Here is a 55,184-nt window from a genome sequence, read left to right as displayed (position 1 = left end):
GGGATCCACCGGCTGCTGCCAGCGATAGACCGGCGCCGGGTAATCGGCGTGGGCGATCACATGCCGCGCTTTCTTGCATTCCACTTCAATAATCAACGGTAGCCGCCGACAGTGCGCCAGCAGCCGATCGACGTCGGCCCGCTGCCGCGCATCGCCCTTGACGTACCAGTCGCCACCGTTCATCTGCCAGAGCCGCATATCTCCGCTCTCCAGCGCCTCCAGCGCCATCTGCTCATGATTCCCCCGAACGGCCCTGAACCAGCGACAGCGCAACAGGCCAAGACAATCGGCGCTCTGCGGCCCGCGATCGATCAGATCGCCCACCGAGATCAGCAGATCGGCCCAGGGATCAAAACGCAGCTGACGCAGGCGATTCATCAGCAGCGCAAAGCAGCCATGCAGATCGCCCATCAGCCAGATATTACGCCAGTCGCTGCCGTTAATACGTTGATACATATAATTACCTCTCAGCGGTAATTATAGGTAATTCCAGCAAAGGTCCACGGAATTTAATTTACACCTCAATCAATTTTAAACAGACGGCAAATATAGTCCGCCAGAGGATTAAGCTTGTCAGTGGCTCGCTTTAAAATAGGGGGAAATCACAACGAGGTGTTTATCGTGACAGACAATAGCCTGCATTCATCCGGCGTGCTAGCGCCGCGCTCGCATCTTATTGCCGATCTGGTGATGGGCAGATTGACACCTGCCCCCATCTGGCGGCAAAAAAATTACCGCTTTAAGTTTTTGCTGCGCACGGCCTTATTTTATAACGCCACCAGAGCGATGCTGGAAGCGCTCAGCGCTCGGGATGATTTTAATCAGCTGCTGGCCGCGCAGGCTACGCTGCCGGGCAAAGTACACCGTCAATATCTGACCCGCGATCTCAACGCCTGGCAGCGGGCGGTGGCGGTAATCAACCATTATCGTTATATCGACACCCTACGCGGATCGCGGCTGGCGCACGCTATGACCGCGGTGTCTGAGGTCCCGCTGCTGACGTTAAACGGAAAAGAGGACCGCCGGTTTACTCTTTATGCCTCCTCGGCAGGCAAAGCCGAACGTGAGGGTGAAACCACTCTGTGGCTGCGCGACAGCGACCACACCCTGCTGGCCAGCGCCACCTTCAGCGTAACCCGTGATCACGATGCCTGGCAGCTGGTTATCGGCGGTCTGCAGGGGCCACGACGTCACGTTTCTCATGAGGTGATAAAGCAGGCGACTCGCGCCTGCTACGGCCTGTTTCCGAAGCGCCTGCTGCTGGAGTTTATCTGGCAGCTGGCCGCGCGCAGCCAAATCGCGGCTATTTACGGCGTCAGCGATAATGGTCACGTGTTCCGCGCCCTGCGCTATCGCCTGAGCAAAGGCCGCCATTTCCACGCCAGCTACGACGAGTTCTGGCAGTCTATCGACGGCCAGCCGGAAAGCCCCTGGCGCTGGCGGCTACCGCTATGTCTGGAAAGAAAATCGCTGGAGAGTATCGCCAGTAAAAAACGGGCTGAATATCGGCGGCGATTCCAGCTGCTGGATCAGCTGACGGAGCAGGTGGCAATATTGACGCAGCGGCATGCCGGTGATAAAATTGCGCTGTCGGTGAAGCCGAATTACAACATGGCGTTTGCTTATTATGTCAATATTTCGCTACTATCAGGGTCCCCGAAGGCCACCGGATAGTCGCTTGCATAATGAGTAAAACCGAAATTTTTCTGCTGATTATTCTGGCGGTCATTCTGCTCGGGAGCATATGGTTTATTTTCAGCGATGAAATTTGGCTATTGCTCTGCTATCTGGAAAGTCAGATATACCCTACATTCAGCGTTCCGCAATAATATTTTCCGCCCGCAAAAGTGCTCGTGCTTATTATTTATGCCACCTCGTCAGCCGGCGAGGTGTAATCGCATGAATTGCCAAATCGTTTAGATTTTGCTTATTTTATTTATCATACAAATATGTATACTAGCAGGCTTCCGATGTTGGCCCGCCAGTTAACCTGCACGCCGGGCCTGTTTAGGTGCAGGTTTTTTCTTTTCTCCGCCCTCGTTTACGGTTCCACCTTTGCCACCTCCCCCTTCCACAGGATGCGATTTATGTGTAAATGAATTGTGTATGCTAAAAACGGTGTGCTATAACGGGACATCCAGAGGCCAGCGGGTGTTTGACTGACAGGATGTCGCTGGCTATTGAGAAAGAAGACAGATAAAGATAAAAAGAGACCGAATACGATTCCTGTATTCGGTCCAGGGAAATGGCTCTTGGGAGAGAGCCGTGCGCTAAAAGTTGGCATTAATGCAGGCTAAGTCGCCTTGCACTATAAGAATAGTTTAACGCGTCAGCTTTTCCAGTCCGCGGCCAAAGTGGCTGCATAATTCCTGGAAAGGGGGCCCCTGCCAGCGAAAAAACCGCCACTGCCGTTGTCCGGCAAGGGCGGTTTTTTTAATGTTATTACAGCAGGATAGCGAGAAAGTTTAGCAGAGCTTCTGCGCTCGCTCGATAAAGGGCGCGAGGCTCATTTTTTGTCCCGGATGCTGCGGATCGTCGTTCTGGATCACTGAGATCGGCTGCGCGGTGGTTTTGCCGGCTTTGACCTGCTGCTCAGCCACCTCATTGAGCGGATACTGAACCAGCGTGCTCGGGTTGATGGCGTAAAGCGCGTTACCCGGTCGACAGGTCAACATAACCTCTTCCCGGTTGAACGCCCAGCTCTCCTTCCCCACCTCAAAACGGCTCACGGTGATAATTTGTGGCGCTGCCAGAGCAGCCCCGGAGCTTGCCAGTAACAACATGGTCAGAACAATTTTTTTCATGATTTTGCCAGTTAATTCAATAAGGTTCCCAGGTGGCAAACAGACTGACGGCCAGCAGCGCCAGCGCGCCCAGCCCTATTTCAGCCTGCGTGGTTCGCAGGATCAGGCTTTCCGCCCGCGAACCGCTTGCCGACATGCGCGGTACCAGAACATACCTGTTCACTAACGCAATTACCACCATCCCGGCGACCAGCGCACATTTGATCAACAACATGCGTCCCCACGGCGATGCGCCAATCAATCCTCCCTGGATCAACAGCGCATTGAGCGCTCCGCTGGCAATCGTGCCGGCGACGGCCAGATGCCCGTAACGTGAAAAGCGCGCCATGGTATAGACCGCGGCCGGCCGCCAGCGCCCCTGCGCCAGGCGCAGGCAATAGATAAAGGGCAACAGACCGCCAAACCAGCTGGCGACGCAGAAGAGATGCACAGCGTGGTTTGTCCGCTGCAGCACGCCGGTGAGACCATCGTGCATAGCGGCGTGCCCTACCCCGGCGGAAAGCAGCAGCTGTGCCGCCAGCAGGGCCACCAGCTGGCGGGCGCCGTGACGGGGACGGATCCACACTACCGCAAGCGCGATCCACGCCAGTAGGATCTGCCAGATCCACACTCCACCAAAGTGGGTCCCGGCCACCGCCTGCCAGACGGCGGGTCGCCAGACATCCGTCCAGCCTTCGCCCATCATTCCTCCCTGCAGGAGATACAGCGCCAGCGTAGAGATCGCGCCGATCAGCAGCAGCGGGCGCAGTAGTGGATAAAAGCGCAGCATCAGCACGCGTCTCAGCGGTACCGGCGCCCACCAGGCGCCATACAGCACGCAGCCAAAAGCCAGCATCAGGGAGATAAAGTGCCCAAAGCGCAGGGTAATATAGAGCCCGGTCAGCATCGCTTACTTCACGCTAAAGGTATATTGCCCTTTGGTTTTATGACCATCCACCGAGACCACATGCCATGCCACGGTGTACTCTCCCGGCGGCAAGGCTTCCGCCAAAGGTAACGTGACCTCGGCCGGATTATCGGCGCTGCGGGTCAGTTTTCCGGTAGCCACCGCATGCTGCTGCGGACCGGTGACGGTCACGCCGCTGAATGCGGGTTCAATACCTTCGGAAAAACTGAGCGTCAGCGTCTGTGGGGAAGCTGAAAGCTGCGCCCCGGCGGTCGGGATCTGCTGCTGCAGGTGAGCGTGGGCGAAGGCGCCCGCCGCGGTTAACATCCCGGCAAGCGCAACGGAGAGGCGCAACGCGCGTCCAGCAAGAAGTCGCATATTCGTCATTCCCTTTTGTTATGTCTGTAGCACAGAGAATAACCCTGTATAATGCCAGAGTCGAGCCAGGCATCTGGCCCTGACCGGATTTATAAGCAGAGTGGAGTGGATGATGGAAAGAAATCTGGCCAAAATTTCGCAAGATGAGATGGATAAAGTCAATGTCGATCTCGCCGCCGCCGGCGTTGCTTTTAAGGAGCGGTACAATATGCCGGTGGTCGCTGATTTAGTCGAGCGTGAACAGCCTGCACATCTGCGCGACTGGTTCCGTGAACGACTGATCGCCCATCGGCTGGCCTCCGTCTCCCTTTCGCGACTACCGTGGGAGCCGAAACAGAAATAATGCGCGCTCGCCTCCTCCCCGTCGGTTGGCAAGCCCGGCCAATTCCATTACGCTTATTGTTTTGCTCTGGAGCGAGCCATGCTGCGCGTCATTGATACCGAAACCTGCGGCCTGCAGGGGGGCATCGTTGAAATCGCCTCGGTCGATATAGTCGACGGGCAAATTACCAATCCCATGAGCCATCTGGTGCGTCCCGATCGGCCCATCAGCCCGCAGGCGATGGCTATCCACCGGATCACGGAAGAGATGGTCGCTGATAAGCCGTGGATTGAGGAGATTATTCCGCACTATCATGGCAGCCCGTGGTACGTCGCGCATAACGCCAGCTTCGATCGCCGGGTGTTGCCGGAGATGCACGGCGAGTGGATCTGTACGATGAAGCTGGCCCGACGCCTGTGGCCGGGAATCAAATACAGCAATATGGGGTTATATAAATCACGTAAGCTGAACGTGACTACGCCGCCGGGACTGCATCACCACCGGGCGCTGTATGACTGCTATATCACCGCCGCGCTGCTGCTGGATATCATCAATGTTTCCGGCTGGACCCCTGACGAAATGGCCGATATCACCGGTCGGCCGGCGCTGCTGACTACTTTTACCTTCGGCAAATACCGGGGTAAGGCCGTCGCCGAGATTGCTGAAAACGATCCAGGCTATCTGCGCTGGTTATTCAACAATCTCGACCGCATGAGCCCCGAACTGCGCCTGACGCTCAGGCATTACCTCGGGGAATAGCGCCTACACTGCCGCTTTTCCCGGCAGTGTCCCCTGCGCCAGGGCGATGAAAAAGGCGTACTCCAGCGCCACCCCTTCATAGCTTTTAAAGCGCCCGGATTTTCCGCCATGTCCGGAATCCATATCGGTGCAGAGCAGCAGCAGGTTATCGTCGGTTTTCAGTTCCCGCAGTTTCGCCACCCATTTAGCCGGCTCCCAGTATTGCACCTGGGAATCATGCAGACCGGTAGTCACCAGCATGTGGGGATAGGCCTGCGCCCTCACGCCGTCATAGGGACTGTAGCTTTTCATATAGTGATAATAGGTTTCATCCTGCGGATTTCCCCACTCTTCAAATTCGCCGGTGGTCAGCGGAATAGTTTCATCCAGCATGGTGGTCACCACATCGACGAACGGCACCTGGGCTATCACGCCATGGAACAGCTCTGGCCGTTCATTCACGGCCACGCCCATCAGCATTCCGCCGGCGCTGCCCCCCATGCCGTAGCAAAGCCGCGGATCGCCGTACCCCTGGGCAAGCAGCGCGTCACAGACGTCCAGATAGTCGTTGAAGGTATTTTTCTTACACAGGAATTTACCGTCTTCATACCATTGCTGACCCAGCTCGCCGCCGCCGCGGACGTGGGCGATGGCGTAGACAAAGCCGCGGTTGAGCAGGCTCAGCCGGCTGGCGCTGAAATCGGCATCGATACTCTCGCCATATGAGCCATAGCCATAGACCAGCAGCGGGTTGCTCCCTTTGCGAAAATGTTCGCGATGGTAGACCAGAGAGACCGGAACTTCGACGCCATCGCGGGCGGTCACCCACAGGTGTTCGCTCTGGTAGCAGCTCGTATCCAGCCCCTTTACCTCCTGCTGTTTGATCACTCTTCGTTCGCCGGTATCCATATCCAGTTCAAACAGCGTATCCGGCGTAGTCATGGAGGAATAGCCGTAGCGCAGTCGCGACGTTTCGGGCTCCGGATTATAGGCAAGCCAGGTGACATAGGCCGGATCGTCAAAAGCGATCCCCACCACCTCCCGGGTCTTGCGGTTAATTTGCCGCAGACTGGTCAGGCCACGCTGACGCTCTTCCACAACCAGCCAGTCGGTAAACAGGGTAAATCCTTCGAGCATCACGTCGTGACGCGGGGGGATCAGCGTGGTCCACTGTTCTTCATCACGCAGCACGGTACGGTAGAGGCCGAAATTCTTCCCCTCCCGGTTGGAACGAAGATAGAAAGCGTGCTGATAGTGATCAAGACTGTATTCATGATCTTTACGCCGTGGCAGAAAGCAGACCGGCTCGGCGTCTGGCAGTTCGGCGTTGAGCAGCAGCACTTCGCTGGTGGTGGCGCTGGAGAGATAAATTACCACGAACTGCTGGGAGGTGGTTTTATGCACGCTGACGTAGAAGGTCTCATCTTTTTCCTCGTAGACCAGCGCGTCGCTCTGCGCCGGTGTCCCGACGGTGTGGCGCCAGACCTGATAAGGGAGCAGCGTGGTGGGATGTTTACGCACATACCAAACAAAGCGTGAATCGTTGCTCCAGGCAAAGCCGGAGGTGACATTTTCGAGGATTTCCGGGTACCACTCGCCGTTGCTGAGGTCGCAAAAGCGCAGGCCGTACTGGCGGCGGGAAAGGTAATCTTCCGCCACCGCCATTAGCTGGTTGTTGGGCGCAATGCCCAGTCCGCCCAGGGTGTAGAACTCGCTCTTCGCCGCACGCTGGTTGGCATCGAGCAGGATCTCCCACTCATCCCACTCTTCTTTCAGCACCGACTGCCGCTGGTAGATAGCGTATTCGCAGCCCGGCTCATACACCTGACGGTAGCGAAAGCCGTTTTTACTGTAGGGGGCAGAGACTTCCCGCTGCGGAATGCGGTCGATAATCTCCTTCAGCAGACGCTCCTGCAGGCTGAGCTGCGAATCCATCACTTGCTTGCCGTAAGCGTTCTCCGCGTGCAGATACTCCAGCACGTCAGGTCGCGCGCGCTCATCGTCGCGCAGCCAGTAATAATTATCGATGCGTGTATCGCCATGCAAGGTCATGGCGTGAGGGATCCGTTTAGCTTTAGGTGGCATGTTATTCTTCTGCTGCTTTATCGTGACACAAGAGCATTCAGGGCGCAGGGTGGCGCCTGAATGATGACGTGTCTATAAGGGTGGCAAAAGACGCGAGCGATGCAAGCGAAACGTGATGATTTAGACGCTTAGCGCTTGTTTTTGTGACTGGATATCCTGTTCTATATCGGCCCGGACATCTTTCGGCAGCGCCAGGGCGTCTCCCAGCGCATTAAGGTAGCTACGCTCCATAAAATGGTCGATATCAATCACCGCGCAGCTGACGTAGTAGATCTCCAGCGCCTCCTGCGGGTCGATGATGCCCTCGGCGAGACGCTGCGGATCCAGCGGCTGGGCCAGCGCCTGGTCAATTAGCACCCGGGCCTGAACGTCAATATTGGCCGCCCGCAGCTGAGTTTCAATATTCGCCCGCTCGTGGTCATCAATATGACCGTCGCTTTTCGCGGCAAATACCAGGGCCGTGATCAGCCGGACGCTACGCGGATCGACATCCGTCGGCGCCGCTGCCGTCTCAGGCGCCTGGGCGGACGTATTCTGCGCGCGCATTTTCTGCTGATACTTGTTCCATAACACCGTGCCCGCCACCGCCCCGCCGCCTGCCAGCAGCGCGCTAGTGCCATATTTCGCCAACAATTTGCGTGACGATTTGCTGGCCACCAGCAATCCGGCCAGCCCACCGATGGCGCCGGGCAGCAGGCCGCTCCCTTTTGACGACTCGCCGGACGGTGACGCACCCTGCTGCCCGAGCAGCGACTGCAGTTGATGTAGCCAGTTAGCCATGGTTTTCCTCTCAGGTGACAAACACTGTTATCAGCCTAAACGACGCGATGTCAGGAAATGTTAGATATGGCTAAAGATGCGCAAAGGTACGTGCGACGGCAGCATCGGAGCCGACCGACCAGTGACTGACCGCCAGCGTTCAGGCTGCCTTGGCTTTGCGCGCTTTGGCCGCCGGCACGGCGTCATCACCCGCCGGAGAAGTCTCGGCGGTAGCCGACGGCGCGGAGGCGTCCTGTGCGGGCGTCTCTTGCTCCGGCAGTCGGCCAACTCGCAGGATATGCTGCAGCGCTTCTTTACGCTCCGCCAGCCACATCGCCATGGTATCGCGCTGGACGTCATCCATCTCCAGCGGCGATGCCACCAGCCAGTCATTCAGCACCTCTGCCAGATCGAGCATTTTGTCGTAAGCGTCGGCCTCTTTTTTGCTGGCAAAAGACATTTTTTCCTCACCTTCGCGGATCACCACATATTTAATTTCAACCGCCATACTGCAGCCTCTCAACACTGTATTTTTATACAGTATAGCAAATTTCCCTCCCGGACTCAACTCACGCGCGTTACGCGCGTAAAGACATACGCAAACGTTTTCGTTTATAATCGCTGCCATCTATTTTTACTGCGGATGAGAGTTATGACTGTATTAGGCACCGCGCTGCGCCCGGCAGCCACCAAAGTTATGTTGTTAGGTTCCGGCGAGTTGGGTAAAGAAGTCGCTATTGAATGTCAGCGTCTGGGCATTGAAACCATCGCCGTAGACCGCTACCCCGATGCCCCGGCGATGCAGGTCGCCCACCGCGCCCACGTCATCAATATGCTGCACGGCGAGAGCCTGCGCGCCCTGATTGAACAGGAAAAACCCGATTACATCGTGCCGGAGATCGAAGCTATCGCTACCGACACCCTGGTCGAACTGGAACAGGCCGGGCAGAAAGTGGTCCCCACGGCGCGGGCGGCAAAGCTCACCATGAACCGCGAAGGCATTCGCCGCCTGGCGGCGGAAGAGCTGCAGCTTCCCACTTCCTGCTATCGTTTTGCCGACAGCGAAGAAGGCTTCCGCGCGGCGGTTACCGAGATCGGTTTGCCATGCATCGTTAAACCGGTGATGAGCTCCTCCGGCAAAGGCCAGAGCTTTATCCGCTCGGCTGACCAGCTCAGCGAAGCCTGGCGCTATGCGCAGCAGGGCGGCCGCGCTGGCGCCGGACGGGTGATCGTCGAGGGGGTGGTGAACTTCGATTTCGAAATCACCCTGCTCACCGTCAGCGCTGTCGATGGCGTGCATTTCTGCGCTCCGGTTGGCCATCGTCAGGAAGACGGCGATTACCGCGAGTCCTGGCAGCCGCAGCAGATGAGCGACCTGGCCCTCGAGCGTGCCCAGGCCATCGCCCGCGAGGTGGTGCTGGCGCTGGGAGGTTATGGTCTGTTTGGCGTGGAGCTGTTCGTATGCGGCGACGAGGTGATCTTCAGCGAAGTCTCCCCGCGACCACACGACACCGGGATGGTGACGCTTATCTCCCAGGATCTCTCGGAATTCGCCCTGCACGTTCGCGCCTTCCTCGGGCTACCCGTCGGCGCTATCCGCCAGTATGGTCCGGCCGCCTCCGCGGTGATCCTTCCGCAGTTGTCCAGCCAGAACGTCAGCTTTGGCCAGCTGCAGTCGGCCGTCGGGGCTGGCCTGCAGCTGCGTCTGTTCGGCAAGCCGGAGATTGACGGTACCCGCCGCCTGGGGGTAACCCTCGCCGTCGCCGATTCGGTTGAGGAGGCCGTGGCGCGGGCTAAAGCCGCCGCCGCGGCGGTCATCGTCGAAGGGTAAAGACAAAAAAACCCGGTCGCGTTGCCGCAGACCGGGTTGTTGACCTGGAGGCGTGGTTTATTTCGCGCCTTCCACCGCTTCTCGCGCGAGGGTGGTGATGCGATCGTAGTCGCCGGCTTCGAGGGCGTCGGCTGGCACCAGCCAGGAACCGCCGATGCACAGTACGCTGTTCAGCGCCAGGTAGTCACGGTAGTTGGCCGGAGAGATACCGCCGGTCGGGCAGAAACGAATGTGGCCGAACGGACCCGCAATCGCCTGCAGGGCTTTCACGCCGCCGTTGGCTTCCGCCGGGAAGAATTTAAACTCTTTCAGGCCATACTGCATACCCAGCATCAGCTCAGATACCGTGCTGATCCCCGGGATCAGCGGGATGGTGCCGTCTTCGGTCGCCGCTTTCAGCAGGGATTCGGTAAGACCCGGGCTGATAGCGAACTGCGCGCCGGCTTCCGTTACCGCTTTCAACTGCTCAACGTTGGTAACCGTGCCCGCGCCGACAATCGCGTCCGGAACTTCTTTGGCAATCGCGCGGATCGCCTCCAGGGCGCACTCGGTGCGCAGGGTAACTTCCAGCACGCGAACGCCGCCCGCCACCAGCGCTTTCGCCATCGGTACCGCGTGTTCCAGCTTTTTCACTACGATAACCGGGACAACCGGACCGGAGGTGAGGATTGCTTCTGCTGTTGTTTTCCAGTTTTTCATCAGGATTTTCTCTCGCCAGATCTAGAAATTAAATCGTCTTAAAAAGTGATGCAGGTTGCGCCCTGCTCCGCGCCAGAGAGCTTCTCACGCAGCGCCCCAAACATCTCCCGACCGGTTCCCACGCGCGACGCGCTGAGGTCAGGGATATGCGGCTGACGCGCCGCCAGTTCGGCCTCATCCACCAGCAGCGTCAGTTCCCCCGTCTGTCCGTTCACGCGAATAAGATCGCCATCGCGCACTTTCGCCAGCAAGCCGCCATCATACGCTTCAGGCGTGACGTGAATGGCTGACGGAACTTTACCGGAGGCGCCAGAGAGTCGGCCATCGGTCACCAGCGCTATTTTGAAACGGCGGTCCAATAATACACCAAGTGGCGGCATAAGTTTATGTAATTCTGGCATCCCGTTCGCTTTTGGCCCCTGATGACGGACCACCACCACGCAGTCTTTGTCCAGCAGCCCCGCTTCAAAGGCCGGCAACACGTCGTGCTGGCTCTCAAATACCACCGCCGGCGCTTCAATCACCTGGTTCTCCACCGGGACCGCCGAAGTTTTCATCACCGCGCGTCCCAGGTTGCCGCTCAGCACCTTGGTGCCGCCGTGGCGGGAGAATGGTTTTTCAAAGGTCGCGATGACCTGGTCGTCCAATGGCGCTGTCGCCCCTTCGCGCCAGTCCAGCTCGCCGTTATTCAGCCATGGCTCCAGGGTGTAGCGCGACAGGCCAAAGCCGGCCACGGTGTGAACATCCTCATGCAGCAGGCCGCCTTTCAGCAGCTCGCGCACCAGTACCGGAACGCCGCCTGCCGCCTGGAAGTGGTTGATATCCGCCGGGCCGTTGGGATAGAGGCGCGCCAGCAGCGGCACAACGTCTGACAGGTCGGAGAAATCGTCCCAGTTAATGATAATTCCCGCCGCGCGGGCCATCGCCACCAGGTGCATAGTGTGGTTGGTGGAGCCACCGGTCGCCAGCAGCGCCACGATGCCGTTGACCACCACTTTTTCGTCAAACATTTTGCCCAGCGGCATCCACTCATTGCCGTTGCCGGTCATGCGGGTGACCTGGCGCGCGGCGGCGGCGGTCAGTGCTTCCCGCAGCGGAGCATCCGGATGGACAAAGGACGAGCCCGGCAGCTGCATGCCCATAAATTCGACCACCATCTGGTTGGTGTTCGCCGTTCCGTAGAAAGTACAGGTCCCCGGCGCGTGATAAGAGGCGGCTTCGGACTCCAGGAGCGCCATACGGTCAACTTTCCCTTCTGCATACAGCTGGCGAATGCGAACCTTCTCTTTATTCGGCAGGCCGCTGGCCATCGGACCGGAGGGAATAAAGACCGACGGCAGATGGCCAAATGAGAGCGCCGCCATGGTCAGACCGGGAACAATTTTATCGCAGACCCCGAGATACAGGGCCCCGTCGAACATGTTATGCGACAGGCCGATGGCGGCGGACATAGCGATCACCTCGCGGCTCAGGAGTGAAAGCTCCATCCCGTCCTGCCCCTGCGTTACGCCGTCGCACATCGCCGGCACGCCGCCGGCGACCTGGCCGACCGCATTGGCGCTGTGCAGCGCTTTGCGGATGATCTCCGGGTAGTGTTCATAGGGCTGGTGAGCGGACAACATGTCGTTGTAGGAGGTGATGATGGCAATGTTGTTGCGCAACATGCTCTTCAGGGAGGCTTTGTCGTCAGCCTGGCAGGCCGCGAATCCGTGAGCCAGATTGCCGCAGGCCAGTTGCGCACGATGCACGGTGTCGGTTTTGGCCTGGTTAATCCTTGCGAGGTAAGCCGCGCGGGTGTCACGCGACCGTTCGATAATGCGATTTGTTACCCGTAACATTGTCGAATTCATAAAGGCTCCTCAAATTTTTATCTGTCCGGCCGCTGCGTGATGACGTGTTGACGTGGTAAAGGCCACAAACACCAGCGCTCAGGGGCAAAATGTCTGCAGGCAGTGTAATAAAAAAAGCCCCGTGGGTGAATCCTCACGGGGCTTAAAAGATTAAAAAGCGTGCGACTTTCTGCGTCAGATCATGTTACCGGTAAAATAACCCTGACGGATTAGCCTCCAGCCTTACTCGAACTCGTTCCATGAACGACCGTCGCGAGTGATCATGGCCACCGACGCAACCGGTCCCCAGGTCCCGGCCTGATACGGTTTCGGCGCATCGCGGTCGGCTGCCCAGGCTTCGGTAATGGAGTCAACCCATTTCCACGCCTCTTCTACTTCGTCGCGGCGAACGAACAGCGCCTGGATGCCACGCATGGTTTCCAGCAGCAGACGTTCATAGGCATCGGCCAGGTGCGTCTGATTAAAGGTCTCGGAATAGCTCAGATCCAGTTTAGTGATCTGCAGGTTATGTTTATGATCGAGGCCCGGCACTTTGTTCAGTACCTGGATATCTACCCCTTCGTCCGGCTGCAGGCGAATGGTCAGCTTGTTCTGCGGCAGCTCCTGCCAGGTCTCTTTAAACAGATTCAGTTCCGGGGTTTTGAAGTAAACCACTACCTCTGAGCATTTGGTCGGCAGACGTTTGCCGGTGCGCAGATAGAACGGTACGCCAGCCCAGCGCCAGTTATCGATATCGACGCGGATCGCCACGAAGGTTTCGGTGTTGCTGGTCTTGTTGGCCCCCTCCTCTTCGAGATAGCCAGGCACTTTTTTGCCCTGGGCAAAGCCGGCGGTATACTGGCCGCGAACGGTTTTCTCGCGCACGTTGGAGCGGTCAATACGGCGCAGGGATTTCAGCACCTTGACCTTTTCATCACGGATGCTGTCGGCGCTGAGATCGGACGGCGGCGACATGGCAATCATGCACAGGATCTGCAGCAGGTGGTTCTGGATCATGTCGCGCATCTGCCCGGCCTGGTCGAAGTAACCCCAGCGCCCTTCAATACCCACCTCTTCCGCGACGGTGATTTCGACGTGATCGATGGTGCGGCAGTCCCAGTTATTGACGAACAGGGAGTTGGCGAAGCGCAGCGCCAGCAGGTTGAGGACCGTCTCTTTACCGAGATAGTGGTCGATACGGTAGACCTGACACTCTTCAAAAAACTCGCCGACCTGGTCGTTGATTTCACAGGAGGTTTCCAGCGAGGTGCCGAGCGGTTTTTCCATGACCACGCGCGCAGGCTTGGCATTAAGCTTCGCTTCGCCCAGCCCTTTACAGATCGCGCCAAAGGTGCTCGGCGGCATAGCGAAATAGTTGATGGTGACACGGTTCTTTTGATCCAGCATCTCACCCAAGCGGGTGAAGCCGCTGGTGTCATTGACGTCAAGATTACAGAACTCCAGGCGTCCGCTCAGGGTATCCCACAAACCTTCATCAATTTTTTCTTTCATGAAGGTTTCCAGCGCTTCGCGCACGACTTTGGTATAAGCCGCTTTATCCCAGTCGGCACGGCCGACGCCAATGATTCTGGTGTCAGCGTGGATCTGGCCCGCCTTTTCAAGCTGATACAGGGAAGGCAACAATTTACGCCGCGCCAGGTCGCCCTTCGCGCCGAAAATGACCAGGTCGCATGCCTGGGCCGTTTGCGTTACCGCCATGTCATTCTCCTCAGTTGATAGTCTGGTGCTTTTGCCAGGCTATATTTGTAATTTTCTTACACTGCACTGTACTGTGTTTACGTATTTCCCGAAAGCCTTCCCCTTCGTTTGCGGCGGTAAAACCGCACAGGGTGAAAACATTCGGCGATGATTTGGGCATTCGGCCGTTATTGTTCGTTGTTTGTACCTGGTTCAGGTCAGTAAAATACGACCCTGATCATGTAATGAAAAAAAACAACATCATTTCACGTCATTCCTCACCGCTTGCGCTTGCGGAGGGGTATATTCTTGCTAAAACGCCCAATGATTTCACCCATTAATGAAATCGTTTCCATTGATGAGCGCCCTGTTACTAATGAACATGCTGGAAAAAATCCAGTCCCGACTGGAACACCTTAGCAAATCTGAACGCAAAGTGGCGGAAGTGATCCTCGCCACCCCCGAGCAGGCCATTCATTCGAGCATCGCCGCCCTCGCCCTTGAGGCCGGGGTTAGCGAACCGACCGTCAATCGCTTCTGCCGTAGTCTCGAAACCCGCGGATTCCCTGACTTCAAACTGCATCTGGCCCAGAGCCTTGCGCACGGCACGCTCTATGTTAACCGGAATGTCGATGAAGACGACAGCGTTGAGTCATACACGGGAAAAATATTCGAATCGGCCATGGCGAGTTTAGATCAGGTGCACCATTCTCTCGACATGTCGGCGGTAAATCGCGCGGTGGATCTGCTGACTCAGGCCAAAAAAATCGCCTTTTTCGGCCTCGGCTCCTCAGCGGCGGTCGCTCACGACGCGATGAACAAATTTTTCCGCTTTAACGTGCCGGTCATCTATTCCGACGACATTGTCCTGCAACGGATGAGCTGTATGAATTGCGATGACGATGATGTGGTGGTGATTATCTCGCATACCGGAAGAACCAAGAGCCTGGTGGAGCTGGCGCAGCTGGCTCGTGAAAACGATGCCATGGTGATCGCGCTCACCTCCGCCGGTACGCCGCTAGCCAGGGAAGCCACGCTCGCCATTACCCTTGATGTGCCGGAAGATACCGACATCTATATGCCGATGGTCTCCCGTTTGGCCCAGTTGACCGTCATTGACGTGTTGGCGACTGGCTTTACCTTGCGTCGGGGGGCAAAATTCAGAGATAACTTGAAGAGGGTCAAGGAAGCGCTGAAGGAATCGCGTTTTGATAAAGAACCATTCGTACCCAGTGATAATCAATAAAAGTTGATAACAAGCAGTACCCCATTACACCTTCGATAACGATCCGGCTGTGCGACGTTGCAGGCTGGCGCTACCGAATCCATGTTCACGCAACACCTAAGTTGTATCAGTCAACGGAGTATTACATGTCCAGAAGGCTTCGCAGAACCAAAATCGTTACTACCTTAGGCCCGGCAACTGACCGCGATAACAACCTGGAAAAGGTTATCGCCGCGGGCGCAAACGTAGTACGTATGAACTTCTCTCACGGCACCCCGGAAGATCATCAGCTCCGTGCCGACAAAGTGCGTGAGATTGCGGCAAAACTGGGCCGTCATGTGGCCATCCTCGGCGACCTCCAGGGACCAAAAATTCGCGTATCGACCTTCAAAGAAGGCAAAATTTTCCTCAACGTCGGCGATAAATTCCTGCTCGACGCAAACCTTGGCAAAGGCGAAGGCGACAAAGAGAAAGTCGGGATCGACTATAAAGGCCTGCCGGCGGACGTCGTGCCGGGCGATATCTTATTGCTCGACGATGGTCGCGTGCAGCTGAAAGTCCTCGAAGTTCAGGGGATGAAAGTGTTCACTGAAGTGACCGTCGGCGGCCCGTTGTCCAACAACAAAGGGATCAACAAGCTGGGCGGCGGCCTGTCTGCCGAAGCGCTGACCGACAAAGATAAAGCTGATATCGTCACCGCCGCTAAAATCGGCGTCGACTACCTGGCCGTCTCTTTCCCGCGCTGCGGCGAAGACCTGAACTACGCCCGTCGCTTGGCGCGCGATGCCGGCTGCGATGCGAAAATCGTCGCCAAAGTTGAGCGTGCCGAAGCGGTTTGCGATCAGGATGCGATGGACGACGTGATCCTCGCCTCCGATGTGGTAATGGTTGCCCGTGGCGACCTCGGCGTCGAGATCGGCGATCCTGAGCTGGTGGGCATCCAGAAAGCGCTGATCCGTCGTGCCCGTCAGCTGAACCGTTCCGTCATCACCGCCACCCAGATGATGGAGTCGATGATCACCAACCCGATGCCGACTCGCGCGGAAGTGATGGACGTGGCCAACGCCGTGCTGGATGGTACCGATGCGGTGATGCTCTCCGCGGAGACCGCTGCCGGTCAGTATCCTTCGGAAACCGTGGCCGCGATGGCGCGCGTGTGTCTGGGCGCGGAAAAAATCCCTAGCCTCAACGTCTCCAAACACCGTCTGGACGTCCAGTTCGACAACGTGGAAGAAGCGATTGCCATGTCGGCGATGTATGCCGCCAACCACCTGAAAGGCATTACCGCCATCATCACCATGACCGAATCGGGCCGTACCGCGCTGATGACTTCGCGCATTAGCTCCGGTCTGCCGATTTTCGCCCTCTCCCGCCACGAGCGCACCCTGAACCTGACCGCCCTCTACCGCGGGGTGACGCCGGTGTTCTTCGACAGCCAGAATGACGGGGTGGCCGCCGCGCACGACGCCGTCAATCTGCTGCGGGACAAAGGCTATCTGGTCTCCGGCGACCTCGTGGTCGTTACCCAGGGTGACGTGATGAGCACCATCGGCAGCACCAACACCACTCGTATCCTCACCGTCGAGTAAGCACGGTAGAGATAAAAAAGCCTCCTGACGGAGGTCTTTTTTTATTTCTTTTTCGGGAACAGCTCTTTGCGTTTATAGGGCTCAATTTCACCCGGCTTGCGCGTTTTCAGCAGCTTCAGGATCCAGGTATACTGCTCGGTGTGCGGTTTAACAAACACTTCCACTTCTTCGTTCATCCGCCGGGCGATGGTCGTATCGTCAGCGTCCAGCAGATCGTCCATCGGCGGGCGCACCAGCACCGTCAGGCGATGCGTCTTGCCATCGTAGACCGGGAACAGCGGTACGACGCGGGCGCGGCATACTTTCATTAAGCGGCCAATCGCCGGCAGCGTGGCCTTGTAGGTGGCAAAGAAATCCACAAACTCGCTGTGTTCGGCGCCGTGATCCTGATCGGGCAGATAGTAGCCCCAGTAGCCCTGGCGCACCGACTGAATAAACGGTTTGATCCCATCGTTGCGCGCGTGCATACGCCCGCCAAAACGACGACGCACGGTATTCCATACGTAATCGAACACCGGGTTACCCTGGTTATGGAACATCGCCGCCATCTTCTGCCCGCCGGAGGCCATCAGCATCGCCGGGATATCCACACCCCATGCATGCGGAACGAGAAAAATCACCTTCTCATTATTGCGCTGCATCTCGTCGATGATCGCTTTCCCCTGCCAGTCGACGCGGGCAAGTATTTTCTGCGGATCGCGCAGGCCCAGCTCGGCCATCATCACCATCGCCTGCGGCGCCGAGGCATACATGGCGTCGATAATCGCTTCCCGCTCGTACTCGCTTTTTTCCGGGAAGCAGTACAGCAAATTAATCTGCGCCCGGCGGCGCGAGCTTTTCGCCAGACGCCCTACCAGACGACCGAGTTTGCCGAGGAGCGGATCGCGAAAGGATGGCGGCGTCAGCGCAATACCGGCGAAGGCAAAGACCCCCAGCCAGGCGCCCCAGTAGCGCGGCAGTAAAAAGGATTTTTCAAACTTAGGGATAAACTCAATATTATTTTTTTCGTTTCCATGCCCAATCCGCAGATCGACTGCTTAATCAAGATAATGGGATAGTGTAGCGAGACGTCGGGTATCCTACAAAAGAAAAAGCCGGCGCCCAGGGGCACCGGCTTTCCACTGACCGGTGGTTAGTCAAACCGCAGCTGCGGAACGACCTCTTTGACCTGCGCCAGATAGTCGGTCCGGTCGGAACCGCTCAGCCCTTCGGTACGCGGCAGCTTAGCCGTCAGCGGGTTGACCGCCTGCTGGTTGATCCACACTTCGTAGTGCAGGTGTGGCCCGGTAGAGCGTCCGGTATTCCCCGACAGCGCAATGCGATCCCCGCGCTTCACTTTCTGCCCCGGCTTCACTAACAGCTTACGCAGGTGCATGTAGCGAGTGGTATAGGTGCGACCGTGGCGGATCGCGACGTAATACCCGGCAGCGCCGCTGCGTTTGGCCACGACTACTTCACCATCGCCCACGGCCAGCACTGGCGTTCCCTGCGGCATCGCGAAATCGACGCCACGGTGCGGCGCGACGCGGCCGGTGACCGGGTTCAGACGACGCGGATTAAAGTTAGAGGAGACGCGGAACTGACGCGCCGTTGGGAAGCGCATAAAGCCCTTCGCCAGACCCGTCCCGTTGCGGTCGTAGAATTTGCCGTCTTCGGCGCGGATGGCATAGTAATCCTTACCGTCAGAGCGAAGACGCACGCCGAGTAACTGGCTTTGCTCACGTTTGCCGTCGAGCATTTCGCGCGACATCAATACCGAGAATTCGTCGCCTTTCTTCAGCTTACGGAAATCCATCTGCCACTGCATGGCCTTGATCACCGCGTTGATTTCCGTGCTGGTCAGCCCGGCATCACGCGCGCTGGAGACAAAGCTGGCGCCGACGGTGCCCTTCAGCACGCTGTTGACCCAATCGCCTTTCTGCAGCTCGCTGCTCATTTTAAAACCGTTATCCACACGGGTATAGGTGCGGGTCTCGCGGCGGGACATCTCCCAGGTCAAGCTCTGCAGATCGCCGTCGGCGGTCAGGGTCCAGGAGAGCTGCTGGCCAATCTTCAGGTTGCGCAGCTCTTTATCGGCGGAGGAAAGCTGGGCGATATCGCCCATATCGATACCGTACTGGTTCAGAATACTGCTGAGCGTATCGCCGGTCGACACCACATATTCGTGCCCGCCGGCATCGCTATCGGCTTTTTCGTCGAGCTCATCCTGAGGAATGGCTTCTTCTTCCTGCGGGGCCTGATCGATCGGCTCGGAGGCTTCCGGCAGCAGGGAGCGGATCTCGCTTTTTTCCAGTTCAATGGTTCTGACGATGGGGGCGGATTCCGGGTGGTAAATGTAGGGTCGCCAGACGGCGACCGCTAAGGTAAGAACGCTAAGCGACCCCAGCATAACGCGATGAGGTCGTGGCAGATTGTTGAATGCCTGAGTGACAGCGCGGGCTATCTGTTGCACGTATTCACTTCCTCGTTAATCTCCTTTCAGGCAGCTCGAATACTGATTCGCCAGTTGGGTGAGGAATTGCGGGTAACTCGTTTTACCCAGCGTAATTCCTGTCCCCAGTGGATCCAGGGTCCCCATGCGCACAGACGTGCCCCGGGCAACAGCTTCGATAACCGCTGGCCTGAACTGTGGCTCAGCAAAAACGCAAGTGGCTTTCTGCTCAACCAGTTGTGTTCTGATTTCGTGTAAACGCTGCGCACCGGGCTGTATTTCAGGGTTGACGGTAAAGTGCCCCAGCGAGGTCAAACCGTAGTGTTTTTCAAAGTAACCGTAGGCGTCATGAAAAACGAAATAGCCCTTCCCTTTCAGCGGTGCCAGCTCATTGCTCACCTGCTTGTCGGTCGCCGCCAGCGCGGTCTCGAACTGCTGCAGGTTGCTGTCGAGTTTGGCTCGACTCTGCGGCATAAGTTCCAATAATTTATCGTGGATTGCAACCGCCGAAAGCCGCGCTATCTCTGGGGATAACCACAGATGCATATTGTGAATACCGTGATGGTGATCGCCGTCACCTTTTTCTGCTGCGCCATGGTCATGACCATGGTGATCGTCATCGTCGTCCGCCCCGGTCATGAGCAGCGGTTTGACCCCATCCAGCTCGGCAATCGTCACCTTTTTATTCGCCGCAATGCTTTGCGTCGACTTATCCATAAAGGCTTCCATTTCCGGACCAATCCACACCACTAAGTCTGCGTTCTGTAAGCGTTTTACATCAGAAGGACGGAGGGAATAATCATGCTCAGAGGCGCCATCGGGCAGCAGCACCTGGGTCTCGGTCACCCCATCGGCGATGGCCGCCGCAATAAAGCCCAGCGGTTTCATAGAAGTCACCACGGCGGCGCTTGCCAGCGGTACCTGTGCGAACAAAAAAACAGCGCCAAGTCCAGCGCAAAGAAGCGTATTTTTATGTAACATAATGCGTCTAGTCATCGAAATAAGTGAGTGTGATGTGATATTATAACATTCACTAGCTTGTGCAACCCCTAAATTACTATGACAAACCTTGTAACGCTGGAAAATGTCTCGGTGGCCTTTGGCCAACGCCGCGTGTTGTCTGACATCTCGCTGGCTCTCACGCCAGGCAAAATCTTAACCCTGCTGGGCCCCAACGGCGCCGGCAAATCGACCCTTGTGCGGGTGGTTCTCGGGCTGGTAGCACCGACAGAGGGTGTTATCAAGCGTGACGCACGCCTGCGCATCGGCTATGTGCCGCAGAAACTGCATCTGGACGCCACGCTGCCGCTGACCGTTAGCCGCTTCCTGCGTTTGCGCCCGGGCACCCGTAAAGACGACATCCTGCCGGCGCTGAAGCGCGTGCAGGCGGGGCATCTGATCGATGCGCCGATGCAAAAGCTCTCCGGCGGCGAAACGCAGCGCGTACTGCTGGCCCGCGCCCTGCTCAACCGTCCGCAGCTGCTGGTGCTGGATGAACCGACCCAGGGTGTTGACGTCAACGGCCAGGTGGCGCTCTACGATCTTATCAACCAGCTGCGCCATGAACTGGACTGCGCGGTGCTAATGGTATCCCACGATCTGCATCTGGTGATGGCCAAAACCGACGAAGTTTTGTGCCTGAACCAGCATATCTGCTGCTCTGGCGCACCGGAGGTGGTCTCCATGCACCCGGAGTTTATCTCCATGTTCGGCCCGCGCGGCGCGGAACAGCTGGGGATATACCGCCACCACCATAATCACCGCCACGACCTTCAGGGGCGAATTGTACTGCGTCGGGGAAACAGCCGCTAATGATTGAACTTCTGTTACCTGGCTGGCTTGCCGGGATGATGCTGGCCTGCGCCGCTGGTCCGCTGGGCTCCTTTGTGGTCTGGCGCCGCATGTCTTATTTCGGCGACACGCTGGCGCATGCGTCTCTGCTCGGCGTCGCTTTCGGTTTATTGCTTAACGTCAATCCGTTCTATGCGGTGATCGCCGTGACCCTGCTGCTGGCCGGCGGGCTGGTGTGGCTGGAAAAACGACCGCATCTGGCGATCGATACCCTGCTGGGCATCATGGCGCACAGCGCGCTGTCCCTGGGGCTGGTGGTGGTCAGTCTGATGTCTAACGTCCGCGTCGATCTGATGGCGTACCTGTTCGGCGATCTGCTGGCGGTTACGCCGCAGGACCTGATCGCCATTGCCACTGGCGTGGTGATTGTGATTGGCATTCTACTCTGGCAGTGGCGAAATCTGCTGGCGATGACCATCAGTCCGGACCTGGCGTTTGTCGACGGCGTGAAGCTGCAGCGGGTCAAGCTGCTGTTGATGCTGGTCACCGCCCTGACTATCGGCGTGGCGATGAAGTTCGTCGGGGCGCTGATCATTACTTCCCTGCTGATTATACCTGCCGCCACCGCCCGCCGTTTTGCCCGTACGCCAGAGCAGATGGCCGCCGTGGCGGTGGGCGTGGGCATGCTGGCCGTTACCGGCGGGTTAACCTTCTCGGCTTTCTATGATACCCCGGCCGGGCCGTCGGTGGTGCTCTGCGCCGCGGTGCTGTTTATTCTCAGCATGACGAAAAAAAGCCGCCAGCTGAAAATGAAAAAGCCCGGTCACGCTGCTGACCGGGCTTCACCATAAACTGCTCAACCGCAACGCGCTACGGCATTTCCGGCGGCGTAATCCCGAAATGATTCCAGGCGCGCACCGTCGCCATTCTTCCCCGCGGCGTACGCTGCAGAAAGCCCTGCTGAATTAAGTAGGGCTCCAGTACATCTTCAATGGTTTCCCGCTCTTCGCCAATCGCGGCGGCGAGGTTATCCAGCCCCACCGGACCGCCAAAGAACTTATCTATCACCGCCAGCAGCAGCTTACGGTCCATATAGTCGAACCCTTCCGCATCGACGTTAAGCATATCCAGCGCCTGGGCGGCAATATCGGCGGAGATGGTGCCGTCGTGGCGCACTTCCGCAAAGTCACGCACCCGGCGCAGCAGACGGTTGGCAATACGCGGCGTGCCGCGTGAACGGCGGGCTACTTCCAGCGCGCCCTCGTCGCTCATCTCCAGCCCCATATGGCGGGCGCTGCGGCTGACAATATGCTGCAGATCGGGGATCTGATAGAACTCCAGACGCTGCACGATGCCAAAGCGGTCGCGCAGCGGCGAGGTCAACGAACCGGCGCGGGTGGTGGCGCCGATCAGGGTAAACGGCGGCAGATCGATCTTGATGGAACGCGCCGCCGGACCTTCGCCAATCATAATATCCAGCTGGTAGTCTTCCATTGCCGGATAGAGCACCTCTTCCACCACCGGCGAGAGGCGATGGATCTCATCGATAAACAGAACATCGTGCGGTTCGAGGTTGGTGAGCATCGCGGCGAGATCGCCCGCCTTCTCCAGCACCGGGCCGGAGGTGGTACGCAGATTCACCCCCATTTCATTGGCGACGATATTGGCCAGGGTGGTTTTCCCCAACCCTGGCGGGCCAAAAATCAGCAGGTGATCGAGGGCGTCGCCGCGCAGCTTCGCCGCCTGGATAAAGATCTCCATCTGCGAACGCACCTGCGGCTGGCCGACATACTCTGCCAGCAATTTTGGGCGGATGGCGCGGTCAGCGGCCTCTTCAAAGCCGCTGCTGTCTGCCGATACCAGCCGGTCTGCTTCAATCATCCCTTACCTCACAACGCAGCGCGCAGCGCTTCGCGAATTAGCGTTTCACTGTTGGCGTCCGGACGCGCGATCTTGCTGACCATCCGGCTGGCCTCCTGCGGTTTATAGCCCAGCGCGACAAGCGCAGCAACCGCTTCCTGCTCGGCATCGTCCGCCGTTGGGCCTGCCGGCGAGGTCAGCACCAGATCGGCCGCCGGGGTGAACAGGTCGCCGTGCAGCCCTTTGAAGCGATCTTTCATCTCAACGATCAGACGTTCAGCGGTTTTTTTGCCAATCCCCGGCAGCTTCACCAGCGAGGCGACCTCTTCCCGTTCAACGGCGTTGACGAACTGCTGCGCCGACATGCCGGAGAGGATCGCCAGCGCCAGCTTGGGCCCCACGCCGTTGGTTTTAATCAACTCTTTAAACAGGGTACGTTCCTGTTTGTTGTTAAACCCATACAGCAGCTGGGCATCTTCACGCACCACAAAGTGGGTGAAGACGATCGCCTCCTGCCCGGCCTCCGGCAGCTCATAGAAGCAGGTCATTGGCATATGCACTTCATAGCCGACGCCCGCCGTTTCCAGCAACACCAGCGGGGGTTGTTTTTCGAGAATGATGCCTCTGAGTCTGCCTATCACGTGGGGCTCCTGCGTTATGGTCTAAGTATCTGGCGGTATCATAAAAAAAGGCTGGATAGATATCCAGCCTGATTTGCGATTATCGTAAGCGCCCCCGCGCCAGATTGAGCCGGGTCTCGCTGATCTGAGCGGCATTCTGGCTGACATGGCAATGGGTGATGGCGATCGCCAGCGCATCCGCCGCATCCGCCTGCGGATTGGCGGGCAGCTTGAGCAAGGTGCGCACCATATGCTGGACCTGGCTCTTTTCGGCGCTGCCAATCCCGACCACGGTCTGCTTGACCTGACGGGCGGCGTATTCAAACACCGGCAGCGCCTGATTGGTCGCTGCGACGATCGCCACCCCGCGCGCCTGCCCGAGCTTTAACGCCGAGTCGGCATTCTTGGCCATAAAGACCTGCTCAATGGCGAAATAGTCGGGCTGGAACTGGGTGATGATCTCCGTCACCCCGGCGTAGATCAGCTTCAGCCGCGACGGCAGATCGTCCACTTTGGTGCGGATGCATCCGCTGCCCAGATAGCTCAGCTGCCGCCCAACCTGGCGGATCACGCCATAACCGGTAACGCGCGACCCCGGGTCAATGCCGAGAATAATAGCCATCACGCGCCTCCGGTTAACCGTGGATGCGGCTGCATCACAGGGTGGCTGCGACCTCGTCGGAGATCTCGCCGTTATGGTACACTTCCTGCACGTCGTCGCAGTCTTCCAGCATATCGATCAGACGCAGCAGCTTCGGCGCCGTCTCGGCATCCATATCCGCTTTGGTGGACGGAATCATTGAGACTTCGGCAGCGTCGGCTTTCAGGCCGGCGGCTTCCAGCGCGTCGCGCACGGCGCCCATCTCTTCCCAGGCGGTGTAGACGTCGATGGCGCCGTCGTCATAGGTCACCACGTCTTCTGCGCCTGCTTCCAGCGCCGCTTCCATGATAGTGTCTTCATCGCCTTTCTCGAAGGAGATAACGCCTTTCTTGCTGAACAGGTAGGAAACGGAACCATCGGTGCCGAGGTTACCCCCGGTTTTGGTGAAGGCGTGACGCACTTCCGCAACGGTACGGTTACGGTTGTCGGACAGACATTCCACCATCACCGCGGTGCCGCCAGGGCCGTAGCCTTCATAAATGATGGTTTCCATGTTCGCGTCTTCATCGCCGCCGACGCCGCGCGCGATGGCGCGGTTCAGGGTGTCGCGAGTCATGTTGTTAGACAGCGCTTTATCAACGGCCGCACGCAGACGCGGGTTGGAAGCCGGATCGCCACCGCCCAGACGCGCGGCGGTGACCAGCTCGCGAATGATTTTCGTAAAGATTTTACCGCGTTTGGCATCCTGTGCCGCTTTGCGGTGTTTGGTGTTGGCCCATTTACTATGACCTGCCATAAAAAACTCTCCAAAAAGCGCGCCCTTTCAGGCGGCGTTAATTACAAATTCTTCAATCGCCTGCCGGTTGCTCCACGACTTGGTCAGCGCAGCGGCTTCCGTCGCGCTGACCCAGCGATAGGCCAGATGTTCGGTGAAAGTAATCTCCCGCTCATGAGGCAGCGCAAGACAGAACCAGAATTCCGTATTGCGCTCTACACCCGGCGCATAGCGATGACGCAAATGAGAAAATATCTCGAACTCCACCGTGCGCTGACAGTCGATTAAGGTCAGTTGCTCGCAGGCAACGTCAATGGCGACCTCTTCCTTTACTTCACGCGCGGCGGCCTGCAGCGCGGTCTCTCCAGCTTCCAGGCTGCCGGTGACCGACTGCCAGAACGCGGGATCGTCGCGCCGCTGCAACATCAGCACCCGTTTCGTATCTTCGGCGTAAATCACCACCAGCACCGAAACGGGCAGCTTAAATGACATATTACTTGTTCTCCAGAGACGCTTTTGCCTCTTTCTCCACAACCTGAATACCCAGTTCACCGAGCGCCGCCGGATTGGCGAAGCTTGGCGCTTCGGTCATCAGGCAGGCGGCCGCGGTGGTTTTCGGGAAAGCGATAACGTCGCGGATGTTATCGGTACCGGTCAGCAGCATGGTCAGACGGTCAAGACCGAAGGCCAGACCTGCATGCGGCGGCGTACCGTACTTCAGCGCATCCAGCAGGAAGCCGAATTTCTCACGCTGTTCCTGTTCGTTAATGCCCAGAATACCAAATACGGTCTGCTGCATCTCGCCGCGGTGGATTCGCACCGAACCGCCGCCGACTTCATAACCGTTAATAACCATATCGTAGGCGTTGGCCACAGCCTCTTCCGGGGCGGCTTTCAGCTCATCCGCGTTCATATCTTTCGGCGAGGTGAACGGATGGTGCATCGCCGTCAGGCCGCCTTCGCCGTCGTCTTCGAACATCGGGAAGTCGATCACCCACAGCGGCGCCCATTTGCTCTCGTCAGTCAGACTCAGGTCTTTACCCAGCTTCAGACGCAGCGCGCCCAGCGCGTCGGCCACTACTTTCTTGTTGTCGGCGCCGAAGAAGATCATGTCTCCATCCTGCGCGCCGGTGCGGTCAAGGATCGCTTCCACGATTTCAGCGGTCAGGAATTTGGCCACCGGGCTGTTGATCCCGTCCATGCCTTTGGCACGCTCGGTCACTTTAATATAGGCCAGCCCTTTCGCGCCGTAGATCTTCACAAAGTTGCCGTATTCGTCAATCAGCTTGCGGGTCAGAGAGGCCCCGCCCGGGACGCGCAGGGCCGCCACGCGCCCTTTCGGATCGTTGGCCGGGCCGGCAAAGACCGCGAATTCCACAGACTTCAGCAGGTCGGCGACGTCCACCAGCTCCATCGGGTTACGCAGATCCGGTTTATCGGAGCCATAGCGACGTTCGGCTTCGGCGAAGGTCATGATCGGGAACTCGCCCAGGTCGACGCCTTTCACTTCCAGCCACAGCTGACGCACCATCGCCTCCATGATCTCACGCACCTGCGGCGCGGTCATAAAGGAGGTTTCCACGTCGATCTGGGTGAATTCAGGCTGACGGTCGGCACGCAGGTCTTCATCGCGGAAGCATTTGACGATCTGATAGTAGCGATCGAAGCCGGACATCATCAGCAGCTGTTTGAACAGCTGCGGCGACTGCGGCAGCGCGTAGAATTTGCCTTTGTGCACGCGGGAAGGCACGAGGTAATCGCGGGCGCCTTCCGGGGTGGCTTTAGTCAGCATCGGGGTTTCGATGTCGAGGAAGCCATGGTCGTCCATAAAGCGGCGCACAAAGCTGGTAATTTTCGCGCGGGTTTTCAGGCGCTGCGCCATCTCCGGACGACGCAGGTCGAGGTAGCGGTATTTCAGACGCGCTTCTTCGGTGTTGACGTGATTGGAGTCCAGCGGCAGCGATTCTGAGCGGTTAATGATCGTCAGATCGGAAGCCAGCACTTCGATAGCGCCGGTGGCCATGTCCGCGTTGATGTTTTTCTCTTCACGCGCGCGAACGGTGCCAGTGACCTGAATGCAGAACTCATTACGCAGTTCAGAGGCTAACTTCAACGCATCCGCACGATCCGGATCGAAAAACACCTGAACGATGCCTTCGCGGTCGCGCATATCGATAAAAATGAGGCTACCGAGATCGCGACGGCGGTTGACCCAACCACACAGAGTCACCTGCTGCCCAACGTGGGACTGTCGAAGCTGTCCGCAATATTCTGTACGCATGAGATATCCCTTAACTTAGCCGTCGGCGGATTGTCGTCTGCCCTGCAGGCGACGAGGTCGCAGCTTTAGCTGATGTCACAACTGAATGAAAAAAGGCGGCTATTATACTGGAAATTCTGTCGTTCGATAAGTCCGACGCACGATGTACGCTGCTTTGCTGCGCGCTTAACGTCCACACTCACATAAATTAACAAAATTTGTTACTCTTTTGCTGAAGCCGCAAAGGTATTGTAGCCGCCTGACAACAGATGAAGATACGGGGATACCATGTTAGAACTCAATGCAAAAAACACGGCGCTGGTGGTAATCGATCTGCAGGAAGGCATTCTGCCTTTCGCCGGCGGCCCGCATCGGGCTGACGAGGTGGTGGCGCGCGCCGCTCGCCTGGCAGACAAGTGCCGGCAACAGGGTTCGCCGGTCATCATGGTCCGCGTGGGCTGGTCGGCCGATTTCGCCGAAGCGCTGAAACAGCCTGTCGACGCTCAGGCCGGGGCGCATACGCTGCCCGAAAACTGGTGGACCTACCCGGCCACGCTGGGTAAGCAGGAGAGCGATATCGAAGTGACCAAACGCCAGTGGGGCGCGTTCTATGGCACCGACCTTGAGCTTCAGCTGCGCCGCCGCGGGATCGACACCATTATTCTCTGCGGCATCTCCACCAACATCGGCGTCGAATCCACCGCCCGCAATGCCTGGGAGCTGGGTTTTAACCTGGTCATCGCCGAAGATGCCTGCAGCGCCGCCTCCGCCGAGCAGCATCAGGGCAGTATGACGCATATTTTCCCGCGCATCGGCCGGGTGCGCAGTACCGAGGAGATCCTCACGGCGCTATGATTTATATTGGGCTTCCCCAGTGGTCGCACCCGAAATGGGTGCGCCTTGGCATCACCAGCCTTGAAGAGTACGCCCGCCACTTTAACTGCGTGGAGGGCAACACCACCCTGTATGCGCTACCAAAGCCGGAGATTGTCGCCCGCTGGTACGAACAGACCCACGATGACTTCCGCTTCTGCTTCAAATTCCCGGCCACCATCTCGCACCAGGCCGCCCTGCGCCATTGCGACGAGTTAAGCAGCGAATTTTTTGCCCGCCTGGCGCCGCTGGCCTCGCGCATCGGCCAGTACTGGCTGCAGCTGCCGGCGACGTTCGGTCCACGCGATCTCCCCGCGCTATGGCATTTTCTCGACGGACTGCCGAAAGATTTCACCTACGGCGTCGAAGTTCGTCATCCCGAGTTTTTCACCAAAGGGGAAGCGGAACAGCAGCTCAACCGCGGGCTGCACGAGCGTAACGTCAACCGCGTGATCCTCGACAGCCGCCCGGTCCATAGCGCTGCGGCCACCAGTCCGGCGATGATCGATGCCCAACAAAAGAAACCGAAGGTGCCGGTACATGCGGTGATGACCGCCCGACAGCCAATGGTGCGGTTTATCGGCGGTGACGATATGGTCCATAACCGGGAACTGTTTCGCGTCTGGCTTCAGACCCTGGCGAAGTGGCATCAGTCGGGGACCCCGTGGTTGTTCCTGCATACCCCGGACATTGCTTTCGCCCCGGCGCTGGTGGATACCCTGTGGGGTGACCTGCGCGCTGCCCTGCCGGCGGCAGGAAATGCGCCGTCGATTCCGCAGCAATCTTCTCTTTTCTGATATCCTGCTATCATATCCGGAGCCATCTGCCAGAGTTAAAGGGAGTTTTCGTATGGTCAGCGCGCTGTATGCCGTTTTAGGTGCGTTATTGTTAGTGAAGTTCTCATTTGACGTGGTGCGTCTGCGCACCCAATACCATGTAGGCTACGGTGATGGCGGCTTTAGCGAGCTGCAGGTTGCCATCCGCGTTCACGGCAATGCCGTCGAATATGTGCCGATTGGCCTCATTTTGCTGTTATTTATGGAGATGAACGGCGCTCAGACCTGGATGGTGCACGTTTGCGGGATTTTATTGATTGTCGGGCGACTGATGCACTCCTGGGGTTTTCATCACCGCGTCTACTACTGGCGCCGCTCCGGCATGAGCGCCACCTGGTGCGCGTTGTTGCTAATGGTGCTGGCCAATCTTTGGTATATGCCCTGGGAGTTGGTTTTCTCCCTCCGTTAGCGCACAATACGCCGTTTTCGTTTTTTCGGGTTTAACGTTATGTCTCACCGCGATACGCTTTTTTCCGCGCCGATTGCCAGCCTCGGCGACTGGACCTTTGATGAACGGGTTGCTGAAGTCTTCCCCGATATGATCCAGCGTTCTGTGCCCGGCTACTCCAATATCATCTCGATGATCGGCATGCTGGCCGAGCGCTTCGTTCAGCCCAACACTCAGGTTTACGATCTTGGCTGTTCGCTGGGCGCCGCCACCCTCTCCGTGCGCCGCAATATTAGCCATCCGGACTGTCGCATTATCGCCATCGATAACTCGCCCGCGATGGTGGAGCGCTGCCGTCGCCATATTGACGCTTATAAAGCGCCGACGCCGGTCGAAGTGATTGAAGGGGATATCCGCGACGTGACCATTGAAAACGCCTCGCTGGTGATCCTGAACTTTACTATTCAGTTCCTTGAGCCGGGCGATCGCCAGGCGATCCTCAATAAAGTCTATCAGGGGCTGAATCCGGGCGGCGCGCTGGTCCTCTCGGAAAAATTCAGCTTCGAAGACGCCCACGTTGGCGAACTGTTGTTCAATATGCATCATGACTTTAAGCGCGCCAACGGCTACAGCGAACTGGAGATCAGCCAGAAACGCAGCATGCTGGAAAATGTGATGCTGACGGACTCCGTCGAAACCCATAAAGCCCGCCTGCGTCAGGCTGGGTTTGAACATGCCGAACTGTGGTTCCAGTGCTTTAACTTTGGCTCGCTAGTGGCCGTGAAAGCCGGGGAGCAGGCATGATCGACTTCAGTAACTTCTATCAGCTGATCGCCAAAAGCCCGCTGTCTCACTGGCTGGAGACGCTGCCTGCCCAGGTAGCCGCCTGGCAGCGCGATGCCCTGCACGGCAAGTTTCGTGAATGGGAGCGCGCCGTAGAATTTCTGCCGGAGCTAACGCCCTGGCGTCTGGATCTTCTGCACAGCGTCACCGCCGAGAGCGAAACGCCGCTCAGCGAAGGCCATCAGCGGCGGATCGAAAATCTGCTTAAAAACCTGATGCCGTGGCGCAAAGGCCCTTATTCGCTGTACGGCATCAATATCGATACCGAATGGCGATCCGACTGGAAATGGGAGCGCGTTCTGCCGCACCTGTCCGATCTCACTGGCCGGACTATCCTCGACGTGGGCTGCGGCAGCGGCTATCACATGTGGCGGATGATCGGCGCCGGCGCACATCTGGCGGTCGGTATCGATCCCACCCAGCTGTTCCTGTGCCAGTTTGAAGCGGTGCGTAAGCTGCTCGGTAACGACCAGCGGGCGCATTTGCTGCCGCTGGGCATCGAGCAGCTGCCGGCGCTGGAGGCCTTCGACACCGTGTTCTCGATGGGCGTGCTCTACCACCGCCGCTCGCCGCTGGACCATCTGTGGCAGCTGAAAGATCAGCTGGCGCCAGGGGGCGAGCTGGTGCTGGAGACGCTGGTGGTTGAAGGAGATGAAAATACGGTGCTGGTTCCGGGCGACCGCTATGCGCAAATGCGCAACGTCTATTTTATCCCCTCGGCGGCGGCCCTGAAAATGTGGCTGGAGAAGTGCGGGTTTATTGACGTGCGCATCGTCGACGCCTGCGTCACCTCGACAGAGGAGCAGCGACGCACCGAATGGATGACGACCGAATCGCTGGCCGATTTCCTCGACCCACAGGATCAGCGCAAAACGGTGGAAGGCTATCCGGCGCCATTACGGGCTGTGATCATTGCCACCAAACCGGAAACCCAGCAGTCGCTGGCGAAAAAAGCGAGATAAAAAAAGGCCCCTGTTTAATGGGCAGGGGCCTGGTACGGGCAATCATCATATTGGGCGACATGATGTGCAGCAAAAAACCGTTTAACTTCTCCAGGCGGAGATAATCCTTTTCATCTCCGCCACCGCTGCGCCATTCACGGCGTAGCGTCTGTATTCATCGGCATCGGGATCGGCTGACATCGAAACGCCCGGATGACGAAAGCGCATTTCCGACGGCAACCAGTGGCCAGCAGAGCTATGGACCTCTTTCACCCCCGCCTGCAGAAACAGCGGCAGGTTCGCGGCGCGGACTCCCGCACCGGCCATAATGATTGGAGTATCCCCTGCGGCAATAAGTTCCGTAATTAATGAAATACCTTTCTCCGCCGAGGATTGCTGACCGGAAGTCAGGATACGTTTGACCCCCAGCGTCCCCAGCGTTTTCCAGGCCTGACGCGGGTCAGCGCACAGATCGAACGCGCGATGAAAGGTCACCGCCAGCGGCCCGGCCGCGGCCATTATTTTTTTCATCCGCGGGATATCGACCTGGCCATCAGCATCCAGCACGCCGGTCACCAGCCCGGGAAAGCCCAGATCCCGCACCATGCGAATATCGTTAAGCATCGCGGCGAACTCTTCCTCGGTGTAGCAGAAATCGCCGCCGCGCGGGCGAACGATCGGATGCACCGGGAGGGTAATCGCCTCGCGGGCCGAGACCAGCACCCCATAAGAGGGGGTTAATCCCCCTTCCTGCGGCGCGGCGCAGAGCTCAATACGATCGGCGCCGCAGCGCTCAGCCTCCCGGGCGCACGCCATGCTGTAGCAACACACTTCCAGTACCGCCATTCCTCTCTCCCTGATCCAGACAACCTTTGCAGCATGTCACGATTTCACGCGGCAGACGCCGCGCGGCTTCACACTGTTACGTATCGGCTTGCTCGCTGGCGACGATTTGTTCAATAGACCACGGATGAAATTTGACCGTCACGCTGCCGTCGGTCACCGCCAGGGTGGGGTTCGGCAGGCGCTCATGCTCCCCTTTCGGCGAGCTGGTTTTGACCACGATCCCCGGCTGGCTGAGTCCGTCATCGGCCAGCAGCGCCAGAGCGCGGGCATTTAAGGTTGCCGGATCGCCGGGCAGGACGATTTCGATATGCTCCCAGCCTTCATGGGGATAACGCTTTTCACCCGGCCACGGCAGCTCAACGATATGGAAGCGCCAGTGCGCCACGCAGACCGGCTCCGCCAGTTTGAACAGGCAAATGGGCCGGCCGTTGATCATATTCTCCGACAGCAGGGTGCCGCACTGCTCCAGACCGCGGCGCCAGCGTTCCGCAGTGGTATTCTGATGACAGCGCAGGGAGATATGGTCGGCGTCGAGCCCGGCGATCTCCAGTCCCAGTCGCGCAGTGAAGCGCTGAAGCGCATCGGAAAATCGCGGGAGATCCGCCGTAATATCGGCCAGTTGTTCATTTTGCTGCCAGTTTGCCATGGGTTTGCTCGTCAATAATGCTCGTCAGTAATGAAAAGGTAATTTACCGTGTTTCGGCCTGCGGACCAACCGCCGCCCCGCTGATGGGCAACTGACCGGCGATGGATTGCGCACGCCGGCGCGCCGCGCGCAATGCTGACGGACGGGGACAAATGCAGTATACTCCCGCCCTAATTTGTCCACATTATGGCGCCGCCTCCCTCGGGGGCAGGCGCATTACACGTAAGGTATTCCGGTGAATATTCAGGCTCTTCTCTCAGAAAAAGTCAGCCAGGCCCTGATCGCGGCAGGCGCGCCTGCCGATTGCGAACCCCAGGTCCGCCAGTCAGCAAAAGTTCAGTTCGGCGACTATCAGGCCAACGGCGTGATGGCTGTCGCCAAAAAGCTGGGTATGGCGCCGCGACAACTTGCAGAGCAGGTACTGTCTCATCTTGACCTCAACGGCATTGCCAACAAGGTTGAAATCGCCGGGCCGGGCTTTATCAATATTTTCCTCGACCCCGCGTTTCTGGCGGACAACGTCAACCGCGCGCTGCAGTCTGAGCGCCTCGGCGTCACGAAACCGCAGGCGCAGACTATCGTCGTCGACTACTCGGCACCCAACGTAGCGAAAGAGATGCACGTCGGCCATCTGCGTTCGACCATCATTGGCGATGCTTCAGTCCGTACCCTGGAGTTCCTGGGTCATAAGGTGATCCGCGCCAACCACGTCGGCGACTGGGGCACCCAGTTCGGGATGCTGATCGCGTATCTGGAAAAACAGCAGCAGGAAAACGCCGGCGAAATGGCCCTGGCCGACCTCGAAGGTTTCTATCGCGAAGCGAAAAAGCACTATGACGAAGACGAAGCCTTCGCCGAGCGCGCGCGCAGCTACGTGGTTAAGCTGCAGGGCGGTGATGAGTACTTCCTGCAGATGTGGCGTAAGCTGGTCGACATCACCATGTCGCAGAACCAGATCACCTACGATCGCCTGAACGTCACCCTGACCCGCGATGACGTGATGGGTGAGAGCCTGTACAACCCGATGCTGCCGGGGATCGTCGCCGATCTGAAAGCCAAAGGGCTGGCGGTTGAGAGCGAAGGCGCCACCGTGGTCTTCCTTGATGAGTACAAAAACAAGGAAGGCGAACCGATGGGCGTCATCATCCAGAAAAAGGATGGCGGCTACCTCTATACCACCACCGATATCGCCTGTGCGAAGTATCGCTATGAAACGCTGCACGCCGACCGCGTGCTCTACTACATCGACTCTCGTCAGCACCAGCACCTGATGCAGGCGTGGACCATCGTGCGCAAGGCAGGCTACGTGCCGGACTCCGTGCCGTTGGAGCACCATATGTTCGGTATGATGCTGGGGAAAGACGGCAAGCCGTTTAAAACCCGAGCCGGCGGTACCGTGAAGCTGGCGGATCTGCTGGACGAAGCGCTGGAGCGCGCCCGTCGCCTGGTGGCCGAGAAGAACCCGGATATGTCGGCTGACGAGCTGGAAAATCTGGCGAAAGTGGTGGGTATCGGCGCGGTTAAATATGCCGACCTGTCGAAAAACCGCACCACCGACTACGTCTTCGACTGGGATAATATGCTGGCGTTCGAAGGCAACACCGCGCCGTATATGCAGTATGCCTATACCCGCGTGCTCTCCGTGTTCCGCAAAGCCGGCATCGACGAAAACGCGATGATCGACGCGCCGGTGGTCATCGCCGAAGATCGCGAAGCTCAGCTGGCCGCGCGTCTGCTGCAGTTTGAAGAGACCCTCTCCGTGGTCGCTCGCGAAGGGACGCCGCACGTGATGTGCGCCTACCTCTACGATCTGGCGGGCCTGTTCTCCGGCTTCTACGAGCACTGCCCGATCCTCAGCGCGGAAAGCGAAGAGACCCGCAACAGCCGTCTGAAGCTGGCGCTGCTCACGGCGAAAACCCTCAAGCTGGGTCTCGATACCCTCGGTATCGAAACCGTCGAGCGTATGTAACAAGCAACCCGGCGAAAGCCGGGTTAGTTTTATTCGGCGCCTCGCCAGCGGGGCGCCCTGCTCAGAAGTACTTGCGTAGATACTCCGTCAGACAAAGGATCGCCATCGCCTGACCGTAGGGCATCGAGGTAAGCGGGATCTGGCGATAAAAGTCGAGGTCTGACCCCATCCCGGTGCCAAATGAGGTCTGCAGCAGCTCCCCCTGCGGCGAAATATTCTGCACAATTCCGCGAATCGCTTTTTCAGCCACCCCGGCGTAGTGCTGCCCGACGTAACGCTTGCGCACCGCTTTGAGAATCCCGTAGGCAAAGCCGGCGGTCGCCGAGGCCTCAAGATAAGAGTGCGGGTCGTCCAGCAAGGTATGCCACAGGCCGCTGTCGTCCTGGCATTTTGCCAAGGCGGCAATCTGTGCGTCGAGGACTGTAATCAGATAGTGCCGTACCGCGTTCCCCTCGGGGAGATCCACCAGTTCCAGAAAATCCGGGATCACCATGGTGAGCCAGCTGTTGCCCCGCGCCCAACGCGCCCGGGCAAAGTTATGCCGCCCCTCATAGTTCCAGCCGTGAAACCACAGCCCGGTCTCCCGGTCCATCAGGTTCTGCACATGGAGCAGGAACTGGTAGGTTGCCTCCTCCACATACTGCGGGCGGTTAAGCAGCTTGCCAATTTTGGCTAACGGCAACACGGTCATCATCAGCGTGTCATCCCACATTTGCTGATGGTTCTCCTCCGCCAGAGTCATGTGCTGCATACCGCCCTGCTCGGTGCGCGGCATCTCGTGCATCGCCCACTCCGCCCAGCTCTCCAGCCACGGCAGATACGCCATACGGCCGGTCTCTTCAAAGCGGTAAGCCAGGGTCAGAAACGGGGCCATAGTATTGACGTTTTTGGTCGTTGCCCCCTCGGCGAAGCGGTCGGCAAACCAGCGATCGATGATATCACGCATCTCGATATCGCCGGTTTGCTGGTAATACTGATAGATGCCGTACAGCCCAACGCCGTGGGTCCACTCCCAGCCGGCCCAGCCTTTGGTATCGATCACGCGCCCGTCATCCAGGCGTAGTAAAAATTGCCCGCTCTCATCCTTAATATTCACCAGGTTTTGCGTCACGTTGCGGATCAGCGCCTGCAGTTCGCTGCGGGCGATAAAACGCTCAGGCTGACGCAGTAATGGGCTATGTTTGACCGGCCAAACTTTCATGTTGTTAACCTCGGGTATATGTCGAATTCAAAGCGCCGCCCTTAATGAGCGCCGGGGCAGCAGGTTTATGACGATTCAGATAGCCAATATTGTTATTGCCCCACAGACAGTCGTAAGGCATCCCCGCCAGCAGCTCGACCACCGCACGGTGTTCCGCACTGGTCTGTTCCGACTGCGCGTAGCCGAGCTCGCGCATTCTGAGGGTCTCGCTGCGCAGGACGCTGTGGGTGTGCAGGTTGAGCTTGAAGCGCAGCGAGACGAGGAAGCCGCAGGCTAACACCACCAGAGTGCCGACGCTGAGGATCAGCAGAATGGTATGGCTGACCCCTTCAGGCTGTATTTTTTGCCCGGAAACAAACCCCGACAACTGCATAATGATCCCCACCAGCATCACCGCCCCCGCCTGCGAGGCTTTGCGGGTCAGGGTCATGATGCCGGCAAAAATCCCCTCCCGGCGCTGGCCGGTGATCGCTTCGTCGACGTCGGCAATATAGGTGTAGGTATTCCACGGTACGTAATTTATCCCGCCGCGTCCCAGTCCGGCGACAGCAGAGATGAGCAGCAATAAGGAATAGACGTCGCTCAGTCCGGCGTAATAGAGCAGCGCGTAGGAGAGTGAGCTCAGGCCAAACAGGACCACCACCATGCGGTACGACGGCGCGGGGCCAAAACGAATGCACAGCGGGATCATGGCGATTACTGCAATAAACTGGAAGATGGCCATCGTCCCCAGCAGGTTCGAGGCGACGGCGGCTTCCTGCATCAGAACAAAGACCACGTAATAGGTAAACACGGCATTGAAGACGTCCTGGGCGATATAGCCCCCCAGATACATGCCGAGGTGCTGGCGGAAAATTTTTATCCGCAGCGTAGAACTCAGCTCAATCACCAGGCGATTGAGGCTCTGAGCAAGGGTTAAGTTTTGTTTTTCCGCTTCCGCCCGCAGGGCCGCTTCCGACCACGCCTCCCGCGGTCGTTCCCAGGTGAAACACCAGACCAGAGTCAGCATCACCGCGCACAGCACCGAGAACACCAGACTGGCATAGAAGAACGAGCTGGCATTATCTTTGCCGAGCCAGGAGAGAAGGATCCCCGGCAGGAAGGAGGCTAAAATCGCCGACATCTGCGCCATCGAAATGCGCGCGCCGGAGAATTTGGTTTTCTGTTTAAAGTCATCGGTCATCTCCGGCACCAGCGTCTCATAGGGCACCAGAATCATGGTATAGACCATATCAAACAGCAGATAGGTCGCCAGGTAGTACCAGAAGCCCATCTCGCCGACCCACATCGCTGAATAGCTGAATACGCAGGGGATGCCGAGCAGAATAAAGAATTTTCTGCGGCCGAAGCGCTTACCAAGCCAGGTGGTGCCAAAGTTATCGGTGAGAAAGCCCATCAGCGGGCTTACCACCGCGTCCAGCACGCGGGCGGCAGCAAAAATAAGCGTGGCCTCAATCGGGGTCAGTCCGCAAAAGGTCGTGTAAAAGTAGAGCAGCCATGCGGCGGTTAGCGCCGTCGTGCCGGCGCCGAGAAAATCGCCCGCGCCGTAGGCCAGATAGTTAGCCAGTCCAATTTTTCGTGTTTTCATCGCCGTGATCCTGTGTCTTTTTTTAAAAGAACGCCGACAATCGTTCCGGATTTGCCACCGGAAGGGAGTGGGTACCTGGCTACACTAAAAGCTGTGAAAGGAGGTTACCTTTGTACTTTTGCCACGGAACAGTCGCCGGTGGCAAAATGACAAAGAGATGACGTCGCCACTTCACTCATTTATAAAACAGCATTTCTTTTTAATAAAAAGACAGGTTCATTTATGTGATCTGGCTGGAAGGTCGCCGACTGACGAACAGGCTCGCAAATCCCGGGATCGGCCCTTGCGCAGTCGGGGAAACAGGAGTAAAGAATGGAAGAAAGGGTTATTCCGCGTATCTCAAGGAGGCCAGATGCCTTATACCCATCTGCTGGTTGCCGTCGCGCCAACGCCGGAGAGTCAGGTATTAATTAAAAAAGCGGTGTCGATTGCCCGCCCCGTTAACGCGAAGGTGAGCTTAATCACTCTCGCTACGGATCCGGAGCTGTATAACCAGTTCGCCGCACCGATGATGGAAAATCTGCGCGAAGTGATGCAGGAAGAGACGCGGGAGTTTCTCAATGAGCTGGCTCGCCACGCGGACTACCCAATAGAAAGAATGACCATCGCCTGCGGCGAGCTAGGCCATCATATTAAGGACTTCTGCCGCTCGCACCGTGTTGATCTGGTGATCTGCGGCAATCACAACCATTCCCTCTTCTCACGCGCCACCTGCTCGGCGAAAAGTATCGTCGGCAGCTGCGGCGTTGATGTGCTGTTGGTTTCCCTTGAAAAGGGCTAACGCCGGTTAGCCCTTTTCCTGAACTAGGCCAGTTTAGGGAAGGTGGCTATCTTCCCCCGCAGACGGCTCTCCTCGCTGCGCGGTGAAATATGCTGCAGATCCTCGACAAAGCGCGCCTGCCAGTTATGAATATCATTTTCTCTGATCACGTCCAGCATCGCTGAATGACGGGCGATACGTTCCGCCAGCGGCATGCTGAGCGCGCGATCCAGCGCGGCGGCAACCTCGTCGCGATCGTAAGGATTGACGATCAGGGCGCTGGTCAGCTCCTGCGCCGCCCCGGCAAACTGCGACAGGACCAGTACGCCAGGGTTATCCGGATCCTGCGCCGCGACGTACTCCTTCGCCACCAGATTCATACCATCGCGTAGCGGCGTCACCAGCCCGACGTCAGAGTAGCGGAAGACCTTCATCAGCAGCTTACGATCAAAATGCTGGTTCAGATAGTAGAGCGGTGTCCAGCCAAGCTGACCAAACTGTCCGTTGATGCGTCCGGCTGCGGTTTCCAGCTGGTGGCGGATATCCTGATAGGCCTGCACATCGCCGCGGGAGGTCGGCGCGATCTGGGTATAACGGATTTTGCCGTGGTGCTGAGGGTACTTCTCGAGCAGCGTCTCGTAGGCGAGGAATCGCTCCGGCAACCCTTTCGAATAGTCAAGACGCTCCACGGAGAAGATATTCTTCACATTTTTCAGCTCGTTCTTCAGCTGGGCCAGCTTCGGCGGCAGCGGACCTTTAGCGTTGCGCGTAATTTCGTCCGGATCGATCCCTATCGGATAAACCTCGGTACTGAACGCCTTACCCCATGCCTGATAGCGTTTATCGCCGAGGTCGGATAGGCGAGTCTGCATAGCAATGCTGTCGAGAAAAGCGGTTCTGTCGCTTTCGGTCTGGAAGCCCAGCAGATCGTAATCGCACAGTTGCTCCAGCAGCTCAGCGTGCGGCGGCAGAGCGTTAAAAATCTCCGGCGTCGGGAACGGAATATGTAAGAAAAACCCGATGCGATTGTTCACTCCGCGCTTGCGCAGCTCGCTGGCGAAGGGCAGAAGATGGTAATCATGGATCCACAGCGTATCGTCTGGCTCAATCAGCGGCAGCAGCTTGTCCGCCAGCATGGCGTTAACCCGCAGATATCCCTCCCAGGCTTCGCGCTGAAAGCTGACCAGATCAAGGCGATAGTGGAAAGCCGGCCACAGCACGGCGTTAGAGAACTGGTTGTAGTATTCATCATGGTCCCGTTCATTAAGGTTGAACGACGCCCAGGAAATATTCCCGCGGGAGACCTGCTTGAGCGGCTGCTGGTCATCGCCAATCTCGCCGCTCCAGCCAAACCACAGACCCCCCGCCGCTCTCAGTGCCCCCAGGATGCCGACGGCCAGACCGCCAGCGCTCGATTTTTTATCGTCCGGTAAGGCGATACGGTTAGAGACTACGACTAAACGACTCATGGTCATCCCTCCTTTCGGTTTGCGCGTCATACGCCAGATGTTGCAACCACGTCCTTACAGCGGCGGCATCCGCCAACCGCCAGTGCGCCTGAGTTTCCCCGGCGCCAACTTTTACCGACATTCCCTGCAGTTGATTAACGACGCTGAATCCCGCCTCGTCGGTCAAATCATCGCCGACAAAAACCGGTTCGCGGCCGGCGAATGGTGCCTCCTGCATGAACGCGGTAATCGCCTCCCCTTTGTTGACGCCGCGGGGTTTAATCTCCACCACGCACTTGCCAAGCTGTAACGCCAGCAGCGGATAGCGCTGAACAATCCGCTGCGCCAGCTCCAGCACGGCGCTCTGCTGCTGCGGGGCCTGGCGATAGTGGAGCGCGAAAGCCATCTCTTTACTCTCCAGCTCACATCCCGGGAGCGCTTCCAGCGCCGACGTCAGCTCAGCCGCGATCTCATCGCGCAGCGCTGTCGGCAGAGAGACGATGTAGGTTTTACCATTGATATCACGGCGCTCGGCCCCGTGAACGCCGGCCAGCGGTAGCCGCCAGGGATGGGTTAGCGCGTCAAGTTCAGCCATTGAGCGCCCTGAAATCAATGCCACCGCGCCCTCCTGCTGCTGGGCCAGCGCATTGAGCGCCTGCAGCGTGCTGTCGGGTATCACCACCTGATCGGGGTGCGGCTGGATATCGGCAAGAGTACCGTCGAGGTCAAGAAAAAAGCGTAGTTTCCGGTTAGCGCAGGCGGTACAGATATCTGGTTATCCACCCTGTTTCCTCCTTATCATGGCCAGCCGAAGCTGGTTGTTAATTATATGTGAGCCATGTAAGTATAGACAGTGTGACCAACCTCGCCATTTTTGATAGTTACCGCCAGCGAAACGGGCGCTGGCGGCAATTACTCTGTAAACTAAAAAGTTCGGTTTAAATTCAGGCCGCACGTTTGGCTTTTTGTTTGTAGCGGTCGAAGATCACCGCCGCCAGCAGGATCACCCCGCGCACGACGTATTGTGAGAATGGCGAGATATTCAGCAGGTTCATCGCATTTTCCACGGTTCCGAGGATCAGGATCCCGGCCACCACGTAGGAGATCTTGCCGATCCCGCCCTTCAGCGACACCCCGCCCAGCACGCAGGCCGAAATAACAATCAGCTCATAGCCAATCGAGGTCATCGGCTGGCCGCTGGTCATGCGCGACGCCAGAATGATCCCCGCTGCGGCCGATACCAGACCGGAGAGCACAAAGATAATAATCTTGGTGCGCACCACCGGGACGCCGGCCAGGCGCGCCGCCTCTTCATTGCCGCCAATAGCCAGCGTATTACGGCCAAAGGTGGTTTTGTTTAGTAATAATCCGAAAACCACCAGGCAGGCGACGGTCAGCCAGATCGGCGCCGGCAAACCAAACCAGTTGGCATAGCCGAGGGTGAAGAAACGTTCATCTTCGATCCCCACCGCTTTGCCGTCGGAGATAATATAGGCCAGGCCGCGGACAATCTGCATGGTGGCCAGCGTGGTGATCAGCGCGTTGATCTTAAGGCGCGCAATGACAAAGCCGTTAACCAGGCCACTAAGCGCCCCCAGCAACAGGCCTGCGGCGATCCCCAGCCACAGGCTTTCGCTGAGATTAATCACCACCGCGGTGGTGACCCCGGCGCAGGCGATAACCGACGCCACCGACAGGTCAAAATCGCCGGAGGCCAGGCAAAACAGCATGCCGCAGGCCACCATCCCGGACATCGAGATCGCCAGCCCCAGCCCTTTCATATTGACGAATGAAGCAAAGTTGGGCACAAAAATCACACAGCCGATAAACAGCACCGCAAACACCACCAGCATGCCAAACTGATCCCAGATGCGGGCAAAGCTAAAGGTTGAGCGGGTAGCCCCGGACGTAGTCACTGATGACATCATTTACTCCTTACTCAGGCGACAGCCTGGCTCACTGTTGGCATCGCAAGGCTTAACGCCTGCTGTTCATTGGCTTCTTCATGCAGCAGTTCGCCGGCGATTTGTCCTTCGCGCATCACCACGATGCGGTCAGCGACGCCCAGCACTTCCGGCAGGTCGCTGGAGGCAAACACCACGGCGACACCGGAGGCGGCGAGGCCATAGATCACATTGTAAATTTCATGTTTGGCGCCGACGTCGATGCCGCGGGTTGGCTCATCAAGCAGGATCACCTTCATCTCTTCCGACAGCCAGCGGCCAAGGATCGCTTTCTGCTGGTTGCCGCCCGACAGGTTCATAATCAGCTGTTCCGGGCCCGGCGTTTTAATATTCAGCGACTGGATATGTTGATCGGCGTTGTCCGCCTCCCAGGCGTTGTTGATCAGGCAGCCAGCGTGAATATGCTTGCGCCGGGCGCTGATATTGATGTTATCGCGCACGGAATGCACCGGAATAATCCCCTCCGCTTTACGATCCTCCGGGCACAGCATCATCCCGGCCTGGATGGCCTGGGCCGGTTTGCGAATGGAGACGGGCTGGCCATCGATATACACCTGACCGCCGGTTATCTGCGTGCCGCCAAACAGGCCTTTCATTAGTTCGCTGCGCCCGGCACCCACCAGTCCGAACAAACCGACAATTTCACCGCTGCGCACCGAGAGACTAACCGGCGTGCGCACGCCCGGCGCTTTGACCTCCTCCAGGCGCAGCCGCTCCTTGCCATAGGGGCGAGGCTTCCAGCCATAAATATCGCCCAGATTGCGGCCTACCATTGCCTGGACCAGGGCGTCGTGGCTGACGCTCGGCATATCGTCAAAGGTGCAAACGTAGCGGCCATCTTTAAAGACGGTGATGGCATCGCTGAGGGCAAAAATCTCTTCCATCCGGTGTGAAACATAGATGATGACCCTTCCCTCCTCCCGCAACTCGCGGATGACGCGAAACAGGTTGTCGATCTCTCTGGCGGAGAGCGAGCTGGTCGGCTCATCGAACGCGATAATCTTGGCGTTACGCGCCAGCGCTTTGGCAATCTCCACCATCTGCCATTGACCAATGGAGAGATATTTCAGCGGCGTCTCCGGGTCGATATCCAGACCCAGATGCTCCAGCTGCAGGCGGGCCTCATAGTTGAGCAGCGAGCGATTGACGATGCCGCCTCTGTGCGGCAGCTGACCGAGATAGATATTTTCGGCGACGGTCATCTCCGGGATCAGATGCAGCTCCTGGTAGATAATTGCCACGCCGGCGTTCAGCGCCTCCATGGTATTGGCGAATGCCATCTGCTGGCCGCCGATCTGCAGATGGCCCGCGGTCGGGATATAGTTGCCGCTGAGAATTTTCAACAGCGTCGATTTGCCTGCGCCATTTTCGCCCATCAGCGCGTGGATCTGTCCCGGGTAGCAGTCAAAACTGATATCGGACAAGGCCTTTACGCCAGGGAACGTCATGGTGATGCCGCGAAATGAGAGATAAGGGGTAGACTGTTGCATAACGACTCCGCTCTTCTGCACTCAGCCCCCGCGCCGCGGCGGGGGCCAGTTTAATCAGGCTGTTACAGCCCTTTTTTCGCCAGCTCTTCTTTGAAGTTATCGCGGGTAATCAGCACCACATCGGTCACCGCCGTGAACTTCGGCGGCTCGACGCCCTTGGTGACCCAGTTGTAGAGCATTTCGCTGGTTTTGTAGCCGTGGATATCCGGGCTTGGCAGCAGAGAGCCATAGAAGCCGGTCGGCTGCGCCTTCGACAGTTCGTTGACGGCATCCACGCCGTTGATGCCGATGCCAATCACATCGGGAGCTTTAAAGCCCTGACCTTCGGTCGCGCGCACGCCGCCGAGGACGGTGTTGTCGTTCATCCCGACGATCAGCCAGTGTTTAACCTGCGGATGCTGGACCAGCATCGAGTTACCGGCGTCGAACGCTCCCGGGATATCGTTGGATTTTGTCGGCACGCGGTAGATTTGCGCGTCCGGGAAGCCGGCCGCCTTCAGGGCATCGATGGAGCCGGTGGTGCGACGGCGCGCGGTATCCAGCTCATCGGCGGTGATCGCCATTACGGCGGTGTCTTTGACATCCCAGCCGCGCTTTTGCATCTCTTTATAGAGTTCCTGCCCCTGACGGGCGCCAATTTCGCTCGCCGCCATCATCACCAGCGGTACGCTCTCCATCGGTTTGCCCTTCGCATTGACGAACTGGTCATCGACGGTAATCACCTTCATGTCATAGCCACGCGCTTTGGCGACAATCGCCGACCCGAGCTTGGGATCGGGGGTACAGATGACAAAGCCCTTCGCGCCGCTGGCCGCCAGGCTGTCAATGGCATTCAGGGTTTTCTCCCCATCCGGGACCGCAATTTTAATAACGTCAAAGCCTAAATCTTTTCCTGCTTTATCAGCAAATTTCCACTCAGTCTGAAACCATGGCTCTTCCGGCTGTTTCACCAGAAAACCCAGTTTAAGATTTTCCGCCATAGCTGATTGTGACATAACCGCAGCGAGACCAATGGCCGCCAGCGCTTTAGTAAATTTGTGCATGGTAAACTCCAGCTTTAATTCGCTTTCATGTAGGGAAAAATCGGAATTAACAATTTAATCGGCATCAAAACAAGGCATTAGAAAAATCGCATTCCCCACTGCCGTTGTTAGAGTAGTAATACCCGGAAATTATTTCTCCATACGAGAGCATTATCACATCGCGGAATTACAGTAATTGCGTACATACATTTAGCAAAAAATGACATAAAAAATGACACAATTGTCATACAATTTTACCGGGGCATAGCAGGATCATCTATACCATCAGCAGGCTTATCCTTGTGTTGTCAGAGGATGTTTAACGGTGGGTTACAGCACTGTTATCATCAGCGATTGACGGCGTTGCTGCGGGCGATCGCCTGTGCGCCACTCAAATGGCAACCCACCTCGCACCGCTGAGCCACATGGCCCGCTTAATATCGCGAAAAAACGGATCTTTGGCGTAATTTATTCCGAATAGAAAAAATATATTCCTCTTGATAAAAGCGCCTGCAACAAAAAATAAAAATAATGATCATCAACCTGAAACATTACTAATGAAATAACTTATTCCGTTCTCTTCTACGACGAATCTCGTAGTCAAATACTTATATCTTATAACCAATCTGAAACCAGCGAGCCCCTGCCAACGGCGCACAATCTCAGCCCTGGTAGTTTGCACAAATAATGGTGTAACAAAACGTAAATTACCGCGCTTGAGAGTTTTCTTAATTTCGTTGAGCGAGTATTCTTAAATCGTCGGCAAATGGAAAAAATACCCGACTCATACGGAATGTGTAGAGTTTTATTATTCTGCAACAGTGCCGCGTGTCACTATTTTATCTTGTAGTTATCCGCAGGATCCGCTGACGCGCACCAGTAACCCCTTCCCGGTTAATAAGGATATTTTTTATGGCAGTTCCAGGAATGGCACAAAAGCTAAACACCCAAATGAATCTTGAGTTTCACGCCTCTAACGTTTACCTGAACTTAAGTGAGTGGTGCGCCCGACATCGCTTCGACGGCGCCGCGACGTTTCTGCGCACCCGCGCGCAAAGCAGCATCACCCTCACTATGCGCGTATTTGACTACCTGAAAAAAGCCGGCAGCTGGCCGATCGTCAATCCCGACCACGCCTGTAACCCTGAGTGCACCTCGCTGGAAGATCTGTTTACCCAAACCCTGAGCGATTACCAACAGCGCAGTCGTCTGCTGAGCGGTCTCGCTCAGGAAGCCAAAGCGCAAAGCGATGACAGCACCTGGCGGTTTCTCACGCTGTTGGCGGAAGAGCAGCAGCAGGATGGCCTGCTATTGCAAAGCGTGCTTGAGGAAATTCGTAATGCCGATAAAGCCGGTCTCGGGATGGAGCAGACCGATCGGCGTCTGATGGCTATCGTTGGAGAAGCGCAGAAAGCGCATTAATCAAGCCTTTATCGCTCTGCCAGGGGGAGCGCGTCTGCGCTGCCCCGCCCGGTTTATTAATCCATTACGTCTATTTTTTCTCCCCTATTATTCCTTTCAAGAATAAAAAAGTTTTAACTCGATCCCATTCCCTCATCACCGTTACCCCATAAGGGGGATTAGTGAGCGCGGTCACTTTTTGACGAACCATAAAGAAATATAAAAACAGTGTTTCAAAAATATAAAACACGAGGTTTATTTTTTATGGCTAGATACACGGCTTCAGCCTCTGAAGGGCTGCAGGGAAGACCGATCTTGTTACGCCATCAGTTAGCCTACGGCGGCGGAAATCTGTTAGGGAGCGGCGCACTGGCGATAAGCGGCGCATGGCTACTCTATTTTTATACGACCTTTTGCGGCCTGACGCTGATCGAGGCCTCATTTATCTTCTCCGTCGCCAGCATCATTGACGCTATCAGCAACCCGCTGATGGGCTATCTGACGGATAATTTTGGCAAAACGCGCCTGGGCAAGCGCTTCGGCCGCCGGCGTTTCTTTCTGCTAATCGGTATTCCGCTGATGATGTTCTACCCGCTGCTGTGGGTGGAAGGCCTGAGTTTCTGGTACTACCTTAGCACCTATGTGGTGTTTGAGATCATCTACACCTCTATCATGGTGCCTTATGAAACGCTGGCGACAGAGATGACCGATGATTTCTCACTGCGTTCAAAACTGACCGGCTATAAAGCTATCTTTGGTAAGCTGGCCAACTTCCTCGCGGCGTTTATTCCCGGCCAGTTCATTCTGCTGTATGGCAAAGATTCTGCCACCCCTTTCTTCCTCACCGGTCTGACCTATGGCGCGATCCTGATCGTCGCTATTTCCTGCCTGTGGTTGTGCAGCTGGGAGCGTGAGCGCGGGGAAGAGGTGGAAACCAGCGCGAAAAAAGGACTGCTGAGCACCCTGCTGTCGCTGGCGAAAGATATGCGTTCGACTTTTTATCTACGCGTATTCCGCAAACATCTTGGTATGTACCTGTGCGGCTTTGGCGCGGAATGGCTGTTTGCCTCCATCTTCACCTATTTCGTGATCTTCGTTCTACAACACGATCCAGCGATGGTGGCCGGGCTGAACAGCCTGAACTCGATTCTGCAGCTGATCTCTACGGCGCTGTTTATCGGCCTGTGCGTGAAAAAGGGCTTCAGCAAACCCTATATCCTGGCGCTGGGGATCGTGATTTTCGCGGTTCTGCTGTATACCTCGCTGTGGTTTTTCCATCTACCGTCCGGCCTGGCGACAGTGCTGATGTTCGGCATTACCGTGCTGTTCGGCCTGGGTACCGGCGGGGTTTACTATATACCCTGGACCGTTTACACCTTCCTGGCCGATGTCGATGAGATCTACACCGGACGCCGGCGGGAAGGGATCTATGCCGGCGCCATGACCTTCTCAGGAAAAATTCTGCGCTCGATTGTGGTGTTCTCGATGGGGGCGATCCTGAGCTTCTACGGTTTCCAGTCAAAAGCGCACAGCCAACCGGAAAGCGCGGTGACCGCTATCGCAGTGGTATTCTGCGTCGGGGTGATCGCATTAGCCCTGGCCGCCATCGTCTTCAGCAAGCAGATGAAGCTGGACCGGAAGGCCCATCTGGTGGTGCTGCAGGAAGTCGCGCGGATAAAAGCGGGCGGCAAAATTAGCGATATTGCGCCGGACGTGCGGGTTATCGTGGAGGATCTGGTCGGCCATCGCTACGAAGAGTGCTGGGGCAACAGCAAATTGTTCAAAGATGCTGCCCCTGCGCCTGCGCAGACCGTCGTTTCCCATTAAAGAAGAAGGCCCCGCCGGTATCCGGCGAGGCCTGGTATTAATGCGTTTCTTCCTGTGGAGTAAACTTCAGCTCAATCAACGCGATCGCTTTTTGCACCGCGCGAAGGGTCACCGGATCGGCAGAGGCCGGATGGCTGGCGAAGTCGATAGCTTTCAGCTGAGTGGTCATTTTTTCACGCACTTCCACCGGCGCAATGACGTCAATGACATCGAGGATCTGTTTGATAACCAGCTGGCAGGCAACCACATCGGAAACCAGCTCGTCGTGTTCGGTAAGATGTTGAGACATTAATTACTCCTTTTTTCAGGAGCGTAATAGTACCCTAAATCGTTAACGATAATAAAACCTGCCGTCGCAGGTTTTTTTATCTACCCTACTGGCTGGCGGGTCGTCTCCTGCCGCTTTGCACAGGATCACACTCTTGATGGCAGTGACAACATGAATACCGCGATCTCTTCCCGCGATGAACGTGCTTTTTCAGCGCCGGCGCTGCTGGTGGCAGGTGCCTTTTTTATGGAGTTTCTCGACGGGACGGTGATCGCCACCGCCCTGCCCGATATGGCGAGGGATTTTGGCGTCACCGCGGTCGAACTGAATATCGGCATCAGCGCCTATCTGATTACCCTTGCGGTCCTGATCCCGGCCAGCGGCTGGATCGCCGATCGCTTCGGCGCCCGGGCTATTTTTACTCTCGCCCTGGCGATCTTTACCCTTGCCTCGGTCTTCTGCGGCCTCTCCACCGAGGTGCATATCTTTGTCGCCATGCGTATCCTTCAGGGCGTCGGCGGCGCGCTGATGGTCCCCGTTGGTCGCCTTGCGGTGCTACGCACCACGCCGAAACACCAGCTGATCAAGGCCATCGCCACCCTGACCTGGCCGGCGCTGGTGGCCCCCATTATCGGCCCGCCTTTGGGCGGCTTTATAACCCGCTACGCCAGCTGGCACTGGATCTTCTTTATCAATGTCCCGCTGGGCCTTGCCGCCATCATCCTTTCGCTGCGCATTATCCCTGATATTCGCGAAACGGAACGGCGCTCCTTCGATCTCAGCGGATTTATCACTACCTCGGTCGCGATGGTCAGTCTGGTGACCGCGATGGAGCGGCTCGGCGATCGCCAGCCGCAGATCTGGCCGACGCTGGCTCTCGCCGCGCTTGGCTTCGGCTGTCTGTTATATTCCATTCGTCATTTCCGCCGGGCGGCGGCGCCTATGGTTCGTCTCGACGCCCTGCAGGTGCCGACGTTCCGGGTGACAATGTACGGCGGCTCGTTGTTCCGGGCCTCCATCAGCGCGGTGCCTTTTCTGCTCCCCCTGCTGTTCCAGGTGGGATTCGGTATGGATCCTTTTCATTCCGGCCTGCTGGTGCTGGCGGTGTTTGTCGGTAATTTAACCATTAAACCCGCCACCACACCGCTCATTCGCTGGCTGGGCTTTCGTCGGCTACTGCTGATCAATGGCGCGTTGAACGTCTGTTCGCTGCTGGCTTGCGCGCTGCTTACGCCGCAGACGCCGGTCTGGGCCATCATGCTGATCCTTTATCTCGGCGGGGTGTTTCGCTCAATCCAGTTTACCGGTGTAAGCACGCTGGCCTTCGCCGATGTCCCCGCCGCGCAGATGAGTGATGCTAATACGCTGTTCAGTACCGCGTCGCAGCTGGCGGTAGGGCTGGGGATCACGCTCGGGGCGATTGGCATTCGCCTGGGCGAGCAGGTCGGCGACTGGCTGCATCTTACTGAACTACCGGGGATCAGCTTCCGCCTGTCGTTTGTGTTTATCGCCTTGATCTGTCTGGTAGGGATGATCGACAGCCTGCATCTGGCCAAAACGGCCGGCAGCAGCGTGTCGGAGAAGAAGAAATAGAAGAAAAATAAACGACGGAAGGGCCAGCGGCGCTGGCCCTGATGACGGTTAAGCGACGATCTGGCGAACAAAGTCTTCGATTGCTTTATCCTGGCAGTTTTCGAAGAAGCACTGCTGGAAGCGTGGGCCGGAGACTGCGGTTTTCACCAGCTGCGGATCGATGGCGCGCAGGGTATCGAGGTAGTTCTCTTTTACTACTGCTGCTTTGACCTGGTTGAGGATCCCGGCATTGCGCACCTGCGGTTCTTTGCGCTCCGGCGGATAGCCTTCGCCGTTGCGGCCGGTAAAGGCTTTTTCAAAGATAAACCGCACATTCAGTTCGGCGCCCCAGCCGAAGCCTTTGGCAAACGGCAGCGACAGCGCATTACCGTTGTTGATCTGGGCAAACAGGAACGCATCCGCCGGATCGATACAGTAGCCGCAGACCACGCCCGGATGGATGTTCAGCGACATCAGCGCCCCCTGACCGGTACCGCAGCCGGTGACCACGAAGTCAACTGCTTTCGAATTCAGCAGAATACTGGCCATGATCCCAAGATGGATGTAGGTCAGATGATGATCGTTCTCATCGCTCATGCCGACGTTATAGACCGGGAATCCTTTTTCGTCGGCAACCGCGTTAAGCTCCTTGAGGATGATGGCGTTTTTGTTCGCCTGGCTGTTCTCCATCATCAGTGCAATCTTCATGGTTATTCTCCTGAATGCTGTGCGGGCCTGCCCGCAGAATGTCATTGACGTTGACTGCACTTTACTACCTTGAAAACAAACTTTCAAATTTTATGAAAAGTTGTTTTAAAATTTACGCAGTGCTTCACACTTTCGCAGGCTCCCCCTGTCTGTTGACCTCAGCCCTCTGCATGCTGGCGAATCCGCTTCGTCCTCCCTTACCACCCGCCGGCGACAAAGTCCTGACCGCCCAGGCAATAATGAATAATAAATTAAAAGCATTCTCATTTATTATTAAACTGCCAATGCGTGTTATTCCCATTAGCATTTTAAATAAAACATTTTTAAATTTACTTTTTGCAAATAATTAAATAACAAATTATAGTGGCAGCCAATAACATCTATTATTTAATTCCAGGAGTGCAACGATGCTGAAAACGGACATGATTGACAAACTGAATGAACAGATGAATCTTGAACTCTATTCTTCTCTTCTTTATCAGCAGATGAGCGCCTGGTGCAGTTACCACAGTTTTGAAGGCGCCGCGGCCTTCCTGCGTCGCCATGCTCAGGAAGAGATGACCCATATGCAGCGCCTGTTCGACTATCTAACCGACACCGGCAGCCTGCCGCGGATCAACGCTATCGCCTCCCCGTTTGCCGAATATGCCTCACTCGACGAGCTGTTCCGCCAGACCTACGAGCATGAGCAGCTGATCACGCAAAAAATAAATGAACTGGCGCACGCGGCCATGACCAGCCAGGATTACCCGACCTTTAATTTCCTGCAGTGGTATGTTGCTGAACAGCATGAAGAAGAGAAATTATTTAAATCGGTGATCGATAAACTGACCCTCGCTGGAAAAAGCGGCGAAGGTCTGTACTTTATCGATAAAGAGCTGGCTACCCTCGACGCGCAGAATTAATCCCCCGCGCCGCGACAGTCCGTGTCGCGGCCCTCTTAATGTCGGCAGATCTTATTTTCTGCGGTAGTAAAACCTTCCTCTCTGGCAATAAATTTGCCTTTTTTCTCTAAAAACGCCACCAACTGTGCGGCGCTTAGATTCTCTGCTGAACAGGTGTGAAACCGCGCCTCTTCGCCAAAGCGGCGGCGAATGGCGGCCTCCAGCGAGGCGACCGTCCAGGATTCACCCGAGGCGAGCATCATCTGTAAAACTTCATGACCATGAATAGAAGACATAACCCCTCCTGCAAAAACCGCCAGCTTAGGCCAGACTGTCAACCCGCGCCTTGCGCTAGCGCAGGCTTTCGCCCTCTTATTGTGTAAACATTTCATTACACAACTTGTAATCCCGATTTGACGAAAGCCGTAATATCCCCTACTCTGCGCGGCATAATTTATTGTTATTTGCTGTAGGGATAGCGAAAAGCGTGAAAAACCGCACTCTGGGCAGTATTTTAATCGTAGCTGGCACCACCATCGGTGCAGGAATGTTGGCAATGCCATTGGCCGCCGCAGGCGTCGGCTTTACCGTCACGTTGGGTTTACTTTTCACCTTGTGGGCATTGATGTGCTATACCGCCCTTTTGCTGCTGGAAGTCTACCAGCATGTCCCTGCCGATATGGGGCTCGGTTCTCTGGCGGCGCGCTATCTGGGCCGTTATGGGCAGTGGGTTACCGGATTCTGCATGCTGTTTCTGCTGTACGCCCTCACGGCAGCCTATATCAGTGGCGCCGGTGAATTACTCGCTTCCAGCCTCAACCAGTGGCTGGACTGGCAGCTACCACCGGCCGCAGGCGTACTGATCTTCACCCTCCTCGGCGGGGCGGTAGTGTGCATTGGCACTGCGCTGGTGGATCTGTTCAATCGCTTCCTGTTTAGCGCCAAAATCGTCTTCCTGGTGATTATGCTGGCCCTGCTGATGCCGCACATTCATCAGGTGAACCTTCTGACGCTGCCGGTTGAGCAAGGCCTGGCCCTGTCGGCCATTCCGGTGATTTTCACCTCCTTTGGTTTTCACGGCAGCGTCCCGAGCATCGTCAGCTATCTGGGGGGGGATATTCGCAAATTGCGCCGGGTATTTATCATCGGCAGCTTTATTCCTCTGGTGGCCTATATTTTCTGGCAGCTGGCGACGCTGGGCAGTATCGACGCCCCGGCCTTTACCGCCATGCTGGCAAATAACGCTGGTCTGAACGGCCTGCTGGAGGCGATCCGCGAAGTGGTGGCGTCACCGCATGTGGAGCTGGCCGTTCACCTGTTTGCCGACCTTGCGCTGGCGACGTCATTCCTCGGCGTCTCGCTCGGCCTGTTTGATTATCTGGCGGATATGTTTCAGCGTAAAAACAGCGTCGGCGGGCGTCTGCAGAGCGGGATAATCACCTTCCTGCCGCCGCTGGCGTTCGCCCTGTTCTATCCCCGCGGTTTCGTCATGGCCCTCGGCTACGCCGGGGTGGCATTAGCCGTGCTGGCGCTGATAATGCCGGCCCTGCTGGTCATGAAGAGTCGCCGAGAGCATCCGCAGGCTACCTGGCGGGTCGCCGGCGGCGCACCGACGCTATGGCTGGTTCTGCTGTGCGGGATCGGCATCGTGGCTATTCAGTTCAGCATCGCTGCCGGGTTGTTGCCCGCGGTGGGATAAAAAAGGGGCCTGCTGGCCCCTTGTTCATTTCGCTAAGCAACACTGCTTATACTTTTTACCGCTGCCGCATGGGCAGGGATCGTTGCGTCCGACTTTCGCTTCATTTCTTATTGGCTGCGGGGCCTCCACCGGCTGCGGATTCGCTATCCAGTACTGGTAAAGCGCCAGCGCCGCCGGCGTGATACGCTCGATGCTGGCGATAAATTCATCCGCCGTCAGATTATCCAGCGCGCTAAACTGTTCTTCGCTGCCGTGGAGCGCGATAGCGTCCAGCTCCGGCTGGAGTTCAGCGGGCAACGTCGACCAGTCGCTCAGCGCCACGCCGCGCAGATAGCCAAAGCACCACTCCTCAACTATGGTCAGCTCCTGACCTTCCGCTTCGCGGGTGCCGAACAGCGGTTCGAACTGATCGGGATAAGACTCCAGCCGTTCGGCGATATCGCTCATATGCTGCAGCGTCAGATTGACAAAGCGATCGCGCTCGCGATCGTTGGCCCAGCGCGGGACATTATCCGCCCCGCCCCAAATCGCCAGCAGCCACTGAGCGGGTTCGATGTCGGTCGGCGCAGAGAGGATCGCCGTCAGCAGGCCATCCAGTTCAGAGACATCCAGAATGGCGCCTTCGGCGGCGTATTTCGCCAGAGTGTCATCCAGCCATTCCAGTTCGTTTTCGTTCAAAGGTCCGGTATTCATTCACAGGCTCGCATGGTAAAAATCGGGCCTACAGTAGCCGAATTGCCGACAGAAAGCCACCCGGCGATACCTATTGCGCCGGTGTCAACGATACGCGATCAGGCCAGGCCGCGCAGCGCCGACGCCACCTCACGACAGGCCTCCTCCCCTAACGAAAGCAAAGGACGGGGAAGCGAGTCTGGATCGCAGAGTCCGAGCATCGCTGCGGCGCTGGCTATCACTCGCAGGCTACCACCATAGCGATCAAAGCATCGCCATAGGGGGGCCAGCTGCTCATTCAGTGCCGCAGTCTGCGCCACATCGCCGCTACGTATCGCTCTTACCAGCGCCAGTGAGCAGCGGGGAAAGAGTCCGCCGCAGACCGAATACCAGGCTTCGCAGCCGGCCTGCAACCCGGCAGTGGCCCACGCATCGCCGCTGACGCCAAGCGTAACGCGAGAGGGAAGATGCTGACGCAGGGCCGCTACACGTTCGCTCGCCTGTGGCGCGGGCAGGCCGGGAATTTTAATCGAGGCAATGGCCGGCAAGGCGGCGATGCGCCCCTGCAGTTCATCCGCCAGCATTACGTGGGTAGTGCGGGGATTGTCATACAGGCAAACCGGCACCGAGACATGCCGACAGACTTCTTCGTAAAAGGCAAAGATCTCCTCCGCGGAAAGCGGCTGATAGGACATCATCGGCAGTAATAACGCATCCGCCCCTGCCTCCTGAGCATCCTCCACCAGGCGTAGCACCTCGTTAGTCGCAATGGCGCCGACGCCGACCATCATCGGGATCGACCCCGCATGCGTCTTCGCCACCTGCACCACTCGTCTGCGCTGCTCACGGCTGAGATAAGCGTAGCTACCGGTTGAACCTAAGATGCCCAGAGAGTCGACTCCGGCATCGGTAAGACGGGCGAGAATACGAATAAACGCTTTTTCATCAAAATCTTGCTGATGCAAAGGTGTCAAAGGAAATGCGCAAAGTCCACTGAACATGCTGCCTCCGGTAGGCTGGGCTGAGAGTCCGTTTGATAGTAGCAAGGCGCGATCGTTTTGTCCTGGGACAAATGAGAAATTGACTGTAAGGCCAGAGTTAACCGAAAAACGCCGTGGCGTCAGGCTGGCGGGAAAGGTATCAGAAAGCGAAAGTACAGAAACAAAAAAACCACCCGTAGGTGGTTTCACGACACTGCTTATTGCTTTGATTATTCTGTATTTCCCAATGGTACCCGGAGCGGGACTTGAACCCGCACAGCGCGAACGCCGAGGGATTTTAAATCCCTTGTGTCTACCGATTCCACCATCCGGGCTCGGGATATAAAGTGGAGGCGCGTTCCGGAGTCGAACCGGACTAGACGGATTTGCAATCCGCTACATAACCGCTTTGCTAACGCGCCTTTAATACTGAAGCACCCGCAACTGCCGATGCTGTTAATCTGGAGCGGGAAACGAGACTCGAACTCGCGACCCCGACCTTGGCAAGGTCGTGCTCTACCAACTGAGCTATTCCCGCATCATCAAGTTATTTGCTAATCACTTGATTTTGTTATCGTCTGGAAGACTGTGCCGCCGTTCGATGCGTTGCATTCTACTTATCTCTCGCGGTGAGTCAACGGTATTTTTCGCAACTTTGTATCGTTTGCTGAAAATAACGGCGAAACGATCACTGATCAAGCAAATCGCCGCGCGCCGCGTTCAAATACTGCAGCATCGACCACAGCGTCAGCACCGCCGCCACGAGGAAAAGCGCGATCCCGGCCCACTCCACCCACGGATAAGGACGCCACAGCATCCATACCAGGGCGGTCATCTGGGCGGTCGTTTTCACTTTGCCAATCCACGAGACCGCCACGCTGCTGCGTTTCCCCAGCTCCGCCATCCACTCACGCAGCGCGGAGATAATGATCTCACGGGCAATCATGGTCGCCGCCGGTAGCGTGACCCACCAGGTGTGATAGTGTTCGGCAACCAGCACCATGGCGATAGCCACCATGACTTTATCGGCAACCGGGTCGAGGAAGGCGCCAAAACGGGTGCTCTGATTCCAGCGACGAGCGAGGAAACCATCAAACCAGTCGGTTACCGCGGCAACAAAGAAGATCAGCGCGCAGGCAAACGGCGCCCAGCTAAAGGGCAGATAAAACGCCAGCAC

56 protein-coding genes, 3 tRNA genes and 3 pseudogenes (1 of these 62 cut by a window edge) are annotated in these 55,184 nt (G+C 57.3%); 23 read left to right on the top strand and 39 right to left on the bottom strand.

Annotated features, from left to right (window positions below):
• On the bottom strand, nt 1-456 hold the 5' portion of the coding sequence (pphA, locus tag HMPREF1024_RS23495) for a protein-serine/threonine phosphatase (RefSeq protein WP_009307541.1). It extends 198 nt beyond the left edge of the window; only the first 456 of its 654 coding nucleotides appear in the window; the start codon lies at nt 454-456; the stop codon falls past the left edge of the window.
• Nucleotides 457-612: 156 nt separating this feature from the next.
• On the opposite strand from pphA, the pseudogene HMPREF1024_RS23500 reads away from it, so the two are divergent.
• Both HMPREF1024_RS23500 and HMPREF1024_RS30390 read left to right on the top strand, forming a co-directional pair.
• Nucleotides 613-1,578 (top strand): annotated as a pseudogene (locus tag HMPREF1024_RS23500) (VirK/YbjX family protein); the annotation flags it as partial.
• A 107-nt stretch (nt 1,579-1,685) separates the two neighbouring features.
• The gene (locus tag HMPREF1024_RS30390) at nt 1,686-1,829 is read left to right on the top strand and encodes an Ecr family regulatory small membrane protein (protein ID WP_002911398.1); all 144 of its coding nucleotides are present in this window, start codon (nt 1,686-1,688) and stop codon (nt 1,827-1,829) included.
• 636 nt (nt 1,830-2,465) lie between these two features.
• Here HMPREF1024_RS30390 and HMPREF1024_RS23505 read toward each other — a convergent pair.
• From HMPREF1024_RS23505 to yobA, 3 genes are read right to left on the bottom strand one after another with little or no spacing between them, the layout of a single operon-like run.
• Nucleotides 2,466-2,804, bottom strand: coding sequence for a YebY family protein (locus tag HMPREF1024_RS23505; RefSeq protein ID WP_009307539.1), 339 nt, complete (start codon nt 2,802-2,804; stop codon nt 2,466-2,468).
• 16 nt (nt 2,805-2,820) lie between these two features.
• Complete coding sequence (gene copD, locus HMPREF1024_RS23510) at nt 2,821-3,690, bottom strand: copper homeostasis membrane protein CopD (protein ID WP_009307538.1); 870 nt, start codon at nt 3,688-3,690, stop codon at nt 2,821-2,823.
• Between the two features lie 3 nt (nt 3,691-3,693).
• The gene (gene yobA / locus HMPREF1024_RS23515) at nt 3,694-4,068 is read right to left on the bottom strand and encodes a CopC domain-containing protein YobA (RefSeq protein WP_004151448.1); all 375 of its coding nucleotides are present in this window, start codon (nt 4,066-4,068) and stop codon (nt 3,694-3,696) included.
• A gap of 112 nt (nt 4,069-4,180) precedes the next feature.
• Here yobA and HMPREF1024_RS23520 point away from each other — a divergent pair, with 112 nt between their 5' ends.
• Together HMPREF1024_RS23520 and exoX are read left to right on the top strand one after the other, a co-directional pair.
• Complete coding sequence (locus tag HMPREF1024_RS23520; protein ID WP_002911406.1) at nt 4,181-4,411, top strand: DNA polymerase III subunit theta; 231 nt, start codon at nt 4,181-4,183, stop codon at nt 4,409-4,411.
• Nucleotides 4,412-4,489: 78 nt separating this feature from the next.
• On the top strand, nt 4,490-5,149 hold the full coding sequence (gene exoX, locus HMPREF1024_RS23525; RefSeq protein ID WP_002911407.1) for an exodeoxyribonuclease X: 660 nt from the start codon (nt 4,490-4,492) through the stop codon (nt 5,147-5,149).
• Nucleotides 5,150-5,152: 3 nt separating this feature from the next.
• Here exoX and ptrB read toward each other — a convergent pair whose 3' ends face one another.
• From ptrB to HMPREF1024_RS23540, 3 genes are all read right to left on the bottom strand, one after another.
• Nucleotides 5,153-7,213, bottom strand: coding sequence for an oligopeptidase B (ptrB, locus tag HMPREF1024_RS23530; protein WP_004151449.1), 2,061 nt, complete (start codon nt 7,211-7,213; stop codon nt 5,153-5,155).
• A gap of 120 nt (nt 7,214-7,333) precedes the next feature.
• A complete protein-coding gene (locus tag HMPREF1024_RS23535) occupies nt 7,334-7,993 on the bottom strand; it encodes a tellurite resistance TerB family protein (protein ID WP_004145550.1) in 660 nt (219 codons plus the stop codon).
• A gap of 139 nt (nt 7,994-8,132) precedes the next feature.
• Nucleotides 8,133-8,480, bottom strand: a complete 348-nt coding sequence (locus HMPREF1024_RS23540; protein WP_004175424.1) for a YebG family protein — start codon at nt 8,478-8,480, stop codon at nt 8,133-8,135.
• Nucleotides 8,481-8,624: 144 nt separating this feature from the next.
• On the opposite strand from HMPREF1024_RS23540, the gene purT reads away from it, so the two are divergent.
• The gene (gene purT / locus HMPREF1024_RS23545; protein ID WP_009307537.1) at nt 8,625-9,803 is read left to right on the top strand and encodes a formate-dependent phosphoribosylglycinamide formyltransferase; all 1,179 of its coding nucleotides are present in this window, start codon (nt 8,625-8,627) and stop codon (nt 9,801-9,803) included.
• A 57-nt stretch (nt 9,804-9,860) separates the two neighbouring features.
• Here purT and HMPREF1024_RS23550 read toward each other — a convergent pair whose 3' ends face one another.
• The 4 genes from HMPREF1024_RS23550 to HMPREF1024_RS0125455 form a co-directional block, all read right to left on the bottom strand.
• Nucleotides 9,861-10,502 (bottom strand): bifunctional 4-hydroxy-2-oxoglutarate aldolase/2-dehydro-3-deoxy-phosphogluconate aldolase, encoded by a 642-nt coding sequence (locus HMPREF1024_RS23550; protein ID WP_002911423.1) that lies wholly within the window; start codon nt 10,500-10,502, stop codon nt 9,861-9,863.
• A 38-nt stretch (nt 10,503-10,540) separates the two neighbouring features.
• A complete protein-coding gene (gene edd / locus HMPREF1024_RS23555; protein WP_002911425.1) occupies nt 10,541-12,352 on the bottom strand; it encodes a phosphogluconate dehydratase in 1,812 nt (603 codons plus the stop codon).
• A 222-nt stretch (nt 12,353-12,574) separates the two neighbouring features.
• Nucleotides 12,575-14,050: a glucose-6-phosphate dehydrogenase gene (zwf, locus tag HMPREF1024_RS23560; protein WP_009307536.1), complete on the bottom strand. Its 1,476-nt coding sequence runs from the start codon at nt 14,048-14,050 to the stop codon at nt 12,575-12,577.
• Between the two features lie 10 nt (nt 14,051-14,060).
• A complete protein-coding gene (locus HMPREF1024_RS0125455; RefSeq protein WP_004145554.1) occupies nt 14,061-14,210 on the bottom strand; it encodes a hypothetical protein in 150 nt (49 codons plus the stop codon).
• A 159-nt stretch (nt 14,211-14,369) separates the two neighbouring features.
• On the opposite strand from HMPREF1024_RS0125455, the gene HMPREF1024_RS23565 reads away from it, so the two are divergent.
• Complete coding sequence (locus tag HMPREF1024_RS23565) at nt 14,370-15,275, top strand: MurR/RpiR family transcriptional regulator (protein ID WP_004145555.1); 906 nt, start codon at nt 14,370-14,372, stop codon at nt 15,273-15,275.
• A 125-nt stretch (nt 15,276-15,400) separates the two neighbouring features.
• Entirely contained in the window at nt 15,401-16,843 is a 1,443-nt protein-coding gene (pyk, locus tag HMPREF1024_RS23570; protein ID WP_002911440.1) for a pyruvate kinase, read from the top strand.
• Between the two features lie 41 nt (nt 16,844-16,884).
• Here the strand turns inward: pyk and lpxM are convergent, their stop codons facing one another.
• From lpxM to znuA, 3 genes are all read right to left on the bottom strand, one after another.
• Nucleotides 16,885-17,865 carry a lauroyl-Kdo(2)-lipid IV(A) myristoyltransferase gene (gene lpxM, locus HMPREF1024_RS0125450; RefSeq protein ID WP_032428337.1) on the bottom strand — a complete coding sequence of 327 codons (981 nt, stop codon included), beginning with the start codon at nt 17,863-17,865 and terminating at the stop codon, nt 16,885-16,887.
• Nucleotides 17,866-17,975: 110 nt separating this feature from the next.
• A complete protein-coding gene (mepM, locus tag HMPREF1024_RS23575) occupies nt 17,976-19,295 on the bottom strand; it encodes a murein DD-endopeptidase MepM (protein WP_002911444.1) in 1,320 nt (439 codons plus the stop codon).
• 15 nt (nt 19,296-19,310) lie between these two features.
• Entirely contained in the window at nt 19,311-20,255 is a 945-nt protein-coding gene (znuA, locus tag HMPREF1024_RS23580) for a zinc ABC transporter substrate-binding protein ZnuA (protein ID WP_009307534.1), read from the bottom strand.
• A gap of 78 nt (nt 20,256-20,333) precedes the next feature.
• On the opposite strand from znuA, the gene znuC reads away from it, so the two are divergent.
• Both znuC and znuB read left to right on the top strand, forming a co-directional pair.
• Complete coding sequence (gene znuC, locus HMPREF1024_RS23585) at nt 20,334-21,086, top strand: zinc ABC transporter ATP-binding protein ZnuC (RefSeq protein WP_002911449.1); 753 nt, start codon at nt 20,334-20,336, stop codon at nt 21,084-21,086.
• A complete protein-coding gene (znuB, locus tag HMPREF1024_RS23590; protein ID WP_009307533.1) occupies nt 21,086-21,916 on the top strand; it encodes a zinc ABC transporter permease subunit ZnuB in 831 nt (276 codons plus the stop codon). Before znuC ends, znuB begins: the two co-directional genes overlap by 1 nt.
• Nucleotides 21,917-21,935: 19 nt before the next feature.
• On the opposite strand, the gene ruvB is transcribed toward znuB, so the two are convergent.
• From ruvB to aspS, 6 genes are all read right to left on the bottom strand, one after another.
• Nucleotides 21,936-22,946 carry a Holliday junction branch migration DNA helicase RuvB gene (gene ruvB, locus HMPREF1024_RS23595; protein ID WP_004148860.1) on the bottom strand — a complete coding sequence of 337 codons (1,011 nt, stop codon included), beginning with the start codon at nt 22,944-22,946 and terminating at the stop codon, nt 21,936-21,938.
• An 8-nt stretch (nt 22,947-22,954) separates the two neighbouring features.
• Nucleotides 22,955-23,566 (bottom strand): Holliday junction branch migration protein RuvA, encoded by a 612-nt coding sequence (ruvA, locus tag HMPREF1024_RS23600; RefSeq protein ID WP_002911454.1) that lies wholly within the window; start codon nt 23,564-23,566, stop codon nt 22,955-22,957.
• Between the two features lie 79 nt (nt 23,567-23,645).
• On the bottom strand, nt 23,646-24,167 hold the full coding sequence (ruvC, locus tag HMPREF1024_RS23605) for a crossover junction endodeoxyribonuclease RuvC (RefSeq protein ID WP_002911456.1): 522 nt from the start codon (nt 24,165-24,167) through the stop codon (nt 23,646-23,648).
• 34 nt (nt 24,168-24,201) lie between these two features.
• Nucleotides 24,202-24,942: a YebC/PmpR family DNA-binding transcriptional regulator gene (locus HMPREF1024_RS23610; protein ID WP_002911459.1), complete on the bottom strand. Its 741-nt coding sequence runs from the start codon at nt 24,940-24,942 to the stop codon at nt 24,202-24,204.
• 27 nt (nt 24,943-24,969) lie between these two features.
• Nucleotides 24,970-25,413, bottom strand: a complete 444-nt coding sequence (gene nudB, locus HMPREF1024_RS23615) for a dihydroneopterin triphosphate diphosphatase (protein ID WP_002911477.1) — start codon at nt 25,411-25,413, stop codon at nt 24,970-24,972.
• Between the two features lies 1 nt (nt 25,414).
• Nucleotides 25,415-27,202 carry an aspartate--tRNA ligase gene (gene aspS, locus HMPREF1024_RS23620; RefSeq protein ID WP_009307532.1) on the bottom strand — a complete coding sequence of 596 codons (1,788 nt, stop codon included), beginning with the start codon at nt 27,200-27,202 and terminating at the stop codon, nt 25,415-25,417.
• 267 nt (nt 27,203-27,469) lie between these two features.
• Between aspS and HMPREF1024_RS23625 the strand changes: the two genes are divergently transcribed.
• Genes HMPREF1024_RS23625 through cmoB form a run of 5 tightly spaced genes read left to right on the top strand, consistent with a single transcriptional unit; the run spans nt 27,470 to nt 31,083 of the window.
• Nucleotides 27,470-28,036, top strand: a complete 567-nt coding sequence (locus tag HMPREF1024_RS23625; RefSeq protein ID WP_004145564.1) for a hydrolase — start codon at nt 27,470-27,472, stop codon at nt 28,034-28,036.
• On the top strand, nt 28,033-28,851 hold the full coding sequence (locus tag HMPREF1024_RS23630) for a DUF72 domain-containing protein (protein ID WP_009307531.1): 819 nt from the start codon (nt 28,033-28,035) through the stop codon (nt 28,849-28,851). The genes HMPREF1024_RS23625 and HMPREF1024_RS23630 overlap by 4 nt, the downstream gene beginning before the upstream one ends.
• A gap of 52 nt (nt 28,852-28,903) precedes the next feature.
• Nucleotides 28,904-29,299, top strand: coding sequence for an MAPEG family protein (locus tag HMPREF1024_RS23635; protein ID WP_002911484.1), 396 nt, complete (start codon nt 28,904-28,906; stop codon nt 29,297-29,299).
• A 39-nt stretch (nt 29,300-29,338) separates the two neighbouring features.
• Nucleotides 29,339-30,082, top strand: coding sequence for a carboxy-S-adenosyl-L-methionine synthase CmoA (gene cmoA / locus HMPREF1024_RS23640; protein ID WP_004175417.1), 744 nt, complete (start codon nt 29,339-29,341; stop codon nt 30,080-30,082).
• On the top strand, nt 30,079-31,083 hold the full coding sequence (gene cmoB / locus HMPREF1024_RS23645) for a tRNA 5-methoxyuridine(34)/uridine 5-oxyacetic acid(34) synthase CmoB (protein WP_004151451.1): 1,005 nt from the start codon (nt 30,079-30,081) through the stop codon (nt 31,081-31,083). Before cmoA ends, cmoB begins: the two co-directional genes overlap by 4 nt.
• Before the next feature lie 81 nt (nt 31,084-31,164).
• On the opposite strand, the gene cutC is transcribed toward cmoB, so the two are convergent.
• Nucleotides 31,165-31,908 (bottom strand): copper homeostasis protein CutC, encoded by a 744-nt coding sequence (gene cutC / locus HMPREF1024_RS23650; protein ID WP_009307530.1) that lies wholly within the window; start codon nt 31,906-31,908, stop codon nt 31,165-31,167.
• Between the two features lie 76 nt (nt 31,909-31,984).
• Nucleotides 31,985-32,554, bottom strand: coding sequence for a VOC family protein (locus tag HMPREF1024_RS23655; RefSeq protein ID WP_002911491.1), 570 nt, complete (start codon nt 32,552-32,554; stop codon nt 31,985-31,987).
• Nucleotides 32,555-32,789: 235 nt separating this feature from the next.
• Here HMPREF1024_RS23655 and argS point away from each other — a divergent pair, with 235 nt between their 5' ends.
• Nucleotides 32,790-34,523 carry an arginine--tRNA ligase gene (gene argS / locus HMPREF1024_RS23660; protein ID WP_004151452.1) on the top strand — a complete coding sequence of 578 codons (1,734 nt, stop codon included), beginning with the start codon at nt 32,790-32,792 and terminating at the stop codon, nt 34,521-34,523.
• Nucleotides 34,524-34,584: 61 nt separating this feature from the next.
• On the opposite strand, the gene HMPREF1024_RS23665 is transcribed toward argS, so the two are convergent.
• Nucleotides 34,585-35,724: a glycoside hydrolase family 105 protein gene (locus HMPREF1024_RS23665; protein WP_009307529.1), complete on the bottom strand. Its 1,140-nt coding sequence runs from the start codon at nt 35,722-35,724 to the stop codon at nt 34,585-34,587.
• A gap of 4 nt (nt 35,725-35,728) precedes the next feature.
• Nucleotides 35,729-37,312: an MFS transporter gene (locus tag HMPREF1024_RS23670; RefSeq protein WP_002911499.1), complete on the bottom strand. Its 1,584-nt coding sequence runs from the start codon at nt 37,310-37,312 to the stop codon at nt 35,729-35,731.
• Between the two features lie 352 nt (nt 37,313-37,664).
• Here HMPREF1024_RS23670 and uspC point away from each other — a divergent pair, with 352 nt between their 5' ends.
• Nucleotides 37,665-38,093: a universal stress protein UspC gene (gene uspC / locus HMPREF1024_RS23675; protein WP_002911500.1), complete on the top strand. Its 429-nt coding sequence runs from the start codon at nt 37,665-37,667 to the stop codon at nt 38,091-38,093.
• Nucleotides 38,094-38,116: 23 nt separating this feature from the next.
• On the opposite strand, the gene otsA is transcribed toward uspC, so the two are convergent.
• The 5 genes and pseudogenes from otsA to HMPREF1024_RS23700 all read right to left on the bottom strand — a co-directional run bounded on the left by otsA (nt 38,117) and on the right by HMPREF1024_RS23700 (nt 44,017).
• Nucleotides 38,117-39,541 carry an alpha,alpha-trehalose-phosphate synthase gene (gene otsA / locus HMPREF1024_RS23680; protein ID WP_004175414.1) on the bottom strand — a complete coding sequence of 475 codons (1,425 nt, stop codon included), beginning with the start codon at nt 39,539-39,541 and terminating at the stop codon, nt 38,117-38,119.
• Nucleotides 39,516-40,303, bottom strand: a pseudogene (gene otsB / locus HMPREF1024_RS23685) (trehalose-phosphatase). Before otsB ends, otsA begins: the two are co-directional and overlap by 26 nt.
• 161 nt (nt 40,304-40,464) lie before the next feature.
• Nucleotides 40,465-41,445 carry an L-arabinose ABC transporter permease AraH gene (gene araH / locus HMPREF1024_RS23690; protein ID WP_002911507.1) on the bottom strand — a complete coding sequence of 327 codons (981 nt, stop codon included), beginning with the start codon at nt 41,443-41,445 and terminating at the stop codon, nt 40,465-40,467.
• A gap of 14 nt (nt 41,446-41,459) precedes the next feature.
• Nucleotides 41,460-42,974: an L-arabinose ABC transporter ATP-binding protein AraG gene (gene araG / locus HMPREF1024_RS23695; protein WP_009307527.1), complete on the bottom strand. Its 1,515-nt coding sequence runs from the start codon at nt 42,972-42,974 to the stop codon at nt 41,460-41,462.
• Between the two features lie 62 nt (nt 42,975-43,036).
• Nucleotides 43,037-44,017: an arabinose ABC transporter substrate-binding protein gene (locus tag HMPREF1024_RS23700; RefSeq protein ID WP_002911518.1), complete on the bottom strand. Its 981-nt coding sequence runs from the start codon at nt 44,015-44,017 to the stop codon at nt 43,037-43,039.
• A 361-nt stretch (nt 44,018-44,378) separates the two neighbouring features.
• Between HMPREF1024_RS23700 and HMPREF1024_RS31015 the strand changes: the two are divergent.
• Both HMPREF1024_RS31015 and HMPREF1024_RS23705 read left to right on the top strand, forming a co-directional pair.
• Nucleotides 44,379-44,474: pseudogene (locus HMPREF1024_RS31015) on the top strand (hypothetical protein); the annotation flags it as partial.
• A 434-nt stretch (nt 44,475-44,908) separates the two neighbouring features.
• Nucleotides 44,909-45,418, top strand: coding sequence for a non-heme ferritin-like protein (locus tag HMPREF1024_RS23705; protein WP_004175413.1), 510 nt, complete (start codon nt 44,909-44,911; stop codon nt 45,416-45,418).
• A 70-nt stretch (nt 45,419-45,488) separates the two neighbouring features.
• On the opposite strand, the gene HMPREF1024_RS0125445 is transcribed toward HMPREF1024_RS23705, so the two are convergent.
• Nucleotides 45,489-45,647 carry a succinate dehydrogenase gene (locus HMPREF1024_RS0125445; RefSeq protein WP_004148869.1) on the bottom strand — a complete coding sequence of 53 codons (159 nt, stop codon included), beginning with the start codon at nt 45,645-45,647 and terminating at the stop codon, nt 45,489-45,491.
• Nucleotides 45,648-45,712: 65 nt separating this feature from the next.
• On the opposite strand from HMPREF1024_RS0125445, the gene HMPREF1024_RS23710 reads away from it, so the two are divergent.
• Nucleotides 45,713-47,224, top strand: a complete 1,512-nt coding sequence (locus tag HMPREF1024_RS23710) for an MFS transporter (protein WP_002911522.1) — start codon at nt 45,713-45,715, stop codon at nt 47,222-47,224.
• Between the two features lie 37 nt (nt 47,225-47,261).
• Here HMPREF1024_RS23710 and HMPREF1024_RS23715 read toward each other — a convergent pair whose 3' ends face one another.
• Nucleotides 47,262-47,513, bottom strand: a complete 252-nt coding sequence (locus tag HMPREF1024_RS23715; RefSeq protein WP_002911524.1) for a DUF2766 family protein — start codon at nt 47,511-47,513, stop codon at nt 47,262-47,264.
• Nucleotides 47,514-47,663: 150 nt separating this feature from the next.
• Here HMPREF1024_RS23715 and HMPREF1024_RS23720 point away from each other — a divergent pair, with 150 nt between their 5' ends.
• Entirely contained in the window at nt 47,664-49,085 is a 1,422-nt protein-coding gene (locus tag HMPREF1024_RS23720) for an MFS transporter (protein ID WP_004148871.1), read from the top strand.
• A gap of 48 nt (nt 49,086-49,133) precedes the next feature.
• On the opposite strand, the gene HMPREF1024_RS23725 is transcribed toward HMPREF1024_RS23720, so the two are convergent.
• Nucleotides 49,134-49,772 carry an RpiB/LacA/LacB family sugar-phosphate isomerase gene (locus HMPREF1024_RS23725; RefSeq protein WP_002911528.1) on the bottom strand — a complete coding sequence of 213 codons (639 nt, stop codon included), beginning with the start codon at nt 49,770-49,772 and terminating at the stop codon, nt 49,134-49,136.
• Nucleotides 49,773-49,942: 170 nt separating this feature from the next.
• On the opposite strand from HMPREF1024_RS23725, the gene HMPREF1024_RS0125440 reads away from it, so the two are divergent.
• Both HMPREF1024_RS0125440 and ftnA read left to right on the top strand, forming a co-directional pair.
• Nucleotides 49,943-50,122, top strand: coding sequence for a hypothetical protein (locus HMPREF1024_RS0125440; RefSeq protein ID WP_020324969.1), 180 nt, complete (start codon nt 49,943-49,945; stop codon nt 50,120-50,122).
• A 57-nt stretch (nt 50,123-50,179) separates the two neighbouring features.
• On the top strand, nt 50,180-50,677 hold the full coding sequence (gene ftnA, locus HMPREF1024_RS23730; RefSeq protein WP_004141101.1) for a non-heme ferritin: 498 nt from the start codon (nt 50,180-50,182) through the stop codon (nt 50,675-50,677).
• Nucleotides 50,678-50,712: 35 nt separating this feature from the next.
• Here ftnA and HMPREF1024_RS23735 read toward each other — a convergent pair whose 3' ends face one another.
• Nucleotides 50,713-50,952 (bottom strand): YecH family metal-binding protein, encoded by a 240-nt coding sequence (locus HMPREF1024_RS23735; protein ID WP_004175410.1) that lies wholly within the window; start codon nt 50,950-50,952, stop codon nt 50,713-50,715.
• 191 nt (nt 50,953-51,143) lie between these two features.
• On the opposite strand from HMPREF1024_RS23735, the gene tyrP reads away from it, so the two are divergent.
• A complete protein-coding gene (gene tyrP, locus HMPREF1024_RS23740; RefSeq protein WP_004891013.1) occupies nt 51,144-52,355 on the top strand; it encodes a tyrosine transporter TyrP in 1,212 nt (403 codons plus the stop codon).
• Between the two features lie 24 nt (nt 52,356-52,379).
• Here tyrP and HMPREF1024_RS23745 read toward each other — a convergent pair whose 3' ends face one another.
• The 6 genes from HMPREF1024_RS23745 to pgsA form a co-directional block, all read right to left on the bottom strand.
• On the bottom strand, nt 52,380-53,048 hold the full coding sequence (locus HMPREF1024_RS23745; RefSeq protein ID WP_004141106.1) for a YecA family protein: 669 nt from the start codon (nt 53,046-53,048) through the stop codon (nt 52,380-52,382).
• A gap of 98 nt (nt 53,049-53,146) precedes the next feature.
• Complete coding sequence (locus HMPREF1024_RS23750; protein WP_009307526.1) at nt 53,147-54,028, bottom strand: dihydrodipicolinate synthase family protein; 882 nt, start codon at nt 54,026-54,028, stop codon at nt 53,147-53,149.
• Between the two features lie 227 nt (nt 54,029-54,255).
• Nucleotides 54,256-54,342: transfer RNA gene (locus HMPREF1024_RS23755), tRNA-Leu, on the bottom strand.
• Between the two features lie 13 nt (nt 54,343-54,355).
• A tRNA-Cys gene (locus HMPREF1024_RS23760) sits at nt 54,356-54,429 on the bottom strand.
• A 40-nt stretch (nt 54,430-54,469) separates the two neighbouring features.
• Nucleotides 54,470-54,545, bottom strand: a tRNA-Gly gene (locus tag HMPREF1024_RS23765).
• Between the two features lie 150 nt (nt 54,546-54,695).
• Nucleotides 54,696-55,184, bottom strand: a 489-nt coding sequence (pgsA, locus tag HMPREF1024_RS23770; protein ID WP_187079287.1) for a CDP-diacylglycerol--glycerol-3-phosphate 3-phosphatidyltransferase, incomplete at its 5' end; no start/stop codon positions are given.

It is taken from the genome of Klebsiella sp. 4_1_44FAA (genome assembly GCF_000238715.1).
In the GTDB taxonomy this organism is placed as follows: Bacteria; Pseudomonadota; Gammaproteobacteria; order Enterobacterales; family Enterobacteriaceae; genus Klebsiella; species Klebsiella pneumoniae.
Note: the sequence above shows the minus strand (reverse complement) of the source record. Positions and strands in the feature narration are given on the sequence as shown.

Excerpts from the sequence above, each read along its gene's own strand:
- HMPREF1024_RS23505 (WP_009307539.1), bottom strand. The coding sequence starts at position 2,804 with ATGAAAAAAATTGTTCTGACCATGTTGTTACTGGCAAGCTCCGGGGCT.
- HMPREF1024_RS23655 (WP_002911491.1), bottom strand. The coding sequence starts at position 32,554 with ATGGCAAACTGGCAGCAAAATGAACAACTGGCCGATATTACGGCGGAT.
- cmoB (WP_004151451.1), top strand. The coding sequence starts at position 30,079 with ATGATCGACTTCAGTAACTTCTATCAGCTGATCGCCAAAAGCCCGCTG.
- HMPREF1024_RS23665 (WP_009307529.1), bottom strand. The coding sequence starts at position 35,724 with ATGAAAGTTTGGCCGGTCAAACATAGCCCATTACTGCGTCAGCCTGAG.
- purT (WP_009307537.1), top strand. The coding sequence starts at position 8,625 with ATGACTGTATTAGGCACCGCGCTGCGCCCGGCAGCCACCAAAGTTATG.
- HMPREF1024_RS23550 (WP_002911423.1), bottom strand. The coding sequence starts at position 10,502 with ATGAAAAACTGGAAAACAACAGCAGAAGCAATCCTCACCTCCGGTCCG.
- znuC (WP_002911449.1), top strand. The coding sequence starts at position 20,334 with ATGACAAACCTTGTAACGCTGGAAAATGTCTCGGTGGCCTTTGGCCAA.
- HMPREF1024_RS23705 (WP_004175413.1), top strand. The coding sequence starts at position 44,909 with ATGGCAGTTCCAGGAATGGCACAAAAGCTAAACACCCAAATGAATCTT.
- yobA (WP_004151448.1), bottom strand. The coding sequence starts at position 4,068 with ATGCGACTTCTTGCTGGACGCGCGTTGCGCCTCTCCGTTGCGCTTGCC.
- HMPREF1024_RS23630 (WP_009307531.1), top strand. The coding sequence starts at position 28,033 with ATGATTTATATTGGGCTTCCCCAGTGGTCGCACCCGAAATGGGTGCGC.
- cmoA (WP_004175417.1), top strand. The coding sequence starts at position 29,339 with ATGTCTCACCGCGATACGCTTTTTTCCGCGCCGATTGCCAGCCTCGGC.
- nudB (WP_002911477.1), bottom strand. The coding sequence starts at position 25,413 with ATGTCATTTAAGCTGCCCGTTTCGGTGCTGGTGGTGATTTACGCCGAA.
- ftnA (WP_004141101.1), top strand. The coding sequence starts at position 50,180 with ATGCTGAAAACGGACATGATTGACAAACTGAATGAACAGATGAATCTT.
- HMPREF1024_RS0125440 (WP_020324969.1), top strand. The coding sequence starts at position 49,943 with ATGCTGGCGAATCCGCTTCGTCCTCCCTTACCACCCGCCGGCGACAAA.
- edd (WP_002911425.1), bottom strand. The coding sequence starts at position 12,352 with ATGAATTCGACAATGTTACGGGTAACAAATCGCATTATCGAACGGTCG.
- uspC (WP_002911500.1), top strand. The coding sequence starts at position 37,665 with ATGCCTTATACCCATCTGCTGGTTGCCGTCGCGCCAACGCCGGAGAGT.
- exoX (WP_002911407.1), top strand. The coding sequence starts at position 4,490 with ATGCTGCGCGTCATTGATACCGAAACCTGCGGCCTGCAGGGGGGCATC.
- ruvB (WP_004148860.1), bottom strand. The coding sequence starts at position 22,946 with ATGATTGAAGCAGACCGGCTGGTATCGGCAGACAGCAGCGGCTTTGAA.
- zwf (WP_009307536.1), bottom strand. The coding sequence starts at position 14,050 with ATGGCGGTAACGCAAACGGCCCAGGCATGCGACCTGGTCATTTTCGGC.
- HMPREF1024_RS0125455 (WP_004145554.1), bottom strand. The coding sequence starts at position 14,210 with ATGCCCAAATCATCGCCGAATGTTTTCACCCTGTGCGGTTTTACCGCC.
- HMPREF1024_RS23745 (WP_004141106.1), bottom strand. The coding sequence starts at position 53,048 with ATGAATACCGGACCTTTGAACGAAAACGAACTGGAATGGCTGGATGAC.
- ruvC (WP_002911456.1), bottom strand. The coding sequence starts at position 24,167 with ATGGCTATTATTCTCGGCATTGACCCGGGGTCGCGCGTTACCGGTTAT.
- araH (WP_002911507.1), bottom strand. The coding sequence starts at position 41,445 with ATGTCATCAGTGACTACGTCCGGGGCTACCCGCTCAACCTTTAGCTTT.
- HMPREF1024_RS30390 (WP_002911398.1), top strand. The coding sequence starts at position 1,686 with ATGAGTAAAACCGAAATTTTTCTGCTGATTATTCTGGCGGTCATTCTG.
- HMPREF1024_RS23725 (WP_002911528.1), bottom strand. The coding sequence starts at position 49,772 with ATGAAGATTGCACTGATGATGGAGAACAGCCAGGCGAACAAAAACGCC.
- HMPREF1024_RS23700 (WP_002911518.1), bottom strand. The coding sequence starts at position 44,017 with ATGCACAAATTTACTAAAGCGCTGGCGGCCATTGGTCTCGCTGCGGTT.
- ptrB (WP_004151449.1), bottom strand. The coding sequence starts at position 7,213 with ATGCCACCTAAAGCTAAACGGATCCCTCACGCCATGACCTTGCATGGC.
- HMPREF1024_RS23635 (WP_002911484.1), top strand. The coding sequence starts at position 28,904 with ATGGTCAGCGCGCTGTATGCCGTTTTAGGTGCGTTATTGTTAGTGAAG.
- HMPREF1024_RS23610 (WP_002911459.1), bottom strand. The coding sequence starts at position 24,942 with ATGGCAGGTCATAGTAAATGGGCCAACACCAAACACCGCAAAGCGGCA.
- HMPREF1024_RS23720 (WP_004148871.1), top strand. The coding sequence starts at position 47,664 with ATGAATACCGCGATCTCTTCCCGCGATGAACGTGCTTTTTCAGCGCCG.
- HMPREF1024_RS23735 (WP_004175410.1), bottom strand. The coding sequence starts at position 50,952 with ATGTCTTCTATTCATGGTCATGAAGTTTTACAGATGATGCTCGCCTCG.
- araG (WP_009307527.1), bottom strand. The coding sequence starts at position 42,974 with ATGCAACAGTCTACCCCTTATCTCTCATTTCGCGGCATCACCATGACG.
- aspS (WP_009307532.1), bottom strand. The coding sequence starts at position 27,202 with ATGCGTACAGAATATTGCGGACAGCTTCGACAGTCCCACGTTGGGCAG.
- copD (WP_009307538.1), bottom strand. The coding sequence starts at position 3,690 with ATGCTGACCGGGCTCTATATTACCCTGCGCTTTGGGCACTTTATCTCC.
- HMPREF1024_RS23715 (WP_002911524.1), bottom strand. The coding sequence starts at position 47,513 with ATGTCTCAACATCTTACCGAACACGACGAGCTGGTTTCCGATGTGGTT.
- HMPREF1024_RS23670 (WP_002911499.1), bottom strand. The coding sequence starts at position 37,312 with ATGAAAACACGAAAAATTGGACTGGCTAACTATCTGGCCTACGGCGCG.
- znuB (WP_009307533.1), top strand. The coding sequence starts at position 21,086 with ATGATTGAACTTCTGTTACCTGGCTGGCTTGCCGGGATGATGCTGGCC.
- cutC (WP_009307530.1), bottom strand. The coding sequence starts at position 31,908 with ATGGCGGTACTGGAAGTGTGTTGCTACAGCATGGCGTGCGCCCGGGAG.
- HMPREF1024_RS23565 (WP_004145555.1), top strand. The coding sequence starts at position 14,370 with ATGAAATCGTTTCCATTGATGAGCGCCCTGTTACTAATGAACATGCTG.
- HMPREF1024_RS23520 (WP_002911406.1), top strand. The coding sequence starts at position 4,181 with ATGGAAAGAAATCTGGCCAAAATTTCGCAAGATGAGATGGATAAAGTC.
- HMPREF1024_RS23540 (WP_004175424.1), bottom strand. The coding sequence starts at position 8,480 with ATGGCGGTTGAAATTAAATATGTGGTGATCCGCGAAGGTGAGGAAAAA.
- HMPREF1024_RS23625 (WP_004145564.1), top strand. The coding sequence starts at position 27,470 with ATGTTAGAACTCAATGCAAAAAACACGGCGCTGGTGGTAATCGATCTG.
- HMPREF1024_RS23750 (WP_009307526.1), bottom strand. The coding sequence starts at position 54,028 with ATGTTCAGTGGACTTTGCGCATTTCCTTTGACACCTTTGCATCAGCAA.
- pyk (WP_002911440.1), top strand. The coding sequence starts at position 15,401 with ATGTCCAGAAGGCTTCGCAGAACCAAAATCGTTACTACCTTAGGCCCG.
- znuA (WP_009307534.1), bottom strand. The coding sequence starts at position 20,255 with ATGTTACATAAAAATACGCTTCTTTGCGCTGGACTTGGCGCTGTTTTT.
- otsA (WP_004175414.1), bottom strand. The coding sequence starts at position 39,541 with ATGAGTCGTTTAGTCGTAGTCTCTAACCGTATCGCCTTACCGGACGAT.
- HMPREF1024_RS23535 (WP_004145550.1), bottom strand. The coding sequence starts at position 7,993 with ATGGCTAACTGGCTACATCAACTGCAGTCGCTGCTCGGGCAGCAGGGT.